This is a genomic window from Winogradskyella sp. PE311, from assembly GCF_046545555.1.
Classification (GTDB): Bacteria; Bacteroidota; Bacteroidia; order Flavobacteriales; family Flavobacteriaceae; genus Winogradskyella.
The window spans coordinates 1,317,866-1,375,373 of the sequence record NZ_JBHZTH010000001.1; the positions used below are offsets into that span (position 1 = coordinate 1,317,866).

The window sequence follows — 57,508 nt, forward strand, 5'->3', positions numbered from 1 at the left end:
TAATGCGACTACTTACAAAGTATCTGGACCGCATCCTTCTGGAAATGTCGGTACTTTAATTAATAAAGTAAGCCCAATAAATAAAGGGGAAGTAGTTTGGACTGTTAATGCACAAGATTTGGTAATAATAGGTGAGTTGCTTTTAACAGGTAAATTTAATGCTGAAAGGGTATTAGCTCTAGCTGGTTCTTCTGTGAAAAAACCAAGATATTTTAGAACTAAAATTGGATCTGAAATCTCTACTATGGTTTACGATAATGGTGTAGAACAAGATGGTAATGACCGTATTATTTCTGGAAATGTCTTATCGGGTAAGCATGTGCAGCCAGATGGTAATTTAGATTATTACAGTAATGTAATTACCGTAATTCCTGAGGGTGATGATTACGAGTTTTTTGGCTGGAATAAACCAGTTTTCGATAAGGTATCTACTTCTAGAGCGCTGACATTTTCTTGGTTAACACCAAAAAAGAAGTTTGCTTTAAATACAAATACAAATGGCGAGCATCGTGCATTTGTAACTACAGGAACTTACGAAGAAGTGTTTCCGTTAGATATTTACCCAATGCAGATTTTAAAAGCTTGTATGTATCAAGATTTAGATGAAATGGAAGCTTTAGGGATGTACGAAGTTGCACCAGAAGATTTTGCATTAACTGAATTTGTATGTGTATCTAAACAACCACATCAAAAAATTATAAGAGAAGGATTAGACTTAATGCTAAAAGAGATAGGATAATGGGTTTAAAACAAAATTTACATAATTTTAAAGAGAAGAATAAAGACAAAAAATGGCTTCCAGGTTTTAATGCCCTTTTTACGTTTTTATATATGCCAAATGAGACCACTCATAATGGGACTCATATTAAGGCAGCAGATGATTTAAAGCGTACGATGAATACGGTAATCATGGCATTAGTACCATGTTTAATATTCGGTATGTATAATGCAGGTTACCAGCATTATTTAGCACAAGGGTTAATAGAATCGGCTGACGGAATCTTAGGTTCTTCTTTTTGGACCTTAGACAATTTAATTATTGGGCTTTGGAAAGTATTACCGCTTGTAGCCGTATCTTATGGAGTTGGTTTAGCAGTAGAGTTTGTATTTGCAATTATTAAAGGTCACGAAGTAGAAGAAGGGTATTTGGTAACAGGTATGTTAGTGCCTTTAATAGTTCCGATTGATATTCCTTTATGGATGTTAGCAGTAGCAGTTATCTTTGGTGTTGTTATTGGTAAAGAGGTTTTTGGTGGAACAGGAATGAATATTCTTAATCCAGCATTAACGATACGTGCATTTTTATTCTTTGCATATCCTACTTGGATGTCTGGAGATAAAGTATGGGTTCATGGAGCTGTTGAGCGTGATCAAGCGATTGCAGCAGGTCAGAATTTAGATGCTATATCTGGAGAAACCTTGCTCGGTGCCTATGCTCAAAATAGTTCTTTAGCCGGAATAGATTATTGGGATATGTTTTGGGGAATCATACCAGGTTCTGTTGGTGAGACTTCAAAATTTTTAATTATTATAGGAGCTCTTTTCTTAATATTCACCAAAATTGGAAGTTGGAGAATTATGTTAAGTACTGTTGTAGGAGCCTTAGTTATGGGGCTAATATTTAATGGAGTAGTGTCTGCAGAATGGATAAGTGAATCAAGTAAATTTTACGGATTAATGAGTGTTCCGTTTTGGCAACATTTAATCATAGGAAGTATACTTTTTGGTGCAGTTTATATGGCAACAGATCCTGTGACGGCATCACAGACTAATAAAGGAAAATGGATATATGGTTTCTTAATCGGATTTATATCTATTATGATACGTGTTTTCAATCCAGCGTATCCAGAAGGTGTATTCCTAGCGATTTTACTAATGAATGTTTTTGCACCAACCATTGACCATTATGTGGTACAAGGTAATGTAAAGAAAAGAATGAAACGTGTAAAAGTTAAAGCAGCTTAATCATGGAAAAAAGAACAGATAAAAATTCTTACACTATAATTTTTGCCATAGGAATGGTATTAGTAGTGGGAGTCATTTTAGCAGGTTTATTTGGTTTTACAAAACCACTTATTACTCAAAATGAAGAAATAGAGAAGCAACAAAACATTCTTTATGCAATGGGTGTTAATGCTAATGAAGGTACAAGTGCAAATTTTGTTTCTACCGAAGACGCGCCAAAACTTTTTCAGCAATATGTAAAAACACAATTGGAAGTGCAAGATGGTAAGGCGATTGAAAATGACCAAGCCTATCTGATTGATGTTAAAAAACAACAATCAAGAGCTAAGAATGGCGAAACTAGACGTCTACCATTATTTATTGGAGAAAAGGATGGTAAGAAATTTTATATAGCACCAATACGAGGTAAAGGCCTGTGGGATGCTATTTGGGGTTATGTAGCTTTGGATGCAAATATGGTTGTCCAAGGAGCCTATTTTGATCATAAAGGTGAGACACCAGGTTTAGGCGCTAATATTAAGCAACGTTATTTTATGGATGATTTTATAGGTGAGCATTTATTATCTGAAGGTGGTGCCTTTAAAGGTATAACTGTTGCTAAAGGAAATGCAGATCCTAAAAATGAAGATAAAATGGATAACGAAGTAGATGCTATTGCAGGTGCTACAATAACTGGTGATGGTGTTTCAGCAATGATCAAAAAAGATCTTAAGTTGTATTTACCTTACTTCGAAACTCTAAAAAGTAAATAATTATGGGAAAAGACAGTAGATTAATATTAGACCCATTAACGGATAATAATCCTATCACCATTCAAGTATTAGGTATTTGTTCGGCATTAGCAATTACAGCAGAATTAGAAGCTTCTATTGTAATGTCTATATCAGTGTTGTTTGTAATGGGAGTAGGTAATGTCGTTATTTCCTTAATGCGAAATATCATACCTTCAAAAATTAGAATTATTGCACAATTAATTGTTGTAGCCACTCTCGTAATTATTGTGGATTTAGTTCTTAAAGCCTACGCTTATGAGTTAAGTAAAACACTTTCAGTATTTGTAGGTTTAATCATTACTAACTGTATTATCATGGGACGTTTTGAAGCTTTTGCTTTAGGTAATGGTCCATATAGATCTTTTTTGGACGGTATTGGTAATGCTTTAGGATATGCAGTAATTCTTATTATCGTTGGTTTCTTTAGAGAGTTATTAGGTTCTGGTACTCTATTAGGAATTCCTGTTTTGGGAGACCCTATCGAAAAGACAGGATTATACAGTATTGGTTATGAGAATAATGGATTTATGTTATTATCGCCAATGGCACTTATAGTAGTAGGTATTATAATCTGGGTACAACGTAGTAGAAATAAAGATTTAATAGAAGACTAAAACTAGTTGATGGTTAATAGTTGGTTGTTGATAGTATTCACCAACAACTAATCACTCACAACTAAAAACAAAATATATGGAACATTTAGAATTATTTTTTAAATCTATATTCATAGATAATATGGTATTTGCTACGTTCTTAGGAATGTGTTCTTACCTCGCTGTATCCAAAAAAGTATCAACAGCTGTTGGTTTGGGAGCTGCTGTAATTTTTGTATTAGCAATTACAGTCCCTTTAAACTGGTTATTAGATCAATATATATTACAGCCTGGAGCATTATCATGGTTAGGCGAAGAATATGCTAGCTATGACTTAAGCTTTTTATCTTTTATTATGTTTATCGCAACCATTGCAACAATGGTACAATTAGTAGAGATTGTAGTAGAGAAGTTTTCACCAAGCTTATATAACTCTTTAGGTATCTTTTTACCACTAATTGCTGTAAACTGTGCCATTTTAGGAGGTTCATTATTTATGCAATCTAGAGAAATTGAAACCTTAGGTTTAGCATTAAATTACGGAATAGGTTCTGGTATTGGATGGTTTTTAGCGATTTTAGCTATTGCAGCTATCCGCGAAAAAATTAGATATAGCGCTGTACCTCCTGCTTTAAGAGGTTTAGGTATTACTTTTATTATAACGGGTTTAATGGCGATAGGTTTTATGAGTTTTGGTGGTATGCTTACAGGAGGTGATGAAGAAGGCGAACCTACCTCTGAGCCAACTACGGTATCTATTGAAGTAATAAAAGAAGATATTAAAAAAGAAGATGCTAATCTTGAGTCTGACTTAGAGATAGCCGAAAACATAAATAACTAATTGATGACTATGATGATATTAGCCGCAAATACAGTTGGAACAATAGTAGCAACAGTAGCAGCCTTTTTATTGGTGACGCTTTTGTTGGTATCTTTATTGTTATTTGTAAAACAAAAATTATCTCCATCTGGACCTGTAAAGATTTTGATCAATGGAGAAAGAGAAATTGAGGTAGCCTCAGGAAGTACTTTATTATCTACATTAGGAGGAAACAAGATTTTCTTACCATCCGCATGTGGTGGTGGTGGAACGTGTATTCAATGTGAATGTCATGTTTTATCAGGTGGTGGTGAAGCACTTCCTACAGAAACTCCACACTTTTCTAGAAAAGAATTAGCGCATGGAGCGCGTTTATCTTGTCAAGTAAAAGTGAAACAAGATATGGAAATCACTATTCCAGAAGAAATTTTTGGAATAAAGAAATGGGAAGCAACAGTAGTATCTAACTATAACGTAGCTACATTTATTAAAGAATTTATTGTAGAGATCCCTGAGGATATGGGTTACAAAGCAGGAGGTTATATTCAGATAGAAATTCCTCAATGTGAAATTAAATACTCAGAAATGGATGTTACAGCACATCCTACAGATCATCCAGGGGAGCCAGATAAATTTAAACCAGATTGGGATAAATTTGGATTATGGCCTTTAGTGATGAAAAATAATGAAACTGTAGAACGTGCTTATTCTATGGCGTCTTACCCAGCAGAAGGAAGAGAGATTATGTTAAATGTCCGTATTGCTACACCTCCGTTTGATAGAGCCAAAGGTGGATGGATGGATGTAAATCCTGGTATAGCATCATCCTATATTTTTAACCAGAAAAAAGGAGATAAGGTTACGATTTCGGGCCCTTATGGTGAATTCTTTATTAATGAGTCTGATGCTGAAATGCTTTATGTTGGTGGTGGTGCAGGTATGGCACCAATGCGTTCTCATCTTTATGAGTTATTTAGAACATTGAAAACAGGTCGAACCGTAACATATTGGTATGGAGGACGTTCCAAGGCTGAACTTTTCTATATTCATTACTTTAGAGCTTTAGAAAAAGATTTTCCGAACTTTAAGTTCTACTTAGCTCTTTCTGAGCCTTTAGAGCAGGATAATTGGAAAGTAAAAGAAGATATTAATGATGAGTCTGGAGATGGATTTGTTGGTTTTATTCACCAAGTGGTAATAGACCAGTATTTATCTAAGCATGATGCACCAGAAGATATAGAATTATACTTCTGTGGGCCTCCATTAATGAATCAAGCGGTTCAAAAAATGGGAGAGGATTTTGGTATAGATGACGAGAACATAAGATTTGATGATTTTGGAGGATAGAATTTCTTTAAAATTATAATCTTAGAATTACACATACAATCAATAGAAAAGCCAATATTCAGAAAAGAGTATTGGCTTTTTTGTATTTAAATGAGTTATTTTCTAGGCAAATTTTAAGCCTTTAGAATGCTTGTTATACTTAAATAATGCAGAGCAATCCATAACATTTGGGATTCCATCGAATTGGCAAAGTAGTGAAACAACTTCGCACAATCCATTAAAAAGAATAATTTTATTAAAGTTCATTTCAGGTTTATAACAGTGGTTCTTACCGAGTTCGTAACCGCAACTCCTTAAAAATGAATTTTCAATCTTCAATAACTCAATAGGCGTATATCCATTAAATTTCCTACCTAAATTTTGATGAACTAAACCAATATAATTTAGTTGAATAGATCCATGAATATCCGTAAAATGTTTCCAATTATCTTTATTATTTAGAATATTACCTACAGCACATTGCTTACAATCGTTCGGGTTTAGTGTGTCGTTATGAAAGGCTTTATATAAATTACTAATGGCATTATTAAATCGATTTGATGTTTTCATAGTTTTCTTTTTCAAGATAAAAGATAATAAAAAATCACTTATACTCCATAATCAAGAATACTGATGTAGTCTCTCCAATATTTAAAACCTCATGTGAGGTAATTGAATCTTTACTAAAGGTATATCCTGTTGGGACTTCAACCTCTCGTGCACCTGTATCATCTGTAATTCTAAATTTACCACCAGATAGTGTATAACCAAAATGTGGATTATGGTAATGTTTTTCGTGCCCAACAGCAGGTTCAAACGTACATTTGAGCACTCTTAGCTCGTTATTTTCTTCGATAACTTCGCAAACAGATTTACCTTTCCAACCAGCCTCGAGTGGATCTGGTAATGAGTTTTTATGCTCACAAGTAAATAGTATTAAGCTAATAAAGATTATGAAATTTATTTTTTTCATGTTATAAACTTAAAAAATAAGAGGAATAAAAAATTGAAACATAAGTATTAATAGTGCTACTGCAATTAAATTCAAGATAATACCTACACGAGCCATTTGATGGACTTTTACAAAACCACTAGCAAAAACTATAGCGTTAGGTGGCGTTGCCATGGGCAACATAAAGGCGCAACTACTTGCCATGGTTACAGGTATCAATAGATATAGAATAGGTATTTCTAGTCCGATGGCAATACCAGCTACTACAGGGGCGAGTACTGCAGTAAGTGCGACATTGCTCATTAATTCGGTCATAAAAAGCATTAAAATAATAAGTAATGATGCTGTGAATAAAATACTTATTTCAGCATTAGAAATTGTAGTTGCAACAACATCCACAATACCACTCGCAGACATACCTTTAGCAAGCGCTAAACCACCTCCAAAGAGAATTAATATGCCCCAAGCTAACTTTTGGGTATCCTTCCATTCTAGAATAAAATCACCTTTTTTTAAATTATGTGGAACAGCAAATAGTACAATAGCGCCCAAAATACTAATTATGGTATCTGTTAAACCAAGATTTGGTAATATATTGTTAATTAGAGTTCTGAATATCCATAGTGAGACAATAACAGCAAATGTTAAGAGGACTTGCTTTTCTTTAGGGGAAATTTTACCCAACTTTTCTAATTCATTCTTTATTACTGATTTTGAAGCATCAAAAACTAAATCTTTATTGGGAAATAACTTAATTAACACAAAATAAATAATTGTAATTAATGTAGCAGAGAATGGGACGCCAATCATCATCCAATTTAAAAATGAGATTTCAATATTATATTCATTTTCTAAAAGACCGATAAGAACAGAATTTGGCGGAGTTCCAATAACAGTTGCTATACCACCAGCATTAGCAGAAAATGCAATACCGAGCATAACACTTAGCGCAAAATTTTGATCCTTTTTTGTAAATCCGTCGGCATCATTGATTAGTAATTTAATAACAGAAATCGCTATTGGTAACATTACGACTGTACTCGCAGTATTACTAATCCACATACTCATAAAAGCAGTAGCAATCATAAAGCCAAGAATTACTTTATTTGGTGTTGTACCTGTTAATTTTATGATGCTAAGTGCAATACGTTTATGAAGATTTACTTTCTCTAAAGCAAGTGCTAAAACGAATCCTCCAAAAAATAAAAAAACAATTGGACTTCCATAATTTGCGCCAACTTCCGCAATAGGCATTACATTAAATAAAGGAAATAATACGAGTGGGATTAATGCCGTTACAGAGATAGATACAGCTTCAGTAATCCACCAAATAACCATCCATAAAGCTGTTGCGATGACAATATCTGCTTTATCAGATATAAATTCAAATGGTAATACTAGAAATAAGATAAATAAGATTGGTGCTGCTATTAGACCAATACGTTTGGTTAAAGAACTGTTCTTCATCTGAAGTAAAAATAGATATTAAATACGAATTATCAATATTTAACGTTTCAACATCTATGAAGAAAGGACTACTTCTTTTATTCCTAATACTTGTTATAAGTTTAATAGCATTTCAATTAAAACCAGTTAAGAAAGCTGTTGATAGAGTTGAGGCTATAATTAAAACATCAAGTCTTATTAATAAGGATAGCCTAACTATAAAATCTAGAGTCAATTTTCCAAAAGGTTACAAACGTATTAGTTGTCCTCAAGGAAGTTTTGAAAATTACCTTAGAAACTATAAATTAAAACCTTTTGGAAGTAAAATTATTAACTACGATCATTCCGAATACTTCTGGCAAGGAGGTCATATCGGAATTTTAGAAATTCCTGTGCCAGCAAATGGTTTACAACAATGTGCAGATGCTTTAATTAGAATCAGAAGCGAATACCTTTGGGATAACAATAGAAAAGCAGAAATAGGTTTTAAATTCACCTCTGGTCATTATTGTTCTTGGACAAAATATGCAGAGGGTTACAGACCAAAAATTAAGGGTAATAAAGTAACCTTTCATAAAACTGCAAGTGCTAATTCTTCAAAAGAAAACTTTTATAAGTATTTAAATTTAATTTATATGTATTCTGGCACATTGTCACTTTACAATGAATTAAAACCAATAAAAGCTAAAGATTTAAAAATAGGTGATATGCTTATAAAAGGCGGTAGTCCTGGTCATATTGTTATGATTGCAGATGAGGCTGTAAACGCTAAAGGCGAAAAACTATTTTTGTTATTTCAAGGTAATACTCCAGCACAAAGTGTTCATTTGGTTAAGAATCTAGAAGACTCATCCATTTCTCCATGGTATCAATTAAGAGATGACGCTCAAATTCCTGTTTCTAATTACACATTTGGCAGTGCTAAATTTGTAAGATTTAAATAGCAAGTTCGTATCTTTGTATAATGAGTAAAGCACTGACATCACAAGAAGTACATAATTTAGCTATGAACCATGTCGGTAAGGATTTAGAGGCGCGTGGTTTCGAATTTGTAGCTATTAACAGCAAATTAAAGCGACATCCACAGTTTGTATGTATTGATAAGAACAGCCAATATTTCTTTGTTGTTGTGCGTGCAGTAATTCTTCCTGAAAATCCTAATAATTATGATATTGTTTGGATGGAGACTTTCAAAAAGCATGCTTACGAAAAAGACGCAAAAGTATTATATGCTGGAGTAGGTATAGGCAATCCAGAAGGAGAGGACTTACCAATTTATTTAGATGAAGACTATTTAATTGAGTATAATGGTATTCAAGTCATAGAAATGAATCTTAATTAGTATGAAAAAACTACGCTTTGTTTTAATCGCTATGACTTTGGTGTGTTGCAAACAAGAAACAAAACAACCAAAATTAATTAAGCTATCTGGTCCTGTATTTGGTACAGGATTTAATATTCAATATTATTCAGAACAGGAGACTGATTATTTAGTTGAAATAAATAATCTATTTGATGAAGTAAATCAGTCCTTATCAACTTATTTAGAAGATTCTGATATTTCAAAATTAAATAGAAACGAGAGCTTTAATATAGATCATCATTTCGTAACTGTTTATAACGCTTCCAAGTCTATTTATAAAACTACAGAAGGAGTTTTTGACCCAACTATTGGTAATGTTGTTAATGCGTGGAATTTTGGAGCTGAAACCAACAAATTTTTAACTGATAGTACTACTATTGATAGTCTTATGCAATTTGTTGGTTTTAATAAATTGTCAATTACAGGTAATAAATTATATAAACCTAAAGACACCTATTTAGAGTTTAATGCCATCGCAAAAGGCTATGGTGTTGATGTCATTGCTGATTTCTTTGAACGTAATAACATTAAAAATTACTTAATAGAAATAGGCGGAGAAATGAGAACTTCTGGAACCAATGTAGAAAGTAAAAGAAATTGGACAACAGGAATATATGACCCTAATTTTAATGGTGAAACAACTTATTCTAAAGTTATTACTTTAAAAAATGAGGCCATGGCAACTTCTGGAACGTATAGAAAGTTTAAGGTAGACGATAACGGAAATCGATATGCTCATATTATAAATACTAAGACAGGTTATCCGACAAAGACTAACGTTTTAAGTGTCTCTGTAATAGCTGAGGATTGTATGACTGCGGATGGTTATGCAACTGCTTTTCAAGCCATGGGAGTTGAGAAGGTGACTGATTTTTTAAAAACGCATACAGAGCTAAAAGTGTATTTTATTTATGAAAATGAAGACCAAATGTTACAAACTTTGAGTTTAAATAATTTTCCTAAATGAATTTTGTGACCTATTCATATGTTTAGTGTCTTATAAGTGCTATTAACTACTATTTATATTAAGGTCGCATCTTTGTTCGTTTACGATGCGGCTTTTTTGTTTTCTTACTATTTTAGAAAGTCATAATTAGAAATTAGAAGTTAATAATTGGTAAATACAAATAGTATTTTGATTTTTGACAACTGAATTAATTATCGAGATGAGAATCCTATTTATATTTATTTTAACTTCTTTTGTTTATTGCGAGGCTCAATCGAAACAAATGGATAGTTTAACCAGAGTGTTATCTGAAATTAAATCAGATAGTTTGGTAGACGTTAAATTTCAAGAACTAGTAAATACGTATCGAAATAAAAATCCTAAACTTCATAAATTTGTAATATCTGTAGCCCAAAAAAAAGCTGATTTAAATAAAGATAGTAGTACTAATGCAAAACTAATGAGAGAGTTAGGTATCTACTACAGAAAAAAAGGAGACTTAGATTCAGCACGTATAAGCTTCGAGTCTGCAATTAGTAAGTTTTACCAGCTCTCAGATAGTCTTAATATAGCTAAAACAAGAATGAGTCTGGCAAATACTTTAAAGGCTCAAGGAAATTATGAAGAAGCTATCTTATCCTTTAAAAAAACTATAAATTTTTTTCAAAGAAATGAAGATAAACTTAAAATGCCACTATTAATTTCAAAGCTTAACTTGAGCGGTTTGTTTATAAATATTAAAGAATGGGAAAGTGCTAAAAAATATCTTTTAGAAATTTACAATGATGAGGCAGTAACAAAGAATGAGAGACTCCTTGGCAGTGTTTGTGTTAATTTGGTTACTGTATGTGTTGAACTTAATCAATTAAATAAGGCTTTAGAATATGGTCAAAAAGCTGAAAAATTGCTGGCAAACCCACTTAGCTTAGCAAACCTTAATAATAATTTGGGTAATGTATATGAGAAGCAAAATGAATTTACACGTGCTAAAACCTATTATTTAAAAAGTTTAAAACTCTATGAACAAATAGAATCGCGAAACGGTATTCAGCGTAGCTATAATAATCTAGGTAATGTAAACACCAAATTAGGTAACTACAAGGAAGCACAAAATTATCTGCTGATTGCAAATAAAATGCTTGTTGATGACAAAAATCTTCCATCACTACAATATAATTATGAAATGTTAAGTCTACTATTTCAAAAAAAAGGTGATTTTCAAAAAGCACTTACTTATAATCTTGAGCGAAATAAAGTAAAAGATTCACTTATGAGCTTAGGGAAGCAAAAAGCAATCTCAGATTTTGAAGTAAAATATGAAACAGAGCGGAAAGAACGCGAAAAGAATATTGCTGAGAGTAAATTAAAAATTTCAGAATTAGAAGCTCAAAAGAGTAAATACTTTCTCTGGGCATCTATAGTTATTATAGGTTTAATTTTAGTTGGATTTTTTAGTTATTACAAACGATTACAGTTAAAGAAGCAAGCGGAAATTACTTTAATAGAGTTAAAAGAAACACAAAAGAGATTGGCCATAGAAAAACAATATCGTGATTCGGAATTAAAGGCACTTAAAGCCCAAATGAACCCTCACTTTATCTTTAATGCGCTAAATTCAATTCAAGATTACATTATTCTCAATCAAAAGAATTTGGCTAGTAATTATTTAGGGAAATTTGCAGACTTAATGCGTAATTACCTTCATTTTAGCGACACAGGATTTATCTCTATACCAGACGAAATACATAATTTAAACCTATACTTAGAACTCGAAAAACTTAGATTTGAAGACAAACTTAATTATGTTTTTAATATAGATGAGTCTATCAATTCTGAAATTATAAAAATACCAACCATGCTTATCCAGCCCTATGTAGAGAATGCATTAAAACATGGATTATTACATAAAAAAGATGATCGAAAACTCTTTATTTCAATTTCTAAAATGGAAACAAATAAAGTGCAATGTATAATTGAAGATAATGGTATAGGAAGAGAGAAGTCGCGCGAGTTAAATAAAAGGAGGGCTAAAACACATAAGTCATTTGCATTAAAGGCAACAGAAGAACGGCTTGAGTTATTAAACCAAGAAAAGTCAGATAAAATAGGTGTAGAAACAATAGATCTAAAGGAAAACAACGATATTTTAGGAACTCGTGTTATAATTGTAATTCCGATAGTAAAGCGATAATATGAAGGCATTAATTATAGATGACGAAAAAAAGGCAAGACAGGTTTTGCAAATCTTAATTGAAGAAAACTGCCCTAAAGTCTCTAAGATTTTTCAGGCAGAAGATTTAATTTCTGGTGTAGAATTAATAAAAGATGAAACACCAAATATTGTATTTTTAGATATTGAAATGCCTGAACATTCTGGTTTAGAGATTTTAAATTTTATAGACAAAGAAGTTCATAATTTTGAAATTATATTTACCACAGCATATAGTGAGTATGCCATACAAGCGTTTCAGTTATCAGCAATAGATTATCTTTTAAAGCCTGTAAGACCAACTCAGGTGAAAGAAGCGGTAGATAAAGCTGTTGCTTTTTTGAGTCATACGCAAATAAATAAGCGTTTAACAGAATTAAAAGCAAGTCTCGAGGACTCTAATTTTAAAAAAATTGGATTGCCCTATGCAGATGGTATTAAATTTGTAAATTTTGATGATATCATTACTATCGAAGCAGATGGAATGTACACCAATGTTTCTACTCTAACCAATGGGACTATATTAGTGAGTAAACCTTTAAAGTTTTTTGTAGAGGCTCTTAGAAATATAAAAACGTTTTATCGTCCACATCGTTCACACTTAATAAACCTTACTTACATTGAGGAGTATATTAGAAAGGATGGAGGTTATATACTAATGGAAAACGGTAAGACGATATCAATATCTAACGAGAAAAAGGACGAGTTTTTACAAATAGTTAAAAACATATGAGTTTTAAAAGTTGAAAAGTAGGTTTTAGAAGTTTGCCGTCATTATTTTTTTTAAATGATAGCACTTTTGTTTCATAATTTAAAAACCAAATTTATTATGAAAACAAGATTACTTACAATGTTTTTTCTTGCGCTTAATTTAGCGTATGCTCAAGTACCAACTTCAGGTTTGCAAAGATCATATTTATTTACAAACGGAAGTCTTAATGACGGTACGAATAATGCTACTTTTAATCAAAACGGGTCAGGTTTAAGTGTAACTAATGACCGATTTGGCACTTCATCAAATAGCATTATTTTAAATGGAGATTATTTAAATAGCTCAACATTTTCTTTTACTGATATTTCAGTTGCATTTTGGATAAAGACCAGTATTAATGATACTAATGAAAGGACTATTTTTGATAAAAGTGAACGAACGATAGCTAACTTTTCATCAGCAAATGATTTTAAAAACGGTTTTTTTATTTATTTAAAAAATGGAAGAATAGGCTTTAAAAGCTCTCGTAGAGTTGTAGCAAACAACAATACCCAAGCTCAGGGCAATTTTCTAGGGAATCGTTTCTTTTCTGAAGTTATTGCAGATGGCGAATGGAAACATATTGTAATAACTATTGAAAAAGAGCAAACACAGTTTAATACAGCTCCAGGAAGAAACACATATCCATATACTTATAATTTTTATGTTAATAATGAATTGAAACAAACTTCTGTAGAGAATGTTCAAGTTGGTGGAATTTTTACAGGTAGAGATCTAGATAGACCTGTAGATTTTAGAGTTGCAAATATTGGAAATGGAGCACTCGGCTCTAATAACATATATCAAGACGAAATAGATGATATTTATGTTTATAATAGGGAATTATCATCGTCTGAGGTTAGTTTAATAGCAACAGATAATAACTTTACTTTTTGTACAGATCCATCACTATCAGATTTTAGTATTTCTAATATAGATATAACTTCTGCTTTATTAAACTTTACTCAATCGGGTGATTATGATATTGCATATGGACCTTCTTCTGATAATTTTAATACGTACAACGTAATTACAAATGTAACCACTAACTCTTATAATTTACAAGGTTTAAACGCATCCACAATTTATAATGTACATATAAGAAGAAATTGTGTTAATTCCAGTAGTTTACAATCTGGCTGGTCATCACCTTTACAATTTACAACAGCTTCAATACCTGTTTATGTTGATGCCAATGCGACAGGTGCAAATAATGGCACAAGTTGGGTAAATGCCTATACAGATATTAATACGGCTTTAAGCGCAAACCCAAATAAAGATTTTTGGATTGCAGCAGGTACTTATAAACCTGATACAACTTCCGAAGATAATAGTATTATCGTTTCGGCAAACCAAAAAGTATATGGAGGTTTTAATGGAACAGAATCTCTTTTTACAGAGCGAGATGTTGCAACAAATTTAGTTGTCTTTTCAGGAGACAGATCAGGAAATGACGGTAATGCGTTTTTAGATTTTGCAATTAGTCAATTTTCTGAGAATAGTCACAGAGTAGTTTGGGTTGCTGGTGATAATGTTGTTTTAGATGGCATTACAATAACAGGTGGCTTTGCAGATAGTCAAACAGATAGTAATAGACGCTCAGGTTCTGCATTATATTTTTCTGAGTCAGCAAAAAATGTTTCAATAAATAAGGTTGTTTTTGAGCGTAATCTAGCCTCTAATGGAGGTACTGTCTATGGTATTCATTTAAATACGCAGAATGGCGCTTATAATTACAATTTTTCCAATTGTATAATTAAAAATAATTTAGCTCGTCATTCTGTGGTAATGTATATGGCAAACCCTCGAAATATAAATAATACAATGACCACTACTTTTGAGAATTGCCTAATATATGGTAATAAAGTAACAGATATGTTATCTTACCCTACTTCTGGGTCGCCTTCTTCTGGTGTTAATACTTTATTTTGGTTTAGAGCTAATATTCAAAGTTCAAACCTTCAAAGTCGTTTTATAAATTGTACTGTAGCCGACAATACTTTTAATGGCTCTGATTTATCAAACCCAGCTGGTATAATTACTTCGTCAAGACTTAATGCAACCACTGGTGTTGCCATTTATAATTCTATTTTTTACAATAATTTAGAACCTAACACGACTTCAGTTGAGAAAAAGGTTGTAAATACATGGGGAACTCAAACGCCTCCAAACAATGTTATTGCAAGAAATACTTTAGATCCAGATAATTTTAGTAATTGGACGGACAAACAAAGCATACTTACATCAAATCCATTATTTACAGATGCTGCAAACGACGATTATACTTTACAGTCCATTTCAACAGCAATAGATAGTGGAGACAATAGTTATATATCTTCAAATACATCTACAGATTTGGCAGGTAATATGAGAATTTTTAATCTCGATGTAGATTTGGGTGTTTATGAATTTAATGCATCGTTATCAGTGAATAATATTAATTTTACAGAAGCAGATATAAAAGTTTACCCAAACCCAACTGCAGCTATATTAAATGTGAAAAGTCCTAATATTTCTTTAGAGAATATTACAATATTCGATCTTTTGGGCAAGGAAGTTATGAATACAAATCAAACTAAAATTAATGTATCTAATTTAAAAAGTGGTGTTTATTTAATTAAGATCAGCACAGACTCTGGTGTATTAACAAAACGTTTTATTAAGAATTAGGTTTTTGGTGAATTTAGATAGTGTTTTAAAAGAGAGCGATTTTAATTGCTCTCTTTTTTATTTATAAACCAAAGGAATTATCTCACCCTTAGCCAAACGATATTTGTCAATCTCAGAATTAGAAAGTTGGTCTGTATAATTAACTTCATCTACTTTAAAACCTATACTTCGAAGCTTATCAAAATAATCTCTACCATATACTCTTACATGGTCGTACTGCCCAAAAATTTTGGAGCGTTCTGCTTTATCGGTTATGGAATCGTCCTCAAAAGTGCATTCTCGATTTAAATCTTGCGGAATTTGAAGGATACCATAACCACCAGGTTTCATAACACGATATAATTCTTGCATGGCTTTAGTGTCATCTGGTATATGCTCTAAAACATGATTACACAAAATAACATCGTAACTATTGTCTTTAAAAGGGAGGTCGCAAATATCAGCTTTTACGTCTGCAATAGGAGATAGTAGATCTGTAGTAGTATAATCTATATTTTTAAGTTTTCTAAAACGTTTTAAAAAACATTGCTCTGGTGCAAAATGAAGCACTTTCTTTTCAGCCGAAAAGAAATCGGTTTCGTCTCTAAGGTATAACCATAAGAGTCGATGTCGCTCTAATGAAAGCGTAGAGGGTGATAATACGTTTGGCCGCTGTTTGCCATAGCCATAGGGTAAAAATGTTTTAAAACTTTTACTATCTATTGGATCTGTGAATTTATTACCTTTTAAAAAAAAAGCGAGAATAGGGCGCGCTATATAACTAAGCCTTATTAGTAAGGGCCTTGGTAATAAATTCAGAAAAAATTTAAATACTTTTTTCAATTAACAATATTAAATCTTTTCAAAAATAGATTTTAATTATTACTTTCTAAAGGTATTTCCCATTCTGTATAATAAATAGAATCTTTAAACTTTAATTGCATCATATGTCCGCCGTTTGATGCACGGGATCTTGCATGCCATAAGGTTACTTCTTTTCCTTTTAAGTCGTTTCGAAAATTTTCTAAATCAATACCGTTTTCTGCGCCTCGATTTATATAATAGAGATTCTCATTATTTTCTAAAGTAAAAACAATATCATTGATTCCACCTAAATAAAGACTGTCAACAATACCTGTTATCTTTATGCTTTTCTCTTTGTTCGTATTAACAGCACTTATTTTAACGATAAAAATAAGATATAATAGAAATAATAATGCTAAGCCTACTACTATACCTAGAGACCAAAGAATAATTTTTTTTAGCATATCATTTAGTTTATAATACTAACGCTTCTTGTCTAAATTTATTTTCTTTATCACTCTTAATACCAAGAGCTTCATGCACATAACCAAAAGTTGAAAGGATTTCTGGTTTACCATCAATTATAGCAATATCATGTTCAAAATGAACACTTGGTTTTCCATCTTGGGTAACAATCGTCCAGCCATCTTTTAATTGCTTCACTTTATGTGTACCCATGTTTATCATAGGTTCAATAGCCACTACCATACCTTCAATAAATTTTTTACCTCTCCCACGTCTTCCGTAGTTTGGCATTTCTGGATCTTCATGCATCTTTCTCCCTAAGCCATGACCAACTAGCTCCCTTACTACGCCATATCCTTCGGCTTCGCAATGTTGTTGTATGGCATAACCAACATCGCCTACGCGATTACCTGTTCTTAATTTATCTATTCCAACATAAAGCGATTCTTTTGTAACTTCAATTAATTTTTTGGTAGCGCTATTTACATTACCAATTTCAAAAGTATAAGCATGGTCTCCGTAAAAGTCGTTCATTAAAGCACCACAATCTATAGACACTATATCACCATCTTTTAGAGGAATGTCTGTTGGTAAGCCATGTACCACAGCTTCATTAACACTGCAAAGTAATGTTGAAGGGCAGTCATAAAGACCTTTAAAACCTGGTAAAGCACCATGGTCTCTAATAAAAGTTTCTGCAATAGTATCTAAATGATTGGTAGTTACACCTTCTTTTACTTCTTTGGCTAACATGCCTAAAGTTTTAGATACAATGAGCGCACTTTGGCGCATTAATTCAATTTCTTCTCTAGTTTTAACAATAATCATGATGTGCTCTAATTGGAGCGCAAAGATACTTAATTATAATAAGTTTTATATGTAGAAAAAACAGTAGGTATAGTTCTTTAAATCGATTAAAATTGCCACCATTTCTTTTTTGATTTAGGGATATTAGGTTCTTCGTTAGTAATTAATTGATAGACTTCTCCCCATCCTAGAATTCCGCCAATATTTCTATCATCAATAAATAAATCTGCATTTATTTTACGGCTTCTACTGTAGTCAAATTTTTCTTCAGGAAAACTAGCATTAACAGCGTAAAAGTCAATACCATTTTCTTTACAGAAATCTACAGCTTCTTGAAGTTTAGTACCACTGCGATAGGTCCATAGTATGAGTCTGTGGCCATCTTGCTGTAAGCGTTTTAAGGTCTCAAAAGCAAAAATTCTGGTTTTTCCAATTTTAGGGTAAGCGTCTTCTACAATAGTGCCATCAAAGTCTACAGCGATAAGTAATCTATCTTGAAAATTCATTTTATTAGGATCTAAATCTTAGGTAAAGTTACAATAATAACATTGTTATACAAGGCTATGTTGCGTCATTGATTCTGGCTTTTCAATACCAATTAATTTTAAAATTGTTGGTGCAATATCCCCAAGAATTCCGTCTTGTATTTCTGTTAAATCCTTATCAATTAATATGATAGGTACAGGGTTTGTAGTATGTGCAGTGTGTGGAGTACCATCAGGATTTATCATAGTTTCGCAATTACCATGATCTGCAATTAAAATTGTAGTATAATCATTGGTTAATGCTGAGGTAATCACATCTTTTACACATTCATCTACAACTTCACAGGCTTTAATAGCAGCTTCCATAACGCCTGTGTGTCCAACCATATCTCCATTAGCAAAATTTAGGCAAACGAAGTCTGTTTCTGCCTTTTCTAATTCTGGTATTAAAGCGTCACGTAGCTCATAGGCGCTCATCTCTGGTTTTAAATCATAAGTGGCCACTTTAGGCGAATTTCGTAATATTCGAGTTTCACCTTTAAAGGGTTTTTCTTGCCCTCCAGAGAAAAAGAAGGTAACGTGAGGATACTTCTCAGTCTCTGCCATTCTTATTTGTTTTTTATTATGATTCTCTAATATTTCACCGAGGGTCTCTGTTAAATTGTCTTTATTGAAAACTACATTAATACCATTAAAATTATCATCATAATTTGTAAGTGTTACATAATGTAATTTTAATTTATGCATGTTAAATTCATGAAAATCTTCTTGTGATAATACTTCCGTTAATTGGCGTCCTCTATCTGTTCTAAAGTTGAAGAAAATAACAACGTCATCTTCATCTATTTTTGCAGTTGGATTTCCATTAGCATCCTCAATAATTAGAGGTTTTATAAATTCATCAGTAACATCCTCTTCATAGTTTTGTAGCATTGATTTTAAAATAGATTTAGTTTTAGTGCCTTTACCTTCAACTAAAGCGTCATATGCTAGTTTTACACGTTCCCAGCGCTTATCTCTATCCATGGCGTAGTAGCGTCCAGTAACAGTAGCTAACTTGCCAGTCGTTTTGCTTAGATGCTCTTCTAACTCAGAAATAAATCCATAACCAGATTTAGGACCAACATCTCTACCATCTGTAAATGCATGAACGAATACGTCTTCCAATCCATAATCATTAGCGGCATTAAGTAAACCAAAAAGATGATTGATATGAGAGTGAACTCCACCATCACTTAATAGGCCTAATAAATGAACTTTCTTATTATTAGTTTTTGCATATTGAAAAGCGTTTTTTAATACGTCTTCCTCTTGCAGTGTATTGTTTTTAACAGCCAGATTAATTTTTACTAAATCTTGATAAACAATTCTACCTGCACCTAAATTCATATGGCCAACTTCACTATTTCCCATCTGCCCTTCTGGTAAGCCTACATGCAGACCATCGGTTCTTAAGCTTGCGCTTGGGTATGTTTTATATAGTCCATCTATAAATGGTGTCTGTGCATTATCTATTGCTGAAACTTTAGGGTCGGGAGACTTTCCCCAGCCGTCTAAAATCATTAAAATAACCTTCTTGTTCATGTTTGTTCTCTTAAAAAATCAAATATAGTATATCAATATTATAATAAATTCTAAAACTCAAAAAATTAAAGTGTTATCAATTGTTTAAGATAAATACACTTTTTTGTTAGTGCTAAATATGGTTTTGTGATTGTCTTAACAGATTTGTTTTCAAATTGTTAAATGTATGTTATATCATTTTTTTTAGTGTAACAGTTTAAAAGTTATATCGTCTATTTAGTATAATCAAAAAACAAATCAATTAATTTAAAAATCTTTCATCATGAAAAAATCAGTAGTAGTATTAGCCTTGGCATTAGGCTTTTCAATTTCAAATTTAAATGCATCTAACGAAATTTTAACTTCAAATTTTAGTGAAGTAATTGAGAAACCATATGAAGTAAGCCCTTTGTGTAAAGCGGTTGCCACTGGCAATATCGCATCCGTTAAGGCTTTGATAAAACAAGGCGCTGACGTAAATGCAAAGTCTAATGGTATGCAACCGATACATTATGCGGCAAAATTTAATCGCGTAGAAATAATAAAAGTATTAATTACTGCAGGATCAGATATCCATACCTCTTGTGATAAAGGCTATTCTGCATTAAAACACGCAAAAAAGACAAACGCAAAAGAAGCAGAACTATTTTTAAAGCGTTTTAAAAAGAAAACAGTCTAGTTTATAGACAATTATTTGAGTTAGTTAATTTATAAAGCGTCTTGTTAGTCTAGGACGCTTTTTTGTATCTTCTAATTGCCTCTCTAATTTTCTCTATACGATTTTCTGGATCTGGATGTGTACTTTGAAATTCTGGCGCACGATTTGGACCTGCAGCTGCTTTTAAGATTTCCATTACGCCAATCATTTCTTCAGGATTGTAACCTGCATTAATCATAAATTTCACTCCTAATTCGTCACTCTCTAGTTCATCTTCACGACCATTTTTAAGAAGCGTTCCATTTCCAATTTGAGATGCCACAGAACCCATGTCAATAGCTCCAGCTCCCATTATTAGTGTTTGCCAATATTTAGAATCAGTAATACGTTCATTAGAGTGTTTCCCTAATACGTGACCGATTTCATGACCAAGTACGCCTGCTAATTGATCCTGGTTTTCTAACTGAGAAAATAAGGCATACGTAATAAAGATTTGTCCTCCAGGAAGAGCAAAGGCGTTTATAGTGCGATCATCGGCTAAGAGATGAAACTCATATTTATAGGGTGTGTTTTTGGCTATACTATTATTAATAAGCTTATTGCCAACATTATCAACTGTAGCTTGGTAGCGGTTATCTGGGTGTAAGCCACCATGTTGTTGAGCCATACCAGGTGCACTCTGTAAACCAATTGCAATTTCTTGTTGTGGTGAGAGTGAAATTGCTTGAGTACGCCCTGTGTAAGGATTTGTTTCTTGTTGGCTACAACGTCTTATAAAAGCAAAAGCTACAATTGCTAAACCTATTAAAAGGCGGACTTTAAAATTACCTCTTCTCATAATGATTGTGTTAGTGTGTTCAATTTACAAAAGTTTGACACAAATTTTATTGAAAAGTCATTACTTTTTACCTCCATTAATTAAAATTTAATTGAACTGTAGTCTTTTTGAATTACTTAAAAGTTTTACTTTTATATCAATAAAGAGCGTTATGAGTTATCAATTTAAAATCATTCCTAATACAGATTTAGACCTAATAATTCCTTTGGTTTACGAGCTTAATGAGTCTAAAGTGAGTCTAACTCTTTTAAAAGAACGTTTTGATGAGATAAAGAATCAAAATTATGAATGTGCCGTTATTTTAGATGATGCTATAGTCGTTGGTGTTACAGGTTTATGGTTTTGCACTAGACATTACGTAGGTAAAGCAGTTGAATTAGATCATGTCTATATAAGACCAAATTATAGAAATCAAGGTTTAGGAAAAAAATTTATGGATTGGATCCATAATTATGTAAAAGAGAAAGGATGTAATTCTATGGAACTAAATACATATGTTCAAAATTACCCTTCTCATAAGTTTTATTATAATGAAGGTTATGAAATTTGGGGCTACCACTTTTTTAGAAATATATAATACTATTTAAGAAATCCTAAATCTGAGTTTGTTGGTATTTCGTATGGTGATTTATCATATTCAAAGACTCTGGCATCTAAATTACCTTTTAAAACTAAATCATCACCTTTTACTTCTATCCAGCTACCTTCTCTAAGTCCGATAACGGGCTGTGTATTAAAACTATGAAACTCTTTTATGCGTGTTTCTCGTGTTTCACCCATATGTGTGCTATTAGGTTTAGGGTCTAAATAGTGAGGATTAATATTAAAAGGTACCAAGCCTAAGGTTTTAAAACTTGGTGGATACGTAATAGGCATATCATTGGTAGTATGCATTGTTAGCCCACAAATATTGCTGCCTGCACTAGTACCTAAATAAGGTGTTCCTTTATTAATGGCCTCTTTGATTGCTATTAAAATATCATTTTTATAAAGTTGATTAACTAAAACAAAAGTGTTGCCACCTCCTGTAAAAATGCCTTCTGCATTTTCTAAAGCTTTTTTAGGGTTATCAAATTCATGTATTCCTTTTAATGATTTACCAATAGATTTAAATGTTTTGGCCGCGATTTTTGTGTAATCATCGTATGATATGCCACCTGGTCTAGCATATGGAATAAATAGGATTTCCGACGCATTACTAAAGTGTGTCTTAAGTTCATCTGTAAGGTATTCTAAATATCCACTTCCATGAATTGTTGACGTACTTGCTATAAGAATTGATTTCAAATTAAGATCTTTTTGTAAAAATAAAAGTAATTTATGACAAACGCTATTGTCTTTTTCAATTGAATTTAACAAAGATTTATTAGCGGTTTTTGTGAGATGTCGAGAATTAGAACGAACTTTATAAATCAAAAAACCAACATGAAAAATTTAATAATTACGCTTTGTTGTCTCTTTACATTTTCAATCTATGGACAAGATGTTGAAAGAGTTACTGTAAATGGAAGAATCGTAGTGTCTACAGCGGATAAAGAAGGGGTGACTGTTTACAATACTTCATCAAATAAAGGTACAATTACCGATGAGAATGGTGAGTTTGAAATTAAAGTAACACTAAATGATATTGTCGATTTTGGCGCACTTCAATTTAAAGATTTTAAAATCACTATTACTGAAGAAATTTTAGCCTCTAAGCGCTTAACTGTTATACTTGTAGAAGAAGTAAATAAACTAGATGAGGTGGTCATATTACCTTTTGGTCTTACAGGTAGTCTAAATGCAGATTTAGAAAATGTAAGGACGTATAATGTAAGCCTCGATTATGTTTATTTTGGGTTAGACCATATAGAGGATTTTGAGTTTTCTGCCGATTATAAAACTGAAGCAGATAATTTAGCATTTAATGAAAATAACCCTACAGTTGGTAACATGCTGAATATTGTTAATTTGGCTGGTTTTATTGTCAGCCAAGTAGTTGATATTAATGATAAAGGGAATAAAACAAAATCAGAAAAAGCCATAAGAAAAACACCTTTTAAACAGGCCTTAGATAAATATAGTGTCAATTACATTCATGTGAATTTTAAAATTCCTTTATCAGAAGTAGAGAGTTTTATTGATTTTGTAGAGGAAAAAGGTGTAGATGAGCAATTACTGAATGAAAATAAGGAACTACAATTTTTAGAACGTTTAACACAATTAAGTAAATCTTACCTTAAAAATAACATTGCAAAAGATTAAACTATTTTTTTTCGCTATTGCGTTTCTTTTTGTTTTTTCGTTAAATGCTCAGCGAAAAGAACTCAAGGGCCAACTGCTTGCCACTGATGATGTAGAAGGTATTCATATATTAAATAAGACAGCCATTAAATACGCTATTTCTAAAGAAGATGGAAGTTTTATTATTCTTGCTAAGGCGCTAGATACACTATTGATTTCTGGTTTAAAATATGAAAGCAAAGAAATTATAATTAATAAGTTAGAAGAAAATTCAGGTATATTTTCAGTTAAACTGACTGAAAAGATAAATGCTTTGGACAAAGTTATTGTAGGTAAGATTCTTACAGGTAGTTTAGAATCGGATCTTCAGAATTCAGATGCAAAAACTGATGTCAATTTCTATGACTTAGGTATTCCAGGTAGCGTAAAATTGCCAAAGACCCAGAATGAACAAAAGTTGCATGATGCTGATGCAGGTCCATGGGGTTATATTGGTTTAGGTTTTGGTGTTAATTTTCATAAATTATTAAATAAGATTAGTGGAAGAACAAAAAAACTTAAAAATATTGTAGAATTAGATGACCGAGATAGATGCATTAATCGTCTGCGAAGAGATTATGAAGCTATTATTTTTGAAAATGATAGTTTAGTTGAAAATTTAAAAAATGAGTACTTTTTGTTTTGCCAAGAAGATGAATCGTTTTTAGGCTTATGTAAAGAAAAAAATGAAATTAAGTTATTAGAGTATTTGCAGCAAAAACTAAAAGCCTACCGAGAAAATAGAGAAACGATAGATAAAGATTAACTTTGGAATACTTTTTGGAATCAACAAAGCAACAACAAAGACATATGAAATTAATACAACGCATTATTATTCTATTACTATTACCGGTTTTTCTTTCAAACAGTGTTAAGCACGAATATTATGTTAGTGTAACTAAGGTTGAATATTCTGAGAACCAGAAATCACTCCAAATTATAAGTCAAATTTTTATTAATGATTTTGAAAAGTTATTAAGAGAACGCTATGATGAGAATATAACTTTGGCAGAAGATGACGAACCAGAAACTGTAGACGTTTACATAAAACGTTATTTATCCGATAAATTAAAAATTAAAGTTAATGAAGCTGATGTTAATTTTAAGTTTATTGGCAAAGAATATAAAGATGACATCACATATTGTTACTTGGAAATAGAAAACATATCTAATATAAAGTCAATGGAGGTCACTAACAGAACTCTTTTCGATGTAATCCCTGAACAACAGAATATTGTTAGGCTCAAGCTTTTAGGAAAAAACAGAAGTTTTTTATTACTTCCAGACAATGATAAATGCATGTTAAACTTTAATTAAAAATATGTTAAAACCATGTGAAATGGCTATTTTAGACAAGATTTTTAATAAATATTATCTGTACGAAACATTCTAATTACATAAGTCTTAATAAGCAGTGATTTTTAGTGGTTTCATGATATCTTAAAAAATAACACTAACTCATGAAAATTTTAAAGTATTTCTTATGCGCTTTTTTATTTGTTTCTGCGAGTACTTATGCTCAAAATGAAATAAAACCAGAGCGTAAACCTGGTCACACCAATCAAAACAAGTTTAAACAATTGTATGACGAGTTTTCTACTCCAAATATGTTTAGAACAGGTTCTGGTGCTCCTGGTCCAGGCTATTACCAACAACAAGCAGATTACAAAATGGATATTGAAATCGATGATGTAAATGCAAAGTTGTACGGTAATGAAACAATTACGTATACAAATAATTCACCAGATGAATTGAAATACCTTTGGGTACAATTAGATCAGAACATGCGTTCTAAAGATTCTAAAACCCCTTTTATTAGCAGTTCTGGGATTGGTCCAGCAACATCAGCCTCTAGAGCCACGAGTTCTTATCTAAAAGATAGATTTGATGGTGGATTTAATATTGAGCATGTTAAAGATGTTAATGGAAAAGATTTACCTCATATGATTAATCGCACAATGATGCGAGTTGAGTTACCTAAAGCAATGAATAAGGGTGATAAATTCTCATTTAATATCAAATGGTGGTATAACATTAACGATCATGTAAAAGATGGTGGTCGTTCAGGTTATGAATACTTTGAAGAAAATGATAATAGAATCTATGTGATGGCTCAATTTTATCCTCGTATGGCTGTATATAATGACGTAGAAGGATGGCAAAATTCTCAGTTTTGGGGACGCGATGAATTTGCGTTGCCTTTTGGAGACTTTGATGTTAATATAACAGTACCTGCAGATCACATATTAGATGGTACGGGATACTTAACCAATAGAGATGAGGTTTTTACTAAAGACATGATGAAGCGTTATAATCAAGCTAAGAAGTCTTTTGATAAACCAGTAATGATTGTTACCCAAGCGGAAGCTGAGAAGACTGAGAAATCTAAAAGTTCTAAGAAAAGAACATGGAAATTATCAGCACAAATGGTACGTGACTTTGGTTTTGCAACATCTCGTAAATTTATTTGGGATATGATGGCTGTTAAAATTGGTGACAGAGATGTTATGGCAGTTTCTATGTATTCTAAAGAAGGCAATCCTTTATGGGAACAATGGTCAACAAGAACTGTTGCAAGTACGCTTAAATCATACTCTCGTATGACATTTGATTATCCTTATCATAAGGCAATATCTGTACATGCACCAATGGGAATGGAATATCCAATGATTTGTTACAATTTTGGTCGCCCAGACAAAGAAGGTAATTACTCAGACAGAACTAAATACGGAATGATAAGTGTAATTATCCATGAGGTAGGTCATAATTTCTTTCCAATGATTGTAAATAGTGATGAGCGCCAATGGACTTGGATGGATGAAGGTTTAAATACATTTGTTCAATATGTTGCAGAACAAGATTTTGGTGAGTGGAATCCAACAGCATTATCTCCAAACGATAAAGCATACCCTTCACGAAGAGGGCCAGCAAAAAATATTGTGAGATATATGGGAGGTAACCAAGACTATATTGCACCTATTATGACAAAAGGTTTAAATACCTATCAATTTGGTAGCAATGCATATAGTAAACCAGCTACAGGTTTAAATATTTTAAGAGAAACAGTAATGGGCAGAGACTTATTTGATTATTCTTTTAGAGAATATGCTAACCGTTGGATGTTTAAACACCCAACTCCGGAAGATTTTTTCAGAACGATGGAAGATGCTTCTGCTGTTGACTTAGATTGGTTTTGGAGAGGATGGTTTTATACTACCGATTATACCGATATCGGAATCAAAGAAGTAAAGAAGTATGCTGTAACTAATAAGCCTAATGAAAATGGTAAAAAATTAGCAGCACGTTATAATATGGATCCTAACGCTTTAGTTTATTTTATTGGTGAAGGTGATGAAGGATATGACGATGCGATGAAAAGTGGATCATCTATTGACGATTTGCCTACGGTAAAAGAGTATATTATGGACAATTTTACTCCAGATGAACAAAAGGCAATGAAAAAGTCACCAAAGTATTTTTACAATGTAACTTTTGAGAAGCCAGGTGGTCTTGTAATGCCTTTAATTGTTCAATATGAGTATGCAGACGGTTCAAAAGAAAAGGTGACTTATCCTGCTCAAATCTGGAGATTTAATGATAAGGAAGTAAGTAGAGCAGTGGCGAGTGAAAAAGAGATTGTTTCTATTACTATAGATCCTGATTTAGAGACAGCAGATGTAGATACCTCTAACAATGCTTGGCCTAGAGAAGTAAAAGAAAATGATTTTGATAAGTTTAAGAATAAAGTAAAAAACTAATCAAATAAATTAAAAATAAAAAAAAGCCTACTTTAACGAGTCGGCTTTTTTTATTACATAAAGTCACTCTATATTTGCACTGTGATATATTTATCAACTTTTTTATTTATCGGTGGTACCGAAATCGTATTTATACTCTTTATAGTAGTATTGGTTTTTGGTGCTGATAAGTTGCCTGAAGTAGCTCGAGGTTTGGGCAAAGGAATGCGTACATTAAAAGATGCAACCAATGATATAAAGCACGAAGTAACAAAAAGTGCTAAAGAGAATAATATTATAGATACAGACGTCGCCAAGGATATACAAGAGGAAATTAATAAAGTAAAAGATGATTTAGGCGATTTTACGGGTTCCGTAAAACGAAAACTGTAATTATAACTTTCTACTTATTGTTAAACCATCTCTTATTGGTAAAACAACGGTTTCAATGCGCGGATCATTTTTAAGTAATGTATTGTAGTCTAAAACCGCTTTAGTAGATTTGTCTTTTTCATTGAGAGATTCTATCACTTTTCCATGCCATAACACATTATCTGAAAGAATTATACCACCAGAATTAAGTTTATCAATAATAAGATGAAAATAGTTAGAGTAGTTTGGTTTGTCAGCATCAATAAACACCAAATCAAATGTTTTATTAATTGTAGGTATAATTTCTAGTGCATTACCCAAATGCTGAATGATGTTATTACCATATTTCGATTTATTAAAATACTTTCTTTGAAAGTCAATAAGCTCCTCATTAATATCAATAGTATTAATTTCACCATCTTTATATAGTCCCTCCGCCAAACAAAGTGTAGAATAACCCGTGAAAGTCCCTAGTTCTAATATAGATTTTGGTTGTATTAATTTAGAAATCATGCTTAAAACTCTACCTTGGTAAGGTCCACTTAGCATTATTGGTTGTAGAACTTTCTGATAGGTTTCTCGTGTTAATTCCTGCAATAACTTTGGTTCTTGTTCGGAGTGATCTACAATATAGTTGTCTAGTTTTTCAGGTAAAAAGTACATTCTTATGTCAGGTCGAGCGCAGTCGAGACCTATTTATTTATTAAAGTCTAAATACCTCTCGACTGCGCTCGAGGAGACATTCTTATCCTAAAATTCTATTTACCAATTTTTTTTTGGCAGCTTCGTCATCACCACAAAGCCATTGTATAACATTATCTTCCCAGATAGCATCGCGTTCGTTTTTAGAAATGATATCTCTATCCATGGCCAAGTCTAATATTTTACCGGGATAAGAAGATTGTTTTTCACTTTCCATCTCTCCCAAAGGATATGGATCGTCTAATCCCATTAGTACTTGTTTTGAGCCTTGGTTTTTAATTAATAGTTCTAAACCACCAGTATCGTGCACTAAAGTATCGAAGAAGATATTTTTATGACCTACCGCTTGCCTCGGATGACTTTTGTCTTCAAATAAATCTGGTCGCCCATCAAATCCTTGAATTCGTCTCCCCAAATTTATTTGAGCTAATTGGCCACCGTGTGCAAAGCAAACACGCATGTTCTTATATTTTTCGTAATAACCATTAAGGGTTAAAAAATGATAAGCATCCGCACATTGTGCAAGCATCCATATCAAATGAAAACGCCAAGATGTGTTTTCTAGTTTTATAAATTTTTCTCCATCATAAGGATGAACCTCTACTGCGAGATTATATTTATCAGCAAGCTCAAAAATAGGCTCATTTTCTTCGTCAAAAATGCAACGCCATGTACCTATGGTATCCATGTAGTGCGTCGGTAAGCAAAGTAGTTGCATACCTAATTCTTCTACACAACGTTCAATTTCCCAGCATGCTCCGCGAACAAAACCAGGATGTACTACAAAACCACAAGTAAATTTACTTGGATTTTCATTTTGAATACGTGCATTAAAATCATTCTGAAAACGTAACGCTTGTTTCATCTCTTCGAGACGTAAACCATTTCCGTAAAGTTGTGACAAGTTTAAAACAACTGCATGGTCAATTTTAAAGTGTTCCATCCAAGCCAATTTTTCATCCAAGAAAAAGCTAGAATCTGTAATTGGTCTATTCCAATCTTTTTGAAGCATAAACTTTCGGTCTTTATCTACCCAAAAGATACCCTTATCTTTCATAAATTCAGGAATTTCCTCAGGATAGGGAAGAAGGTGAGAGTGACCGTTTATTCTTAATTTTCGTTTAGTCATCAAGCTGAACTTTTTTAGGTGGTTGCATTACCTCTCCACAGTTAGGGCAGCTACGCTTATCTTTGTCGCCATAGTAATTATCGAATATAACAGGCATATCAGTTTCTATATTTTCAACAGTGAAGTCTTCTTCATATAATTTTGTAGTACAGTTTTCACAAAACCATAATAATGCATCTTGTACTCCTTTATCTCTTGGGTATTCAATAACCAAACCAACTGTATTAGCTCCACGTTGAGGTGAATGTGGTACTTTAGGAGGTAATAAAAAAATCTCACCCTCTCTAATATGAATGTCTTTAGGTGTGCCTTTGTCAATGACCTTTAATATTATATCTCCTTCAACTTGGTAGAAAAATTCTGGTGTTTCGTTATAATGATAGTCTTTTCTACTATTAGGTCCACCAACGACCATAACAATAAAATCACCATCTTTCCACACTACCTTATTGCCAACTGGTGGCTTTAGTAGATGACGGTTTTCTTCTATCCATGCTTTAAAATTTATAGGTGGGAATAATTTACTCATTATGCTTCTATTTTGTCATTCCTGCGAAGGCAGGAATCTGTAGTTATTATTTTTTAAATTTGAATTCCAGCCTTTGCAGGAATGACAAGATCTAAAGTTACAAACTTTTTGTTCGTCCGCCATCAACCGGAAGGTTAATTCCGTTTATATAAGCAGCACGTTCACTTGCTAAAAATGTAATAGCATCTGCCAATTCTTCGGGCTTTGCAAAGCGTTTAGCAGGTACAGCATTCTTCATAGCATTTGATGCTTCGTCTACTGATTTACCTGTTTTTACTGATTTATTTTTAATGATTTGCGTAAGTCGTTCTGTACCAGTGGCTCCAGGAAGTACATTGTTTACAGTAACACCAAATTCTCCTAGCTCATTAGCTAATGTTTTACTCCAATTTGCAACTGCACCACGAATGGTATTGCTCACGCCTAGTCCATCTAACGGCTGTTTTACTGAAGTAGAAATAACATTAATAATACGTCCATATGTTTGGTCTTTCATAAAAGGAACAACCGCCTGTACTAATACATGATTACATTTTAAATGTTGGGTAAAGGCGTTTTCAAATTCTTCAACTTTAGCAGAAAAAACAGGCCCACCTGCAGGTCCACCAGTGTTATTTATTAGAATATGAAAACCATGATGTGATTTAATATAAGATTCAACTTTTTCTTTTAATTCACTTGGATTTGAAAAATCAGCTACAATATAACTGTGATTTCTGTGTTGAGGTAATTCTGCAAGCACCGCTTTAAGCTTTGCTTCATTTCTTGCAACTAAAGTAATTATTGTACCTTCTTCAGCTAAAGCTAAAGCTGTTGCTTTACCGATACCAGCAGTACTGCCACAAACTAAAGCATATTTATTATTTAATTCTAAATTCATTTTACTTAGCGAGTTTAAAACTGTTAAGGATTTGGTCGCCAACCTGTATATACGTATCAAACTCTGCGGTTGTAGATGAAAACGTTAAAACATATGCAGTTCCGCTATATAATAGAAATACCTGCTTGAATTTTAATATCATACCATTACCGAAATCCGCAGACCAGATAGCAGCTTTTGCTTCCCATCCATTAAGTTTAATAGTGTCGACAGATATAACTTTTGCACTTGGAATTTGTGCCGTAATTTGATCTATTGAAATTTTAGAATATTCATCAAGAGATAATGTTTGTCCGTTTAAATTTTCTAGTGTTAGGTTTATGTTTTCTCTAAATTTATCCTCGTTTTGTGATTTTTCATCAGACAATAATAAAAATTGCATCGACGGTTGAGGTTTCTTTTCACTAGATATCCAGTCTGTGGGATAGCTAATTGCATAGTTTTCTTTTTCTAAGGTTTCCCAATTTTCTTGTGCAAATAGAGATAAACTTATAAAAAGCAGCAGTAGGGTTGAGATTTTAGTTTTCATAATATTTTTGTTTTGGGTTTATACTTGAGTTTAAAAGATACTGAATCAAGTTCAGCATGACAACTACTTGTTAATATTTTATACAGATATTTTTTGCCTCAGTAAAAAAGCGTAATGCTTCAAAACCACCTTCACGACCAACCCCTGAAGCTTTTACACCACCAAATGGTGTTCTTAAATCGCGCATCATCCAAGTATTTACCCAAACAATACCTGCTTGTAGTTGATTGCTTAGTCTCATGGTACGTTTTAAGTTGTTAGTCCAAAGGGTTGCTGATAAACCGTATTTTACTTTGTTTGCCATTTCAAGCACTTCGTCTTCATTATTAAATGGCATTATAGTAACCACTGGTCCAAAAATTTCTTCTTGGTTAACTCTGCATTCATCGTTAGGTACTTCGATGACTGTAGGCTCTAAATAATAACCATTTTCATAGCCCTTAATTTTAACTTCATTTCCGCCACATAGCACAGTGCCGTTTTCTTCTTTGGCTATTGTAATATAGTCTTTTACTTTTTCAAGATGTGGTTTTGAAACTAGTGCTCCTATATTAGTTTCTTTTTCTGAAGGATGACCAACTTTTAGTGTTCTTACTTTGGCTACAAAATCTGTTTTAAATTTCTCATAGATTGAAGCTTCTACAAAAATACGGCTTCCGCATAAGCAAATCTGTCCTTGATTTGCAAATGACGAACGCACTGTTGTATTTAGCATATCCTCGTAATCACAGTCTGCAAAAATGATGTTTGGATTTTTTCCGCCTAATTCTAAGGATAGTTTTTTAAATAATGGCGCAGCGACTTTTGCAATATGTGCTCCGGTTGCTGTACCACCTGTAAAGGAAATCGCTTTAATGTCTGGATGTTCTACTATGGCTTGCCCTGTTGTTGTGCCTAAGCCATGGACAATATTTAAAACACCTTTTGGCAGACCTGCTTCAATACATAGTTCTCCCAAAAGGAAAGCGGTCATTGGTGTAACTTCGCTTGGTTTTGCAACAACACAATTACCTGCGGCCAATGCAGGTGCAATTTTCCAAGTAAAGAGATAGAGTGGAAGGTTCCAGGGACTAATACAACCCACAACTCCTATAGGCTGACGCAACGTATAATTAATTGCATTTTGTCCAACGGATTCATGGCTTTCACTCGCAAATTGAGTAATTGCATTACCAAAGAATCTAAAGTTACTCGCGGCTCTAGGTATATCAATCGCTTTAGCTAAGGAAATAGGTTTGCCATTATCTAAGCTTTCAGCCTCTGCAAACTGTTGTAAGTTGGCTTCTAATAATTCTGAAATTTTAATGAGAATGCGACTGCGTTCTTCTAATGTGGTTTGTGACCACAGCCTAAAGGCAGATTTAGCAGATTTGTATGCTTCTTCTACATCTGTTTTAGATGAGTTTGGTATTTGGCTATAAACGTTACCACTTGCCGGATTGTAGTTGTCAATCCAATTATTTTCAATGGGATTTACAAATTTGCCGTTTATGTAGTTTTGGATATTCATTAAATAGGTCTAAATCTAAGATTTATTTATTCGTTTCTGCTAAAATAGCGTCTAAAATGGTTCCGAGTCGTTTTAAACTCCTTTCAGCTGCAGCTACTCTATAAAGATAATCGTCAGTAATGTTTTCAAACTCAACATCATTAAAAATCGCATACTTATCTATTTTAAGAGTTGTGTTTTCTTTCCAATTTAAGGCTCCGTATTTGTCTATATCTTTTAATGCATAATGTTTTGATAAGTATGGTATCAATTCATTATCAATTTTTAGTTCAGCTCGCTCAATAGCTACTTTTACGTCTTTGAGTTGGCTTTGCCAATTATAAAGTAATGTTTTAAGTTTTTTATTTCTTAACAATTTTAGTCTACCAGATTGTATAAGGTCATTGATGGTATTTTCGCTTGGTCGATATTCACCAGGTTCTAAGACTATAAATAAAAGACTATCTACATTTTGTTTTTTTAAGAGTTCCTCAGGTTTTCCCATAAGACGCATTATGGCATATCCTGTTTGTTTTGCATTTTCTGTTTCGATTATATTTTCATCAAACATTTTTTTGTTTTCAGAAAACTCATCATACAAGTTCTGTAGTATAGAACTTTCTTCTAAGCTTTCTTTTCTGTTTTCATTCCATGTGTTAATCTGCAAAGCAATAAGAATTCCAATCACAACAAGTATGATTTCGCCAATAGCGTATTTGAAGTAACGACCTGTTTTTCCTGTTTCCATTAATTTAAATCTTATTCGTCTAAAAAACTTAATCATATTTTTAGTTTTAATTCTTTCCGCGAGCGGCTATCTTCACCAAAGGTCTACTAGACCTTTGATTTTGTTTTACAAAATTGTATTGCGATAATCTAAAAAATTTAATCATAGTCATTCAGCAGAAGTTTCTTTGAGTATTTGATGGATTAATTGTTTAGATATCACAAACTGCGCTTTCGCCTCGTGTAGCACAAATAATTTATCGTCGATATGGTTTTCAAAAATTGGGTTCTGTAAAAGAACTAGATTGTTAATTGGTAATTTAGATGGCTTATAATTAAAAGTTTTTGCTGTTGCGTCTATATTTCTTAGCGATCCATTGGCTTTTAAAAATTTTATAAGATCCTTACTTGTATTCTCCATTTGTTCTTCTGTCTCTTTCATTTGATTAAAAAAACGTGTCCATTGGAATAATAATTTTTTTAGTTTACTACTTTTTAATTTCGATAACCCACCAGAGCTTTTAAGGTCATTTAAAACAAACTCGCTTGGTTTCCAAGTAGGGCTCGTTAAAATGCTACCTATTATACTATCTAAACTTTTAATATTATCAGTACTGTTTTCTTCCTTAAACATTGAAAAAAGAAGTTCCATCTTATTCATCACTTTCAATAGATCTAGATTTATTGAGTCTAAATCTTTTAAATTATCTTGAAACTCTTCATTAAGATTGGCGAGCGTTATTTGTTCTTGTATACCTTCTAATCGTGTTTCGTTCCAATTATTAATTTGTAGTGCGATTAGAATACCAATAACGACGAGGATAATTTCTCCAATGGCGTATTTGAAGTACTTGCCTGTTTTTCCTGTTTCCATTAATTTAAATCTTATTCGTCTAAAAAACTTAACCATATTTTTAGTTTCTATTTTTTTCGTCCCGATAGTTATCGGGAGCTATCTTCACCAAAGGTCTACTACACCTTTGATTTTTTTACAAAATTGTGTTGCGATAATCTAAAGAATTTAATCATTTAGATAAGTTTCTATATCTTTTTTTAATTGAATAGCTTCACCCTTAATATCATTTAAGCTATTACGATATGCTTCATTGAGTGATAAAAAAATTCTTAAAGATTGAATATATTCTTTATTAACCTTTAGCGTTTCATAATTATTAGGACGTAATACCTTTTGCCCTTCATTTAAAGTTAAAAGCGTAAAATCTTTTCTTATAAAACCTAACATATATTCATGAAAGTCTTGTTTTAATTCGCTAAATGCACCTTCTGTATCAGTAATTGAAGCACTATAAAACTGACCTATTGCCGAACGAATTTTTGAATCCTCTACCAAGTCCATACCAATTGATGAAAGCGAATTATAGCCACTTGTTTTAAAATAAGGTTCGTCATATGAGTTTGTCGAATGAAAGTGACTTGCTAAAGAGTCATGGTATTTCTGATCTGTTTGTAAGACCTTAATTAAGATTTTGAGGGAGTTAATATTTTTGGCTAAATTATTGTTCTGTGTATTAACAACCTCATCTAAATCGTTTAGACTATATTCTAAATCGGATACGATTTCGAGAAGTGCTTCTCGTTCTTTTTCTTTAGCTTTTTTTCCTTCGTTCCAGTTATTAATTTGTAGTGCAATGAGAATACCAATAACTACAAGGATAATTTCGCCAATGGCGTATTTGAAGTACTTGGATGTTTTGTTTTCCATAAGTAATGATTTACGAATATGTCTGAAGAATTTAATCATAGGCTGTTATTCCTGCGAAAGCAGGAATCCATTTTTTGGTTTTTGGTTTGTTGTAGATTCCTGCCTACGCAGGAATGACAAAAAAATTTAATCATTAGTTTTAGGTTTTGATAGCTCAATAATGTTGTCTAAAGTTTCTTGTACTTTTTGCAGTTCGCCACCAGACACTAATATCTGATCAACTAAATCGTAATTATTTTTCACTAAATATTCAAACTCCAAAGTTTGTAATGCGTCAAAATTATTCCGCTCATCTTTAAAATTGTAATTCCAATCAAAATGTTTAGACATATATGCATCATATTGATTTATTATATAATCTCTTGATCGTAATTCTTCCTCTTGATAATCTGTAATTAGATCATTCCAAGAAATCAATAAATCTCGTAAGGTGTCATTTTTAATGATATCGAAAGATGAGCTACTGGTCAAGGCTTTAATACTTGTTTGCGAAGGATTAAAAGTAGCGCCTGCATACGACCAAAAAAGTTGAAAACTTAAAGAATCTAAAACCGCAGGTTTAGGTTTTGTTTTTATGGGGAATAACTTTATAATTTTTGCACTATTATTATGTGAAGTTCTATGTTGAGATACAACAGAATCTAACTGTATTCGATTTTGTTTAAACTCTTTATGAATGTTTGCTAAAATCGCAGTTTCTTTATTTGCGTTTATTCTATTTTCATTCCAATTGTTAATCTGCAATGCAATAAGAATCCCAATAACGACAAGAATAATTTCACCAATGGCGTATTTTAGGTATTTGCCTGTTTTTTCAGTTTCCATGAGGTTGTATCTTATTTTTCTGAAAAATTTAATCATTTAGTTCAGCTTTTCTATTTCTTGTTCTAATAACTTCATAGTTTTACTATTAAATTTTTTATACTCAATATTTCTATTTAGTTCAGTATTAAGTAAAAACATTTTATTATCAATCATACTCTCAAATTTTCTGTCTTTTAAAATGATTCTGTTATCTGAGTAATCGAGTTCACTTTTACCTATTCTATCTTTAATTGGTGCAAATCTATAATCGACTTGTCTTAATGAAATATTATCATAGAAATAGGGTATGAGATTGTTTGTACTATCTTCATCTTCACGTTTTTCGGCCATTTTTATTACTGCGTAAATACTTGGGATTTGATATAAGAAATCTCGTAGACTATCTGAAGCTATTAAAGAAATAGCACCAGAACTTAATGCCTCATCAAGTGTAGAAGATTTATAGTTTAAAGTAGGGGACGCTAAAACAGAATAAATTAAGGTGTCGATTGTTTTTTCATTTGTATTAGTAAAGTCATTACCCATAAATTGAAGCAGTCTTTCTGAATCTGTAATTAATGATTCGATACGTTTTATATTCTCATTTAGAGCTTCTTGGTTTTTATGGCTTTCAACAAGCAGTCTATTCATTAGGTTTTCTGAGGCTCTGCTTTCATTACGTTTTGTGTTCCAATTATTAACTTGTAATGCAATGAGAATTCCAATAACGACAAGAATAATTTCGCCAATGGCGTATTTGAAGTATTTGGTTGTTTTTCCTGTTTCCATGAGGTTGTATCGTATTTTTCGAAAGAATTTAATCATTGATTACAGGATATAAAGAATCGATTTGCTTTAAGTTATAATCAAACATTTCTGTGAGTTCTTTTTCGAACCAATAGAGATCGTTCATAGACATTTGTATAGATCGCATTACTTTTCCAAAACTTTTAAAGTCGGTTAAATCTGAACCAAAGAAAATTTGTGTAGACTGAGATGAATATTCATTATAACTGTCTTGATAGGTATAGAGGCTATTTAAAGCTTTCAATAATTCGGGTTTAAATTCTTTACCAATCCCAGATTGTATACTGGTTTGAAAAGCTGCATTTTGTAATCTTGGTGTTTGCATACCTTTCCAAAATTTTAATTTTCCTTCAATTTCCTTTTCAGACTTAGGCATACTCATTTTAAATATTGAGTCTTTTACTGAGATATGATAGTCTTTTACACGCTCAATTTTATTCTTGTTCGAATCGATTTCGTCTTTTAGCATATTAATAGTGTTAGTGACGGTTTCGTTTACTTTCTTTTCTTCATTTCTATTTTGAAGATAAAGTGCCAGCATAATACCTACAACAATTAATGCAATTTCGCCAATAGCGTAAAGTATATAGCTTAAAAAGCTTTTTTTCTTAAACATGTCTTTTCTTATTTTTCTGAATATGTTAATCATTAACTATAGTATTATCAATTATAAGATAACCATGAGGTTCTTCTGTAAACTTGGCAAGGCATATACTATCTCTATAAACACTAATCACCTTTGAATAATCGCCGCCATTTAGCAAACCTCCACGCCAAGTTTCATGTGCTTCGGTTGCTCCTGGTTTTAGTTTAAATTCGTACAGATTAGTGTCGTATTTATCTGTAACATTTACAGATAACGTATCTTTAGTGGTATTGAAAATTAATAGTCTTTGTCTTGTACCCTTGAGGTCTGGATAATCCTTTGCGGTACTTCTACAAGCAACTTCTTTATAATGATTAAGGTTTAATGAAGTTAGCAAGTTTACTAACTCATCTTTATTAAATTGATGTTTTTCTTGTTTTATTTGGGCTAATATTTTAATTAAACCGGCTCTTGCTATCCTCATTTCAAATAAAACATTATGATTTTTGATACTATAATTAAATACTCTGTTTAGGTAGTTACTATCTGTTAGATAAAAATTGATTGTTTTTTCAATACTACTAGAGTCTCTTTTAAAAGTAAAATCTTTACCACTTAAGGTATAGTAATCTACATTGTCAGTAAATGCTTTTTGTAAATCATTCCAAGCTAAATCTTTGTATTGTTTACGACCTTTAAGGCTTTTAATAGCTTTAATAATAGGCAAATACTCTGGTTTGACAGTTTCTTCTAGCACCAATAATTTATCTAAATTTTCAGTGTTTGGATTAAAATCTGAATAGTTAAAGAGAATCTCGTAATATTTAAACTGACGATAATCGTCTTTCGTTACTTCCTTTTTTAAAATACGTTGCATCATGAGTTCGCGCTCCTCATAAAATGCAATTTCATTATTTACATGTTCGACATCAGCAATAACGTCATCTTCAATTTTATCAATAAGAGTTTCAATGGTATTGTTAGTTTTCCGTTTTTCATTCCAATTGTTGGCTTGTAGTGCAATCATAATACCAATGACTACAAGTAGTATTTCACCAAGAGCATATTTAAAGTATTTGCCTGTTTTGTTTTCACTCATGAGGTTGTAGCGTATTTTTCGAAAGAATTTAATCATAAGCTTTATTCTATTATTAAATAACCGTTCTTAATAGCTCTAAATTTTTTAATACAATTGCCACTATTATCTACTTGTTCAATCAGGATATTTTGGTTTCCATCTATGCCTACAAAATAGCTATAGCTACGAGCCATTTGGTAAGGCTCTAGTATAAGTCGACTAGATGCCTTTTTATCAAAATATAAATTTAGAAATATAGAATCTTTAGTAGTGTTTACAAGTAGATGAGACGCTCTATATTTTCTGTATTGAGGCGATGTAATTTGTGACTCTGAACACTCTGCTTTTATAAAAGGTTTCATATTATAATGTGCTAATAACTGCTTCATTTGAGATGTGTCAAAATCTTTATTTACCTGTTTTATTTTTAATAATGTTGCTAAGTTTACAGCCATATATCTTGCTATATTATCGTAATATACTTGATTAACTGACCAACTCTTATAAAGTCGTTTTTCATACTCAGGATTATGTAAAAAGAAATTAATTTTGGCTTCTTTATTAATACTGTCTTTGGCTGATGTAAACTGGTACTGACTCATATATTCTACTTCATCACTAATAACTTTAGTTACAAGCTCCCAATTGCTATCTAAATCTACTTTTTGATCTCGCAATAATTTAGCTTCCTCAATGACTTCTTTGTATTCTTTTTTTGCATCTTTTTCGTAATCTATTAACTTAATGATGTTACTGGCCTTTGGTCTTAGCTGATCCCAGTTAGCAGTGAGATAATTAAGAAAATTATTTTCATAATAATCCTCTTTTTTGAGTTTTTTATAAATACCTAATTTGGTTAAACTATCCATTTGATAGTAAAATTTTAGAATCCTTTGTGCTTCTTTATGATTATAAGTTAAGTCATTTTCTAAATCACTAATGGTTTGAGTTATTTCATTTTCAATTTTTTTGTTCTCATTCCAATTATTAATCTGAAGCGCAATCAAAATACCAATAACCACAAGAATAATTTCGCCTATAGCGTATTTGAAGTATTTGGATGTTTTATTTTCCATAAGTAAGTTTTTGCGTATTTTTCGAAAGAATTTAATCATGATTTTAAATAGGTTTCTATATCACTTTGAATATCATCAATTCGTTTCTCCATTTTTTGCATTAAATCTAAATGAACACTACTCACTCTGCCTCTTTGCGAGATATGATTTAAAAGTATTAATAGGGATTCTTTGTTTTTTAAGCGTTTTTCTTGAATTGTTTTAGCCCAAGGTACATCAATTGATTTGAGTGACCAATCAACACTCTCTGCTACAGTTATAGAATCTTTATAGTTTAAATTAATAACAGAATTCTTAAGAAGAAAATCTCTAAATTCTGATATTGATTTTTCATTACTTGTTTGTACTACCAATGCGATATAATCTAAATACTGGTAAAATGAAAGTACCTTTTTTCTAAGCTCGTTGTTTTTTATGAGTAAAATATTCCCTGAACTTTTTAGATCTTGAAACGTCGGATTATTAATCACAAATGATTTACGAGTAATGTTGGCTAAATAAATATTTAGACTATCAGTATTTGGACTAGCTGAATTAAGATGGCTTAATGCTTTTTCACATTTAAGCTTCATATTGCTTTCATGGTTAATCTGACCGTTTACTAGTAATTTTTGAATATTAATATCTTCAATAAGATTATTTAAATATTCTTTTTCTTTTTTTTCATCTATCTTGTTGTTATTCCATGTGTTAATTTGTAGCGCAATAAGAATTCCTATAACTACAAGAATAATCTCACCAATGGCATATTTAAAGTATTTGCCTGTTTTGTTTTCACTCATGAGGTTGTAGCGTATTTTTCGAAAGAATTTAATCATTTACTTTTCTCTAAAACTGTTTTTAATTCTTCTTTAATTTTTTTAAGTCTTGGGATAGCTAAATTGAGTCCATTAACATAATTATTATATATTAATTGATAGCCACTTATTACTCGATGTCGATATTCTTTGCTATTCAAGAAATAATCCTGTAGTTCTTTACTACTATTATCTTGCATGATGGTTTTACTTATGTATTCAGGATACCAATCGTAATTATCTCTGAATATTTCTGCTAAATCAATATTTTCTTCATTAATTCGTCTTTCAAGATTACTAATCAATATCATTTCCATTTGATCATAAATTTCAATTATCTTTAGTGACAAATTATCTTTAGCATTTAATAACTTTAGTTGATTAACTCCTGTTGTATTTAAAGTTGTAGCGACGGCATTTGTTGTTAATATTCTTGATAAGCCAACATCAAATAAATCTGGTGTTATTGAATCATTAATTACTCTTTTAAAAATATATTCTATTCCTGTGTAATAATCTAAATTGACAGACAACTCCTGTACATCGTTTTCGATATCTGTTAAGGTACGCTCATACACTGAAATGAGTTGCTCTTGTTTGAGTCTGTTTTCATTCCAATTATTAATCTGTAATGCTATAAGAATTCCTATTACAACTAATAATATCTCGCCAATAGCGTATTTAAAGTATTTGCTTGTTTTACCTGATTCCATGAGGTTGTATCTAATTCGTCTGAAAAACTTAATCATATTTTTAGTTTCTATTTTTTTCGAAAGCCGCTATCTTAACCAAAGGTCTACTAGACCTTTGATTTTGTTTTGCAAAATTGTGTTGCGATAATCTGAAAAATTTAATCATCTAATTCTTTTTTAATTTGAGATGATAATGAATTCATCATATCATGTAAATCCGTATAAAAGCTAATCTGACCTTCTAAAATTCTGATTTTTTGGCGCAGAATATTACTAAAAAATACATTTTGTTTATAATCATCTAAGGTTTTAGGAATCACATTAGAATTTGTTACATCTAAAACGGAAAAAACCTTGTTCTGATAGTTTTCATTTACTTTATAATTAACTTCAGGCACATGATCATACTCAAACAAATAAGGTGCAATTATATTTCTGGTGTAATCTTTCATAGCAGAACCCCAACTCGAAAAATCATTATTATAATATATAACTATAGAGTCCAATAGTTTTTGATTTTTTATTAGTTCTATTTTTCCTGTAGACACTAAGTTATTAAATGTGGTTTGTTTTTTATTGAAACCACTGATATTTAAAATATTACTTATACTGGCTCGAAAAGAGCTTATATCTCCAGCTTCGTGATTGAGTAATATGTTTGATGCCTTCTTAAAATCAGATACATTAGAGATATTAACACGTATTTGATTATTAATGGTTGCAATATCAGAGTTGATGTCGTTTTGTAGCTTTAGGAGTATAAAACGCTCTTGTTTATCTTCTTTACGCTGTTCATTCCAGGTGTTAATCTGCAATGCAATGAGAATTCCAATAACGACAAGAATAATTTCGCCAATTGCGTATTTAAAGTATTTGCCTGTTTTGTTTTCCATAAGTAGGTTTTGACGGATTTTTCTGAAGAATTTAATCATAGGCTATTATTGAATAATTTCTATTTCTTGTTCAATATCTTTAATCAATTCTTTTAAATCGATTATATAATAAGATAGCCACTGTAGTCGTAATAATCTAAAGTTATAAGCTTCAACCAAAGCTGATTTATAATCTTCATTTTTTCGTAATTGATTATAATCTTTTGGTGTGTTTGTGGATAACGTTTGTTTAACCAACCATTTGTCGATAACTGGTCCTGTTTTAAAGTTTTTAAATAATTGACTGTTATAGGGCTTAAAATATTCATCTGTAAACATTTCTTCTCGAAGATGAATATTGGCAAATACCGTTTCGTACATCAATGTAATACGTATACGTAAAGAGTCATTAGAAATAACAATATTCTCGCTATTTTCTAAGTTTTTGTATGTGGTATTAGCGTTATTAAAAATATTACCACCACTAAAGAGTTCCACCCATAGTCTTAACGAGTCCGTAACATTATCCTTAGTTTCAAAATGGTTCAAAATCTTTTCGCCTACTTCACTTCGTACTCTAATAAAACTATCTAACTGTTTAATTTCTATTAGATTAGAGCTTAAGTCTACATTTAATTGTTTTAATGTTTTTATCTCATTTGTTTTAGTAACTCTAGCTTGGTTCCAGTTACTTACTTGTAAAGCCAATAAGATACCTATCATTACTAGAATAATTTCGCCAATGGCGTAGATGAGGTACTTACTGAATTTGTTTCCTCCCTTTGCCGAAGCTTCGGAAGGCAGGTCAGAGATTAGTTGTTGACGGATTTTTCTAAAGAATTTAATCATAGTCTGTCATTCCTGCGAAAGCAGGAATATGTTTTTTGGTTGGTGGATCGCTGTGGATTCCTGCCTACGCAGGAATGACGGAAGAATTTAATCATAATCTATTTTATTCTGCTTTGCATTTATTACTTAATTGCTTGTATGGCTTTTCCATTAAAGTATTTATAATTTCAAAATGCTGTTTTTGTCTATCTGCTATTCCAATATTAAAAATTAAGATCTTTTGAAAATTTCGGTAGTAGGAACTACTTTTGTCTTTATGCCAATCATTTTCTGGTATGGTTGCCAAGACCTCAGCACCAATTAAGTTATTTACATATTCAAATTCATAAGCACCAAAATCAATTGATGTATTCAAAATTTTATAAAACTCTTTAATTAATTCTTCCCTATTTTCTTCTAGTGAAATGAGCTTATTATCTAATTGACTATAAAACTCAATTAGACTATTCCTAATACTTTCATCTCTTAATAATTTCATATTTCCTGTAGAAACTAAATCCTGATACGTGGTTTTCCTTGGTACGTATGTATTATTTCTGCAAGCCTTTAAAAATTTATTGACTAAAAAACGTTTGTCTTTTTCTCCTGAAGCTAGTTCTAACATAAGTTCTTTGCTAAGTCTTACCTTTTTATCTACCTCCAATTTAAGTTCTTCACGCAATATTTTATCAGCTTCAAAATCATCTAAGATTTTGCAATAATACTTGGCCTCTGATGCATTGTTTTTCCTCTGATCATTCTGGTCGTTAATGCCAAGTGCTATTAGTATACCGATGATAACAAGAATTATTTCACCTACGGCATAGAGCAGGTACTTACTGAACTTGTTTTCAGAAAGCAGTTGTTGACGAATACGTCTAAAAAATTTGATCATTTGCTGTGGTTAGCGAGCAAATTAGGTTGATGGCTGTAGTTGAGGTTGGTTAGCTATTGGTGTTTAAAGATAATGTTTTGTTACAGAATGTTACTTTTAATAGGTCTCGACTGCGCTCGACCAGACAAATACTTTTCATTTAATTACCTACGTAAGCCATGACCTTAATCTCAATCACTAAATCTGGATGTGGTAACTGGTGTACAGCAACAGTTGTTCTTGTTGGTCCTGTTTCTTTATCAAAGAATTCTGCATAAGCTTTATTATAGTCTGCAAAGTCATTCATGTTTACTAAGAATGAGGTGACGTCTACCACATCTTTTAGAGACGCTCCAACTTTAGCAAGATTGCCCTCTATGTTTTTTAAAACTTCTTGAGTTTGGGTGTAAGCATTTAAACGTTTGGTTCCCATTTCGTCTATGATGTCAACTCCTGCAATGGTGTTGTCTGGTCTGCGAGAGCTTGTACCCGATACAAAAATGAAGTCTCCGACTTGTTTTACGTGTGGATATGCTCCTCTTGGTGTAACTATGTTTTCTTTATTCATAATTTTCTTGTCATTCCTGCGAAGGCAGGAATCTAATTAATTCGACTTCAATTTTCAATGGATTCCTGCCTTCGCAGGAATGACAAACTAACGTAATCCCGCAACTCTATCATCTTCTAAAATCGCTTCGGTTTCAGTTTTTACTTTGTCTAAAATATCTTTGATGTCATCATCTGTAGAAATTATTCCATCAGATAACATGTTTAATATGGCTTTGTCTTGTGCTCTTCCTCTTAGCATGGCTTCTCTGTAACCAATCTGCTCATTAAAGGTTACTAAACTATATTTAGATGAATAGTCTTCAGGAAACGCTTTCTCTAAAGCCATTTCTATTTTTCGTTTTTCTTGAAATATCGCTTGGCCAACATGACTTTTCATTTCATGAAAGTTATCGACGGCTAAATCGGCAATCGCATCTGTATCTTTTTTTCTGTTTTTCTCGTAGGCTTTAAAAGTTGCTTCCCAACTCTCTAAATTTTGGTCTAATACTTTGTCAAACTCTACAACATCTTCAAAAGAGGCATTCATACCTTGGCCATAAAACGGAACAATGGCATGTGCAGAATCTCCCATCAATAATGTATTGCCTTTATAATGCCAAGGGGAACATTTTACAGTACCCAATGGTGCTGTTGGGTTTTCAAAAAAGTCTTCGACCAGATTAGGCATTAATTCTAAAGCGTCTGGGAATTCCTTTTGGAAGAATTCAGTAACAATTTCTGGAGTAGTTAAATTATTAAAATTGTATTCACCTTCGGCATAACTTAAAAAAAGCGTCACTGTAAAACTACCATCTAAGTTTGGTAATGCAATAACCATAAAATCACCTCTTGGCCAAATGTGTAAGGCGTTTTTATAGGTTTTGTAGTCTCCAGTTTCTGTTGGTAAAATACTTAATTCTTTGTAGCCATGGGTTAAGTAATCTTGAGAAAAACTAAATAAGAATTTTCGTTCTAAATAATAACTTTTTCGCAATGCTGAACCTGCTCCATCAGTTGCTATAATACAGTCAGCATCTTCTATGAATTCATCTTTACTTGAATAATCTTGAAATAATGCTGTGGTTTTTTCGAAGTCTACGGATTGACATCTTTTATTGAAATGTATTTTTACATTGTCATGTTTTTCGGCTTCGGTTAAAAGTAATGCATTAAGTTCGCCTCTAGAAATTGAGTTGATGTATTCGTGATCTCTTCCGCTATAATTAGATAAAAATGTATTCCCTTCTTTATCGTGAAGCATACGACCATTCATAGGAATACAAAGGTCTTTCACTTTATCTTCCATACCAACAAGTTTAACTGCCTTGTTACCACGATCTGAAAAGGCCAAATTAATGGATCTCCCAGCCGAGATATCTGTTTTACGTAAGTCTGGTCGCATTTCATAAACCGTAACATTGTAGCCACGTTGCCCAAGTCTTAAGGCTAGTAAACTTCCACAGAGACCTGCTCCAATTATTAGTATGTTTTGTTGTTTGTTACTCATATGCTCTGTCATTCCTGCGAAGGCAGGAATCTATTTTTAAGTTGTGGATTCCTGCCTGCGCAGGAACGACAAGTTAGTTTAATTTACTTTTTAAATATTGAATTTCTTCGTAAGTGATTCTTAACTCATCTAATTTAATAGATTGTTCATTGTTGCCTGCATCTTTATAATACATATTGTCATTCATATGATTAAAACGTATTTCAGAAAAGTCTAAGTATTTAACTTTCTTCTTTAGTTTACTTCTAATCAAGTATAGAATTTCTTTTTCAGTAATGATTAGACAATCCTTCTTTTTTCCTAAAACATAAGCTAAATGGCCAATTGTTGTATATCCCCAAAAATCAGGTTCAGATCTTTTTATTATAACAACAAGAGTATTTTCATTTCTTAATATTGAATTTATATATTTTAAACTATTCATTCAAAATTACTTTCATTTTCTCAACCATTTGATAGACATCTTCAAATGAATTGTATAAAGGTACAGGAGCACATCTTATGACATCTGGTTCTCTCCAATCACTTATGACTCCAGCTTCTGTTAATTTATCATGTAACGATTTATCCGCATTTAGAACTTGGATTGAGAGTTGACAACCACGTTCATTAGGATTTTCTGGAGTAATAATTCTAATAACATCTTCTCCTAGTGCTTTTAATAAAAATTCAAAGTAACCTGTTAGTTTTTTAGACTTTGATAACAGCTTATCCAAACCTACATCATTGAACATATCTAAAGAGGCTTTTATGGCAGCCATAGATAAAATTGGTGGATTACTTAATTGCCAACCTTCAGCTCCTGGTAATACATCAAACTCATGACGCATATTAAAACGCGTTTCTTTATTGTGGCTCCACCAACCTGTAAAACGGTTGAGGTTTTTATCATAGGCATGACGTTCGTGTACAAAACAACCAGACAAACTTCCAGGACCTGAGTTTAAGTATTTATAAGTACACCAAACAGCAAAGTCAGCACCTGAGTTATGCAAATCTAAATCTACGTTTCCTGCCCCATGGGCACAATCAAAACCAACCATACAACCATGTTTATGTCCAAGTTCTGTAATGCGTTTAAAATCGAAAAACTGACCAGTATAATAATTCACACCACCAATCATAACTAAAGCAATTTCATTGCCGTGAGATTCTAGGATTTTCTCTAAATCTTCATATTGTAGTAATTCTTCTCCTTCTTGAGGTGACCAAAGTATTAAACCTTCTTTATCATCATAGCCGTGATGTCTTAATTGAGATTCTACAGCATATTTATCTGAAGGAAAGGCATCGCTTTCAATCACAATTTTATAACGCGCTTTAGTCGGCTTATAAAAAGAAGCCATCATAAAATGGAGATTCGCAGTCAACGAATTCATGGTCACCACTTCAATAGGCTTTGCTCCAACAAGTTTAGCAGAGCTTTCCGTCAAAAACTCGTGATATGGTAGCCAAGGATTTTTAGCATGTGTATGACCTTCTACACCGAGATTTGCCCAATCTTCTAATTCTTGATTGATATACTCCTTAGTTGAAGTAGGTTGTAAACCAAGTGAGTTGCCGCAGAGGTAAATCAATTCATTTCCATTCTTGTCTTTCGGAATATGGAATTGTGATCTATAGATTGCTAACTCGTCTAATGCGTCTTGTTGTTGTGCGTAATCGAGGCCATTTTTGTAGTTGGACACTGAGTGTTGATTTTTACAGTTGCTAACAAAAATAAGGATTTAAAGCGAAGGATTAAAGACCAATTTTATGTTGAAATACTCTTAAAAGATAAAGCACTTTAACTCGTAAGATAAAGTGCTTCGATATATATAGGCGCCAAAAGGCGGAAAATGTAAGCTATACGTTTTTAGTCGAAACTAGCATCGTGAAACTTACATTATAGAATGCAAAAGTAATGCCAAAAATTAAATTCAGTATTACTCTAGTGATATTTCTACATCTCCAAAATTTAAATTCCAATTGCCACCTTCCATTTTATGGTCTATGGCAATCTTAATCCCGTTAAAGTCTTGATAATTCTCAAATGTTGTAGACATTGACGGTTCCTCTGCATTTCCTTTTCTAAAGATCCATTCTCTAATCATATAATTTTCGTCATAAAAAATGTCATAAGCATCACCAGGTGTGTAACCACCTTCATTTCCGTATAAAATGGTAATCATATTTAATGGTTCCTTACCAATTGGTGATTCCGCTTTTTTAGGTTCTGAAATTGTTGCAGATGTATCCCAAACCAATTGAAAAGGTACCAGGAACCAGAACTTATCATTGGTAAAAGCCCTATCAGTACCAATATCTGTGCTATCTATTTTATTTCTAGCATATTCTATTGATCCCGTAAGATTTTCTAAAACCACGATATCTTGTTTAGGTTTCCAACTCCATGATCTCCCTTTTCCTTTTATAGTATCTCTATCAACTTTAAAGGTGAATTTTACTTCTGATACATTTTTCCAGTTTTCAAAACCATGCGCCTTAGCAATTTTTTCAGCAATGGTAAGTTCTTTTATTTCCTTTTCGATTATAGTTTCTTTCTTTTCAGATTTACAAGTTGAAACTAGTAAAAGACAAATCAAACCAAGGTATAATGACTTCATATTAAAAAGTTGTTTTAAATTACATGCAAAATTAATCAACGATGAAAGAGCAGACTAATTATTTTGAAGTTAATAAGGAAACTTGGAATAAAAAGGTAGGTGTACATGCCCAAAGCGACATGTATAAAATGGAAGCTTTTAAAGCAGGGGAAACTTCGCTTATGCCATATGAGTTAAAGGCATTAGGTGATGTTAAGGAAAAATCATTGTTGCATTTGCAATGTCATTTTGGACAAGATACTTTGAGTTGGAGTAGATTAGGAGCGAAGTGTGTTGGTGTCGATTTGAGTGATGAAGGCGTAAAGTTAGCAAAGCAATTAAATGATGAATTAAAACTTGATGCTCAGTTTGTATGTTGTAATGTTTTGGATACATCACAGCATATCTCTGAAACTTTTGATATTGTTTATACTAGTTATGGAGTCATTGGCTGGTTACCAGATTTAAAACCTTGGGCAAAAATGATTGCTGAGCGTTTAAAAGTTGGTGGTACATTTTATATCGTAGAGTTTCATCCCATTCTTTGGATGTTTGATTATTTAGATGGAGAATCTAAAATGAAATACCATTATAATAGAAAAGAAGTGATTTATGAGGAATATGAAGGTACTTATGCTAATCAATCTTCAAAAATGGTAACTAAGGAATATGGATGGAATCATGGTCTTTCTGAAGTTGTAAATGCACTCATAGAAGCAGGACTGGAAATTGAATATCTTAATGAGCATGATGAAAGTCCGTATGATGTATTTCCAGATTTAGTGAAACTAGATAATGGAATGTATAAGATGAAAGACCAAATGTTTCCTATGCTGTTTGAGATTAAAGCGACTAAGAAGTAATTAAAAAAAGCTTGATAATGTTGTCAAGCTTTTTTCATTTAATGAGGTCTTCCTTCTAAATGGTTTTTTATAAGTTTATAAGGCCAATCACCAAGTCGTTTTGCATTATGTTCTTTGTCAATTAGTTCTGTTATTTCGTCAAAATATTTTGGATCTGAATGTCGAAAAATTAGCCAAGTTCGTAGATTTGGACAGTCTATACGCTCTCCGCTAATCCACCCATATTCATTGGTGAGTTCTATTAGTTTCTCAGTATTAAATTTGTCAATTTTCGTACGGATTATCTTCATTGAGTCAATCTCTTTTTTAGAATAGGTGCCATCGTCTTTATGAAAGTCATCAGGAATTTTTGATCGTATGTCCTGATCTTTTTTTACCATCTCTGTTAGTGTTTCACAAATATCAGAAGTATTTAAAATTGTTTTTTGAGCAAAACTTTTATTTAAGACGACTAAAAGTGTAATTGAAAATATATATTTAAGAGGGGTAGACATATCTTAATGTTTCTCTTCATCTTTCAACAACTCAGGAAATTTAGCTTTAAACCGATTCAGTCTCGGAATTGAGACTGCTCTAATGTAGCTCTGATTAGGATTCCGTTTTTCAAAATCTTGATGATAAGCTTCACCTATATAAAATTTCTGAAATGGATAAACCTCTGCTGCAATTGTAGCATTTAATTCTTTCGCCAAAGCCGCTTTTTTATTTTCTATAATTTTCTTTTGAGACTCGTCTTGGTAGAATATTATTGAGCGGTATTGAGAGCCTCTATCTGGCCCTTGACCATTAACTTGTGTTGGGTTTTGTGAGCCAAAATAGATATCAACTAAAGTGGAGAAGCTCACCACTTCTGGGTCGTAAATAATTTCCACAGCTTCTGCATGTCCTGTAGTGCCAGTGTTACTCTTTTTGTAGTTAATATCTGTTGTGTGTCCACCTGAATAACCGCTGATGGATTCTTCAACACCTTTTACACTTTCAAAAACAGCTTCAACGCACCAAAAACAGCCGCTAGCAAAATAAGCTCTGGCTTTGCCATCTTTTAGAGGTACAACAACAGGGTCGGCATCAATAACAGCTTGTTGTTTTTCACTTACCTGAGCTTGGTTCTGACAACTAAAAAATAAGCTAATGCTTAAAATGTAAAGTAACTTTTTCATGATCGTATTTTTCTTTTTCTAATAGACGAGTAAAATTACAATTCCTTAATCTAAATTGTTTTAAAGTTTTATTAAATAAAAAAGCCTCCATATAATGAAGGCTTTTTACTCTATTAATGTTCTAAACTACTTGCTTAATTTTGCAAATATCTTATTCATTTTTACTTTTTCTTCTTCGGCTAAAGCAGCATCCACCAAGATACGTCCACTGTGCTCATCGGTAATTACTTTCTTTCGAGAAGCAATTTCTACTTGTACCTGTGGCGGGATTGTAAAGAAAGATCCACCTGAAGCTCCGCGTTCTATTGCAACAACAGCCATACCATTTTTAACGTTATTTCTAATTCTTTGATAAGCCTTTACTAAACGTTCATCAATTTTCTTTTGAAACTTTTCAGATTCGTTGTTTAGTGCTTCTTCTTCTTTTTCAGTTTCTTTTAAAATTTCATTTAGTTCACCTTTTTTGTGTTTAAGGTGTGCTTGACGATCTTTTAATTTATCCTTAGTTTCAGAAATTACTTCTTTCTTTTGTTCTATCTGAACTTTAAATTCTTTGATATGCTTTTCAGCTAATTGAATTTCTAATTCTTGAAATTCAATTTCTTTAGTTAATGAGTTATATTCTCTGTTATTTCTAACATTGTTTTGTTGCTCACTATATTTCTTAATTAAAGATTTCGCTTCTTCAATTAAGTTCTTTTTTCCTTTAATCTCATCATCAATAATGGCAAGGCTATCACTTAGCTTATCCATTCTTGTGTTAAGTCCTTCAACTTCATCTTCTAAATCTCTCACTTCTAAAGGAAGCTCACCTCTTACATTTCTTATCTCGTCTACTCTAGAATCGATTAATTGTAAATCGTATAATGCTCTTAATCGTTCTTCAACAGAAGCTTCAGCTTTTTTTGCCATAATTATAAATACTTTACCGGATTTGTATTTGTCTTTGATAAAATGATTGCAAAATTAGTAATTTTTTTCGAGAGATAGTCTACTAAAAACGTTTTTGTGAATTGTTCGCTTTCATAGTGGCCAATATCTGCTAAGACGATATCATTTTCAGCACTAAAAAAGTCATGATATTTAAGGTCTGCTGTAACTAAAAGATCAGCTCCTTTAGCTTTGGCTGCGCTAATTGCGAAACTACCCGAACCTCCTAAGACAGCAACTTTTTTAATAGGCTTATTTAACAACGAAGTATGTCTTAGACATTCAGTATTCATTTTTGACTTAATAAATTGTAGGCATTCTAGTTCGCTCATAGAGTTTTCTAGTTCGCCAATCATTCCCATACCTATGTTTTGATTGGTATTATCTAAAGTAGAAATTTCATAAGCTACCTCTTCATATGGATGTGTTTCAAATAAAGTGTGTAATACGTTCTCCTCTAAATGCTTTTGGTAAGTGATAGAAATGGCTATTTCAATTTCAGTATGAAATTCTCCTTTTTTACCAATTACAGGATTAGAAGCTTCATTACCTTTATAAGTACCTTCTCCTTCTGTGTTAAAACTACAAGACTCGTAATTGCCTAAACTACCAGCGCCAGCTTTAAATAATGCTAGTCTCAAGTTTTGTGCATAGGCTTTGGGTACATATGTTTGCAATTTTTTAATTGTAGCTGATTGTGGTATTAATATCGCTTTGTTTTTTAGACCAAGTTGATTACATATTATAGCATTAACTCCAGCTATAGAATTGTCTAATGCAGTATGTATTGAAAAAATAGCTATGTTATTTTTGATTGCTTTTATAACAACGCGTTCCACATAAGTTTTACCTGTTAATTTTTTTAGTCCTTTAAAAATAATAGGGTGGAAGCTTACTATAAAATTACAATTAGTAGTAATAGCTTCATCAATAACGGTCTCTAATGTATCTAAAGTAACTAGTATACCGGAAACAGTTTGTGTTTTATCTCCAACTAAAAGGCCAACGTTATCAAAGTCTTCTGCATAGGCTAAGGGAGCTAAGTCATGTAAATGATTAATTACGTCTTGTACCGTCATAAGTTCTTGTTTGTTTCAAAAATAATATATTTTAGTGCTCGTGAAACATTGACTGTATATTACTTTATTGAAGGTAATGTTCTATTTCAATGTTTCATATGACCAAAAAGAGAATGAATAAATACACATGAAGTTTATTAGAATCATATTATTACCGATTGTTCCTATTTATTACATCGTAACTTGGATGAGAAACTGGTTGTATGATAGAGGTTTTAAGTCTTCAAAATCATATGATTTACCTATTATATGCGTCGGTAATTTAAGTACTGGTGGTACAGGAAAGACTCCGATGATTGAGTATTTAATACGCTTATTAAACGAAAAGAAGTCTGTTGCCACTTTAAGCAGAGGATATAAACGTATAACAAAAGGATTTGTTTTAGGGGATGAAAAAGCCACAGCTGATTCAATAGGAGATGAACCTTTTCAATTTCTTAGAAAGTTTGAGAAAATAAAGGTAGCGGTTGACGAAAATCGTCAGAATGGTATAGAGCAGTTAATGTTGTTAAATGACAAACCAGACCTGATTTTATTAGACGATGCCTACCAACATAGAAAAGTGAGAGCTGGGTTTAATATACTTCTTACTTCATTTAATAATTTATATTATAAAGATATTGTATTGCCAACAGGAAATTTAAGAGAACCGCGGTCTGGTGCAAAAAGGGCAGATGTAGTAGTCGTTACTAAATGTCCTAAGGATATTTCTACAATTATGAAAGAGCGTATTGCTTCAAGCATTAAGTTAAAGCCAAAACAACAGTTATTTTTTAGTTATATTGATTATGCTGAAAAGGTGATATCAAAATATAATCATTTAGTCTTAAATGAACTACCAAAGTTTACCTTAGTCACAGGTATTGCAAATGCAAAACCATTAGTTGATTTTCTTACTAACAAAGGGTTGAGTTTTGATCATATAGAATTTACAGACCATTACAGTTTTAGGCTTAATGATATTGAATTGTTATCTGAAAAAGAGCTAATAATCACTACGGAAAAAGATTATGTAAGATTATCTTCTCATGAAAGTTTAGAAAAAACTTTATACTATTTACCTATACGCCTAAAATTAGATAATTCTTCAAATTTTAATAACAGTATTAACACCTACGTTAATTAAAAGAAGCTAGACACGACTTCTTTGCCAGAAAGTACATCATATAATTTACTCTCAAAGTCTTCTTGCTTAAATGGTTTAGAAATTATATCGTTAAAACCAGCTTCGCCAAATTCATGCATTTTATCTTCTAGTGTTACGGCAGTTAATGCAAAAATAGTTAAGTCTTTATCGAAGGTCCTTATAATTTTTGTTGCTTCTAGTCCGCTAATTCCAGGCATATGAATATCCATAAGCACAATATTGTAGTTGGTAGATTTAACCTGTTCTACTGCGGCTTCACCATTATCAACTACATCACAATTAAGTCCCATTTTGTTAAGGATCTTTTTTGTAATCATTTGATTAATTTTATTGTCCTCAACAACTAAAATTTTAACTTCACTTAAATCCAAATCTCCCATTTTATTAGATTGTTTAACTTCTACTACCTTTGGTGTGGTGACTTCTTCAGCTTTTTCTAATGGAATTTCAAAAAAGAATGTTGTGCCTTTACCAAGCTCACTCTTTAAATAAATTTTACCTTTTAGAATTTGAATAAGTCCTTTTACAATAGATAAGCCAAGACCAGTACCTCCGTATTTTCTGTTAATTTGTACAGAGCCTTGAGAGAAACTCTCAAACATGTGATCTTGTTTTTCTTTTGTAATACCAATGCCATTATCTTCAATTTCAAAGCGAAGCGAATACGTTTTGTCCTTTTGGTCAATTTTGTACGCTCTCACCCAGATGTCTCCATCTTTTGTGAATTTAATTGCATTTCCTAGTAGATTAATTAAGATTTGGGAAATCTTAAGTTGGTCACCATTATAGGATTCTGGTAGGCCAGCTTCATAATCAATATGTAATTTTGTGCCATTGTCTTTAGCTGAATTGCTAAGTGCAGAAATCACATTTTCTATTTTACTTTTTAGATTAAAGACTTCAGGATCTAACTCCACTTTATTTGCTTCAATTTTATTAATCTGTAAGATGTCATTAATAAAAGTTAATAAGTAATCTCCTGAAAATTTTAATGATTTTAAATGAGGTATTTGATGCTCTTTAGGCTTTTCATCAAGTAGCATATTGGTTAAACCGGTTACTGCATACAATGGTGTGCGCAACTCATGTGTTACAGTTGATAAGAAATTAGCTTTAGTTTTTGATGCTAATTCTGCCTTTTCCTTTGCTACTATAAGTTCATCATTTTTCTTATGCAGCATATTATTGGTTTTTAACCTTATGTTATTGTTTTTATACAATGATAAAGTTAAGAGCGATAATATTGTAATTAAGGCGATACTTAGTATTGTTGTAATTCTAGTAAAATTACTATCAGCTTTTACTTCGTCAATTTGAAGTTGAAGTTGAGCATTTTGGTCATCTTTATACTTGTTAATATAAAGGGCAGAAACACCTGGTTTTAGATTTTTGCGTTTAACATTTAATATAGAATCAGATAATTTAATATGTTGGTTGACATAATTAAGTGAACTTTTGTAATCTCCTCTTTTTTCATGAATATCACTTAGTGTTAAATATGCTTCATTGATATTTTCATCAATTTTATGTGCTTTTGCAATTGATAACCCATCTTTTACTTGCGAAAGTGCTAAGTCATTATTATTTAAAGCACTCGATACTTTACCAGACTCAATTAGAGCACTACTCAGCCTTCTGTGTTGATCATATTTCTTAGTGATAATAATTGTTTTCTCAAGGGCAGATTTCGCCTCTTCAAATTGTTGTAAACCGATATAGGCCTTAGCCTGATTAAGTGTTACTTCTGAGATGTATTCTTCTAACCCTTCTTGTTCAGATAAGTTTTTGGCAGATTTGTAGTATTCAAGGGCATTTTCATATTCTTCTTTGGTGTTGTGTATAACACCTTTAATATTGAAAGAAACAGCTAGATTTGTGTAATCGTCGTTTTCTCTTTGAATTTGCATTGCAGTATTTAAAGAGATATTAGCCTTATCAGTTTTTCCAATTATATATTGAACTCTGGCTATTTTAGTATGAATTATACCTTCGCTTTTCTTGTCCTTAATTTTCTCGGCAATTTCTTTGGCTTTATTTAAATTGTCTAGTGCATTGTAATAATCACCGCGACCGCTATCTAGTTTAGATTGACTAATATGCTCATTTAACCTTACGGCTAGCATATCTGTATCTTCTACACTATCTTGTTGTGCAAAAATCAGACTACTAAAACATACTAATAAGAGAAATGTGTAATATTTCATTTTTGGGGCATTACAACTCAATTAATAGAAGCAAATATAATTATTTATCCGACAAAACAGCACTTTTATCCGATAAATTGCAAATTAAATCTAAAACTCTCGCGCTGTAGCCTGTTTCATTATCGTACCAGCCAACAATTTTCACCATATTTCCTATTACAGAAGTCATTTGAGCATCAAAAATACACGAATGGCTATTACCTACTATATCTATTGATACTATAGGGTCTTCTGTGTATTCTAATATACCTTTTAAATTAGTAGATGCTGCGGTCTTAAAAAGTGAATTCACCTTATTTATAGAGGTTGGTCTTTTTACATTAATTGTAATATCCGTTAAAGAACCATTTGCCACAGGTACTCTAATACCACAACCTCCGATAACCTCCGATAATTCTGGGAAAATTTTAGTTAAAGCTTTTGCAGCACCAGTTGTAGTTGGGACTATTGACTGACCTGCGGCTCTCGCTCGTCTTAAATCTCTATGAGGTTGGTCGTGGAGACTTTGATCCGTTGTATAAGAGTGTATGGTAGTTATATAGGCTTGCTCAATACCAAAATATTTTTTAATCAAGGCAATCATAGGTGCAGCATTATTAGTTGTGCATGATGCATTGGATAATATTAATTCAGAACCATCGATAGAATTATCATTTACGCCCAAAACAATAGTTTTTATGTCTTCATCTTCAGATGGTACTGATAAAATAACACGTTTAGCACCATTATTTATATGATGCTGTAGCTCTGATTTACTTTTAAATTTACCCGTAGATTCTATTACAAAGTCTGGTTTTATTGCAGACCAATCAATAGAACTTGGATGTGATTCATTAAAAAGAGGAATAGCAACTCCATTTACAATGATGTTGTCGTTATCACAAGAAATAGTTTCATTTAGTACACCATGGATACTATCGTACTTTAATAGGTGACTTAAAGTTTTAGCGTCAGCTAAATCATTTATTGCTGTAATTTTAATTTTTGGATGTTTAAGCGCTAACCTAAATACACGTCGACCAATTCTACCAAATCCATTTATGGCAATAGATATCATTAATTGATGTGTTTTTGTGCCTTATATGAAGATCTTACTAAAGCGCTACTTTCTACATGTCTAAAACCTAAGTCTAACCCAATGGCTTTATATTCATCAAATTGTTCAGGGTTAATAAATTGCTTTACGGGTAAATGCTTTTTACTAGGTTGAAGATATTGACCAATTGTAACTACATCTACATCATTTTCGCGCAAGTCGTGAAGTGTTTCTATAACTTCTTCACGCTGTTCTCCCAAACCTAGCATTATACCTGATTTGGTTCTACGTTGCCCTTGCTGTTTAAGGTATTTTAAAACTCCCATGCTTCGGTCGTATTTTGCTTGAATACGTACTTCTCGAGTTAAACGTCTTACTGTTTCAATATTATGAGATACCACTTCTGGGGCAACATCTACAATTCTATCTATATGTCTTTCTAAACCTTGAAAATCTGGAATAAGTGTTTCGAGTGTCGTTTCTGGGTTCATACGTCTAACCGCTTTCACAGTTTCTGACCACATAATACTTCCCATATCTTTT

At 32.1% G+C, this 57,508-nt stretch carries 62 protein-coding genes (2 of these 62 cut by a window edge); 21 read left to right on the plus strand and 41 right to left on the minus strand.

Annotated elements, in window-relative coordinates; genetic code table 11:
• The 6 genes from ACFWU4_RS05525 to nqrF form a co-directional block, all read left to right on the plus strand.
• Positions 1–739, plus strand: the 3' portion of a protein-coding gene (locus tag ACFWU4_RS05525) for a Na(+)-translocating NADH-quinone reductase subunit A (RefSeq protein WP_411125673.1). It extends 611 nt beyond the left edge of the window; the window shows 739 of its 1,350 coding nt (coding positions 612–1,350); its start codon lies beyond the left edge, outside the window; it ends in the stop codon at positions 737–739.
• On the plus strand, positions 739–1,965 hold the full coding sequence (locus ACFWU4_RS05530; RefSeq protein ID WP_411125675.1) for an NADH:ubiquinone reductase (Na(+)-transporting) subunit B: 1,227 nt from the start codon (positions 739–741) through the stop codon (positions 1,963–1,965). The genes ACFWU4_RS05525 and ACFWU4_RS05530 overlap by 1 nt, the downstream gene beginning before the upstream one ends.
• A gap of 2 nt (positions 1,966–1,967) precedes the next feature.
• Positions 1,968–2,717, plus strand: a complete 750-nt coding sequence (locus tag ACFWU4_RS05535) for a Na(+)-translocating NADH-quinone reductase subunit C (RefSeq protein ID WP_411125677.1) — start codon at positions 1,968–1,970, stop codon at positions 2,715–2,717.
• Between the two features lie 2 nt (positions 2,718–2,719).
• Positions 2,720–3,352, plus strand: coding sequence for an NADH:ubiquinone reductase (Na(+)-transporting) subunit D (locus ACFWU4_RS05540; RefSeq protein ID WP_411125678.1), 633 nt, complete (start codon positions 2,720–2,722; stop codon positions 3,350–3,352).
• Positions 3,353–3,428: 76 nt separating this feature from the next.
• Positions 3,429–4,172, plus strand: a complete 744-nt coding sequence (gene nqrE, locus ACFWU4_RS05545) for an NADH:ubiquinone reductase (Na(+)-transporting) subunit E (RefSeq protein ID WP_411125680.1) — start codon at positions 3,429–3,431, stop codon at positions 4,170–4,172.
• A 12-nt stretch (positions 4,173–4,184) separates the two neighbouring features.
• Complete coding sequence (gene nqrF, locus ACFWU4_RS05550; protein WP_411127234.1) at positions 4,185–5,498, plus strand: NADH:ubiquinone reductase (Na(+)-transporting) subunit F; 1,314 nt, start codon at positions 4,185–4,187, stop codon at positions 5,496–5,498.
• A 102-nt stretch (positions 5,499–5,600) separates the two neighbouring features.
• On the opposite strand, the gene ACFWU4_RS05555 is transcribed toward nqrF, so the two are convergent.
• The 3 genes from ACFWU4_RS05555 to ACFWU4_RS05565 are packed head-to-tail and all read right to left on the minus strand — an operon-like array spanning position 5,601 to position 7,896.
• Positions 5,601–6,047: a Na(+)-translocating NADH-quinone reductase subunit F gene (locus ACFWU4_RS05555; RefSeq protein ID WP_411125682.1), complete on the minus strand. Its 447-nt coding sequence runs from the start codon at positions 6,045–6,047 to the stop codon at positions 5,601–5,603.
• A gap of 34 nt (positions 6,048–6,081) precedes the next feature.
• Positions 6,082–6,450, minus strand: a complete 369-nt coding sequence (locus ACFWU4_RS05560; protein ID WP_411125684.1) for a cupin domain-containing protein — start codon at positions 6,448–6,450, stop codon at positions 6,082–6,084.
• A 9-nt stretch (positions 6,451–6,459) separates the two neighbouring features.
• The gene (locus ACFWU4_RS05565) at positions 6,460–7,896 is read right to left on the minus strand and encodes an SLC13 family permease (protein WP_411125685.1); all 1,437 of its coding nucleotides are present in this window, start codon (positions 7,894–7,896) and stop codon (positions 6,460–6,462) included.
• 56 nt (positions 7,897–7,952) lie between these two features.
• Here ACFWU4_RS05565 and ACFWU4_RS05570 point away from each other — a divergent pair, with 56 nt between their 5' ends.
• From ACFWU4_RS05570 to ACFWU4_RS05595, 6 genes are all read left to right on the plus strand, one after another.
• Positions 7,953–8,819, plus strand: coding sequence for a DUF4846 domain-containing protein (locus ACFWU4_RS05570; RefSeq protein WP_411125687.1), 867 nt, complete (start codon positions 7,953–7,955; stop codon positions 8,817–8,819).
• Between the two features lie 20 nt (positions 8,820–8,839).
• Positions 8,840–9,217, plus strand: coding sequence for a Na(+)-translocating NADH-quinone reductase subunit F (locus tag ACFWU4_RS05575; RefSeq protein WP_411125689.1), 378 nt, complete (start codon positions 8,840–8,842; stop codon positions 9,215–9,217).
• A gap of 1 nt (position 9,218) precedes the next feature.
• Positions 9,219–10,205 carry an FAD:protein FMN transferase gene (locus ACFWU4_RS05580; protein ID WP_411125691.1) on the plus strand — a complete coding sequence of 329 codons (987 nt, stop codon included), beginning with the start codon at positions 9,219–9,221 and terminating at the stop codon, positions 10,203–10,205.
• Between the two features lie 262 nt (positions 10,206–10,467).
• Positions 10,468–12,375: a tetratricopeptide repeat protein gene (locus ACFWU4_RS05585; protein ID WP_411125693.1), complete on the plus strand. Its 1,908-nt coding sequence runs from the start codon at positions 10,468–10,470 to the stop codon at positions 12,373–12,375.
• Between the two features lies 1 nt (position 12,376).
• Positions 12,377–13,126, plus strand: a complete 750-nt coding sequence (locus ACFWU4_RS05590) for a LytR/AlgR family response regulator transcription factor (RefSeq protein WP_411125695.1) — start codon at positions 12,377–12,379, stop codon at positions 13,124–13,126.
• Between the two features lie 96 nt (positions 13,127–13,222).
• The gene (locus tag ACFWU4_RS05595; RefSeq protein ID WP_411125697.1) at positions 13,223–15,814 is read left to right on the plus strand and encodes a T9SS type A sorting domain-containing protein; all 2,592 of its coding nucleotides are present in this window, start codon (positions 13,223–13,225) and stop codon (positions 15,812–15,814) included.
• A gap of 57 nt (positions 15,815–15,871) precedes the next feature.
• On the opposite strand, the gene ACFWU4_RS05600 is transcribed toward ACFWU4_RS05595, so the two are convergent.
• The 5 genes from ACFWU4_RS05600 to gpmI form a co-directional block, all read right to left on the minus strand.
• Positions 15,872–16,636 (minus strand): class I SAM-dependent methyltransferase, encoded by a 765-nt coding sequence (locus ACFWU4_RS05600; protein WP_411125699.1) that lies wholly within the window; start codon positions 16,634–16,636, stop codon positions 15,872–15,874.
• A gap of 32 nt (positions 16,637–16,668) precedes the next feature.
• Complete coding sequence (locus ACFWU4_RS05605; RefSeq protein ID WP_411125700.1) at positions 16,669–17,061, minus strand: hypothetical protein; 393 nt, start codon at positions 17,059–17,061, stop codon at positions 16,669–16,671.
• A gap of 10 nt (positions 17,062–17,071) precedes the next feature.
• Complete coding sequence (gene map, locus ACFWU4_RS05610) at positions 17,072–17,890, minus strand: type I methionyl aminopeptidase (protein ID WP_411125702.1); 819 nt, start codon at positions 17,888–17,890, stop codon at positions 17,072–17,074.
• 86 nt (positions 17,891–17,976) lie between these two features.
• On the minus strand, positions 17,977–18,375 hold the full coding sequence (locus ACFWU4_RS05615) for a BT0820 family HAD-type phosphatase (RefSeq protein WP_411125704.1): 399 nt from the start codon (positions 18,373–18,375) through the stop codon (positions 17,977–17,979).
• Positions 18,376–18,420: 45 nt separating this feature from the next.
• On the minus strand, positions 18,421–19,938 hold the full coding sequence (gene gpmI / locus ACFWU4_RS05620) for a 2,3-bisphosphoglycerate-independent phosphoglycerate mutase (protein ID WP_411125706.1): 1,518 nt from the start codon (positions 19,936–19,938) through the stop codon (positions 18,421–18,423).
• A gap of 262 nt (positions 19,939–20,200) precedes the next feature.
• Here gpmI and ACFWU4_RS05625 point away from each other — a divergent pair, with 262 nt between their 5' ends.
• Positions 20,201–20,596, plus strand: a complete 396-nt coding sequence (locus ACFWU4_RS05625; protein ID WP_411125708.1) for an ankyrin repeat domain-containing protein — start codon at positions 20,201–20,203, stop codon at positions 20,594–20,596.
• Between the two features lie 49 nt (positions 20,597–20,645).
• Here the strand turns inward: ACFWU4_RS05625 and ACFWU4_RS05630 are convergent, their stop codons facing one another.
• Entirely contained in the window at positions 20,646–21,413 is a 768-nt protein-coding gene (locus ACFWU4_RS05630; protein ID WP_411125710.1) for a M48 family metalloprotease, read from the minus strand.
• A gap of 151 nt (positions 21,414–21,564) precedes the next feature.
• Between ACFWU4_RS05630 and ACFWU4_RS05635 the strand changes: the two genes are divergently transcribed.
• Positions 21,565–21,990, plus strand: a complete 426-nt coding sequence (locus ACFWU4_RS05635; protein WP_411125712.1) for a GNAT family N-acetyltransferase — start codon at positions 21,565–21,567, stop codon at positions 21,988–21,990.
• A 2-nt stretch (positions 21,991–21,992) separates the two neighbouring features.
• Here the strand turns inward: ACFWU4_RS05635 and pepE are convergent, their stop codons facing one another.
• Complete coding sequence (gene pepE / locus ACFWU4_RS05640) at positions 21,993–22,700, minus strand: dipeptidase PepE (RefSeq protein ID WP_411125713.1); 708 nt, start codon at positions 22,698–22,700, stop codon at positions 21,993–21,995.
• A 138-nt stretch (positions 22,701–22,838) separates the two neighbouring features.
• On the opposite strand from pepE, the gene ACFWU4_RS05645 reads away from it, so the two are divergent.
• From ACFWU4_RS05645 to ACFWU4_RS05665, 5 genes are all read left to right on the plus strand, one after another.
• Positions 22,839–23,657, plus strand: coding sequence for a hypothetical protein (locus ACFWU4_RS05645; RefSeq protein ID WP_411125715.1), 819 nt, complete (start codon positions 22,839–22,841; stop codon positions 23,655–23,657).
• Positions 23,644–24,441 carry a hypothetical protein gene (locus ACFWU4_RS05650; RefSeq protein ID WP_411125716.1) on the plus strand — a complete coding sequence of 266 codons (798 nt, stop codon included), beginning with the start codon at positions 23,644–23,646 and terminating at the stop codon, positions 24,439–24,441. The genes ACFWU4_RS05645 and ACFWU4_RS05650 overlap by 14 nt, the downstream gene beginning before the upstream one ends.
• 44 nt (positions 24,442–24,485) lie before the next feature.
• A complete protein-coding gene (locus ACFWU4_RS05655) occupies positions 24,486–24,992 on the plus strand; it encodes a DUF6702 family protein (protein WP_411125718.1) in 507 nt (168 codons plus the stop codon).
• Positions 24,993–25,135: 143 nt separating this feature from the next.
• Positions 25,136–27,433, plus strand: a complete 2,298-nt coding sequence (locus ACFWU4_RS05660; protein WP_411125720.1) for a M1 family metallopeptidase — start codon at positions 25,136–25,138, stop codon at positions 27,431–27,433.
• Between the two features lie 81 nt (positions 27,434–27,514).
• Positions 27,515–27,805, plus strand: coding sequence for a twin-arginine translocase TatA/TatE family subunit (locus ACFWU4_RS05665; protein ID WP_411125721.1), 291 nt, complete (start codon positions 27,515–27,517; stop codon positions 27,803–27,805).
• Here ACFWU4_RS05665 and ACFWU4_RS05670 read toward each other — a convergent pair whose 3' ends face one another.
• From ACFWU4_RS05670 to ACFWU4_RS05785, 24 genes are all read right to left on the minus strand, one after another.
• A complete protein-coding gene (locus ACFWU4_RS05670) occupies positions 27,806–28,447 on the minus strand; it encodes an O-methyltransferase (RefSeq protein WP_411125723.1) in 642 nt (213 codons plus the stop codon). It lies immediately after the preceding gene.
• 82 nt (positions 28,448–28,529) lie between these two features.
• The gene (locus ACFWU4_RS05675; protein ID WP_411125725.1) at positions 28,530–29,615 is read right to left on the minus strand and encodes an amidohydrolase family protein; all 1,086 of its coding nucleotides are present in this window, start codon (positions 29,613–29,615) and stop codon (positions 28,530–28,532) included.
• A complete protein-coding gene (locus tag ACFWU4_RS05680; protein ID WP_411125727.1) occupies positions 29,608–30,144 on the minus strand; it encodes a 3-hydroxyanthranilate 3,4-dioxygenase in 537 nt (178 codons plus the stop codon). The genes ACFWU4_RS05675 and ACFWU4_RS05680 overlap by 8 nt, the downstream gene beginning before the upstream one ends.
• 97 nt (positions 30,145–30,241) lie before the next feature.
• Positions 30,242–31,024 carry an SDR family oxidoreductase gene (locus ACFWU4_RS05685; RefSeq protein ID WP_411125729.1) on the minus strand — a complete coding sequence of 261 codons (783 nt, stop codon included), beginning with the start codon at positions 31,022–31,024 and terminating at the stop codon, positions 30,242–30,244.
• A 1-nt stretch (position 31,025) separates the two neighbouring features.
• Positions 31,026–31,553, minus strand: coding sequence for a hypothetical protein (locus ACFWU4_RS05690; RefSeq protein WP_411125731.1), 528 nt, complete (start codon positions 31,551–31,553; stop codon positions 31,026–31,028).
• A 70-nt stretch (positions 31,554–31,623) separates the two neighbouring features.
• A complete protein-coding gene (locus ACFWU4_RS05695) occupies positions 31,624–33,063 on the minus strand; it encodes an aldehyde dehydrogenase (protein WP_411125732.1) in 1,440 nt (479 codons plus the stop codon).
• A gap of 22 nt (positions 33,064–33,085) precedes the next feature.
• Positions 33,086–33,826: a DUF6090 family protein gene (locus tag ACFWU4_RS05700; RefSeq protein WP_411125734.1), complete on the minus strand. Its 741-nt coding sequence runs from the start codon at positions 33,824–33,826 to the stop codon at positions 33,086–33,088.
• A 111-nt stretch (positions 33,827–33,937) separates the two neighbouring features.
• Entirely contained in the window at positions 33,938–34,642 is a 705-nt protein-coding gene (locus ACFWU4_RS05705; protein ID WP_411125736.1) for a DUF6090 family protein, read from the minus strand.
• Between the two features lie 147 nt (positions 34,643–34,789).
• Positions 34,790–35,491, minus strand: a complete 702-nt coding sequence (locus ACFWU4_RS05710) for a DUF6090 family protein (RefSeq protein ID WP_411125738.1) — start codon at positions 35,489–35,491, stop codon at positions 34,790–34,792.
• Between the two features lie 126 nt (positions 35,492–35,617).
• Positions 35,618–36,352: a DUF6090 family protein gene (locus ACFWU4_RS05715; RefSeq protein WP_411125740.1), complete on the minus strand. Its 735-nt coding sequence runs from the start codon at positions 36,350–36,352 to the stop codon at positions 35,618–35,620.
• On the minus strand, positions 36,353–37,120 hold the full coding sequence (locus tag ACFWU4_RS05720) for a DUF6090 family protein (protein ID WP_411125742.1): 768 nt from the start codon (positions 37,118–37,120) through the stop codon (positions 36,353–36,355).
• Positions 37,113–37,751 (minus strand): hypothetical protein, encoded by a 639-nt coding sequence (locus ACFWU4_RS05725; RefSeq protein WP_411125744.1) that lies wholly within the window; start codon positions 37,749–37,751, stop codon positions 37,113–37,115. The genes ACFWU4_RS05720 and ACFWU4_RS05725 overlap by 8 nt, the downstream gene beginning before the upstream one ends.
• Positions 37,744–38,823, minus strand: coding sequence for a hypothetical protein (locus ACFWU4_RS05730; protein ID WP_411125745.1), 1,080 nt, complete (start codon positions 38,821–38,823; stop codon positions 37,744–37,746). Before ACFWU4_RS05730 ends, ACFWU4_RS05725 begins: the two co-directional genes overlap by 8 nt.
• 5 nt (positions 38,824–38,828) lie before the next feature.
• Positions 38,829–39,842 carry a DUF6090 family protein gene (locus ACFWU4_RS05735; RefSeq protein ID WP_411125747.1) on the minus strand — a complete coding sequence of 338 codons (1,014 nt, stop codon included), beginning with the start codon at positions 39,840–39,842 and terminating at the stop codon, positions 38,829–38,831.
• A 35-nt stretch (positions 39,843–39,877) separates the two neighbouring features.
• Positions 39,878–40,660 carry a DUF6090 family protein gene (locus tag ACFWU4_RS05740; protein WP_411125749.1) on the minus strand — a complete coding sequence of 261 codons (783 nt, stop codon included), beginning with the start codon at positions 40,658–40,660 and terminating at the stop codon, positions 39,878–39,880.
• A complete protein-coding gene (locus ACFWU4_RS05745; protein ID WP_411125751.1) occupies positions 40,657–41,388 on the minus strand; it encodes a DUF6090 family protein in 732 nt (243 codons plus the stop codon). Before ACFWU4_RS05745 ends, ACFWU4_RS05740 begins: the two co-directional genes overlap by 4 nt.
• Before the next feature lie 101 nt (positions 41,389–41,489).
• Positions 41,490–42,224, minus strand: coding sequence for a DUF6090 family protein (locus ACFWU4_RS05750; protein ID WP_411125752.1), 735 nt, complete (start codon positions 42,222–42,224; stop codon positions 41,490–41,492).
• A 45-nt stretch (positions 42,225–42,269) separates the two neighbouring features.
• Positions 42,270–43,052, minus strand: a complete 783-nt coding sequence (locus ACFWU4_RS05755) for a DUF6090 family protein (protein ID WP_411125754.1) — start codon at positions 43,050–43,052, stop codon at positions 42,270–42,272.
• 103 nt (positions 43,053–43,155) lie between these two features.
• Positions 43,156–43,926: a DUF6090 family protein gene (locus tag ACFWU4_RS05760; protein WP_411125756.1), complete on the minus strand. Its 771-nt coding sequence runs from the start codon at positions 43,924–43,926 to the stop codon at positions 43,156–43,158.
• Between the two features lie 139 nt (positions 43,927–44,065).
• Complete coding sequence (locus ACFWU4_RS05765; RefSeq protein WP_411125758.1) at positions 44,066–44,473, minus strand: RidA family protein; 408 nt, start codon at positions 44,471–44,473, stop codon at positions 44,066–44,068.
• A gap of 87 nt (positions 44,474–44,560) precedes the next feature.
• Positions 44,561–45,961 (minus strand): FAD-dependent oxidoreductase, encoded by a 1,401-nt coding sequence (locus ACFWU4_RS05770; RefSeq protein ID WP_411125760.1) that lies wholly within the window; start codon positions 45,959–45,961, stop codon positions 44,561–44,563.
• A gap of 73 nt (positions 45,962–46,034) precedes the next feature.
• A complete protein-coding gene (locus ACFWU4_RS05775; protein WP_411125762.1) occupies positions 46,035–46,385 on the minus strand; it encodes a hypothetical protein in 351 nt (116 codons plus the stop codon).
• Positions 46,378–47,649 carry a kynureninase gene (kynU, locus tag ACFWU4_RS05780; RefSeq protein WP_411125763.1) on the minus strand — a complete coding sequence of 424 codons (1,272 nt, stop codon included), beginning with the start codon at positions 47,647–47,649 and terminating at the stop codon, positions 46,378–46,380. The genes ACFWU4_RS05775 and kynU overlap by 8 nt, the downstream gene beginning before the upstream one ends.
• Before the next feature lie 237 nt (positions 47,650–47,886).
• Positions 47,887–48,567, minus strand: a complete 681-nt coding sequence (locus ACFWU4_RS05785; RefSeq protein WP_411125765.1) for a hypothetical protein — start codon at positions 48,565–48,567, stop codon at positions 47,887–47,889.
• 41 nt (positions 48,568–48,608) lie between these two features.
• On the opposite strand from ACFWU4_RS05785, the gene ACFWU4_RS05790 reads away from it, so the two are divergent.
• Positions 48,609–49,409, plus strand: coding sequence for a class I SAM-dependent methyltransferase (locus tag ACFWU4_RS05790; protein WP_411125767.1), 801 nt, complete (start codon positions 48,609–48,611; stop codon positions 49,407–49,409).
• Positions 49,410–49,447: 38 nt separating this feature from the next.
• On the opposite strand, the gene ACFWU4_RS05795 is transcribed toward ACFWU4_RS05790, so the two are convergent.
• From ACFWU4_RS05795 to ACFWU4_RS05810, 4 genes are all read right to left on the minus strand, one after another.
• Positions 49,448–49,903, minus strand: coding sequence for a hypothetical protein (locus ACFWU4_RS05795; protein ID WP_411125769.1), 456 nt, complete (start codon positions 49,901–49,903; stop codon positions 49,448–49,450).
• Between the two features lie 3 nt (positions 49,904–49,906).
• Positions 49,907–50,569 carry a peptide-methionine (S)-S-oxide reductase MsrA gene (msrA, locus tag ACFWU4_RS05800; protein ID WP_411125771.1) on the minus strand — a complete coding sequence of 221 codons (663 nt, stop codon included), beginning with the start codon at positions 50,567–50,569 and terminating at the stop codon, positions 49,907–49,909.
• A 126-nt stretch (positions 50,570–50,695) separates the two neighbouring features.
• Positions 50,696–51,481, minus strand: a complete 786-nt coding sequence (locus ACFWU4_RS05805) for a zinc ribbon domain-containing protein (protein ID WP_411125773.1) — start codon at positions 51,479–51,481, stop codon at positions 50,696–50,698.
• A gap of 2 nt (positions 51,482–51,483) precedes the next feature.
• Positions 51,484–52,578, minus strand: coding sequence for a Nif3-like dinuclear metal center hexameric protein (locus ACFWU4_RS05810; protein ID WP_411125775.1), 1,095 nt, complete (start codon positions 52,576–52,578; stop codon positions 51,484–51,486).
• Positions 52,579–52,705: 127 nt separating this feature from the next.
• On the opposite strand from ACFWU4_RS05810, the gene lpxK reads away from it, so the two are divergent.
• The gene (lpxK, locus tag ACFWU4_RS05815; protein WP_411125777.1) at positions 52,706–53,704 is read left to right on the plus strand and encodes a tetraacyldisaccharide 4'-kinase; all 999 of its coding nucleotides are present in this window, start codon (positions 52,706–52,708) and stop codon (positions 53,702–53,704) included.
• Here the strand turns inward: lpxK and ACFWU4_RS05820 are convergent.
• The 3 genes in view from ACFWU4_RS05820 to lipA are tightly spaced (at most 40 nt apart) and all read right to left on the minus strand, a layout consistent with a single transcriptional unit that may run on beyond the window.
• Positions 53,701–55,929: an ATP-binding protein gene (locus tag ACFWU4_RS05820; protein ID WP_411125779.1), complete on the minus strand. Its 2,229-nt coding sequence runs from the start codon at positions 55,927–55,929 to the stop codon at positions 53,701–53,703. The two genes, lpxK and ACFWU4_RS05820, sit on opposite strands and share 4 nt — an antisense overlap.
• 40 nt (positions 55,930–55,969) lie before the next feature.
• On the minus strand, positions 55,970–56,986 hold the full coding sequence (gene gap / locus ACFWU4_RS05825; RefSeq protein WP_411125781.1) for a type I glyceraldehyde-3-phosphate dehydrogenase: 1,017 nt from the start codon (positions 56,984–56,986) through the stop codon (positions 55,970–55,972).
• Positions 56,986–57,508: the 3' portion of a lipoyl synthase gene (gene lipA, locus ACFWU4_RS05830; protein WP_411125782.1), read on the minus strand. Its footprint extends 350 nt past the window's final position; the window shows 523 of its 873 coding nt (coding positions 351–873); the start codon falls outside the window, past its right edge — the gene reads right to left on this strand; its stop codon occupies positions 56,986–56,988. The genes gap and lipA overlap by 1 nt, the downstream gene beginning before the upstream one ends.

Excerpts from the sequence above, each read along its gene's own strand:
- ACFWU4_RS05530 (WP_411125675.1), top strand. The coding sequence starts at position 739 with ATGGGTTTAAAACAAAATTTACATAATTTTAAAGAGAAGAATAAAGAC.
- ACFWU4_RS05535 (WP_411125677.1), top strand. The coding sequence starts at position 1,968 with ATGGAAAAAAGAACAGATAAAAATTCTTACACTATAATTTTTGCCATA.
- ACFWU4_RS05540 (WP_411125678.1), top strand. The coding sequence starts at position 2,720 with ATGGGAAAAGACAGTAGATTAATATTAGACCCATTAACGGATAATAAT.
- nqrE (WP_411125680.1), top strand. The coding sequence starts at position 3,429 with ATGGAACATTTAGAATTATTTTTTAAATCTATATTCATAGATAATATG.
- nqrF (WP_411127234.1), top strand. The coding sequence starts at position 4,185 with ATGATATTAGCCGCAAATACAGTTGGAACAATAGTAGCAACAGTAGCA.
- ACFWU4_RS05555 (WP_411125682.1), bottom strand. The coding sequence starts at position 6,047 with ATGAAAACATCAAATCGATTTAATAATGCCATTAGTAATTTATATAAA.
- ACFWU4_RS05560 (WP_411125684.1), bottom strand. The coding sequence starts at position 6,450 with ATGAAAAAAATAAATTTCATAATCTTTATTAGCTTAATACTATTTACT.
- ACFWU4_RS05565 (WP_411125685.1), bottom strand. The coding sequence starts at position 7,896 with ATGAAGAACAGTTCTTTAACCAAACGTATTGGTCTAATAGCAGCACCA.
- ACFWU4_RS05570 (WP_411125687.1), top strand. The coding sequence starts at position 7,953 with ATGAAGAAAGGACTACTTCTTTTATTCCTAATACTTGTTATAAGTTTA.
- ACFWU4_RS05575 (WP_411125689.1), top strand. The coding sequence starts at position 8,840 with ATGAGTAAAGCACTGACATCACAAGAAGTACATAATTTAGCTATGAAC.
- ACFWU4_RS05580 (WP_411125691.1), top strand. The coding sequence starts at position 9,219 with ATGAAAAAACTACGCTTTGTTTTAATCGCTATGACTTTGGTGTGTTGC.
- ACFWU4_RS05585 (WP_411125693.1), top strand. The coding sequence starts at position 10,468 with ATGGATAGTTTAACCAGAGTGTTATCTGAAATTAAATCAGATAGTTTG.
- ACFWU4_RS05590 (WP_411125695.1), top strand. The coding sequence starts at position 12,377 with ATGAAGGCATTAATTATAGATGACGAAAAAAAGGCAAGACAGGTTTTG.
- ACFWU4_RS05595 (WP_411125697.1), top strand. The coding sequence starts at position 13,223 with ATGAAAACAAGATTACTTACAATGTTTTTTCTTGCGCTTAATTTAGCG.
- ACFWU4_RS05605 (WP_411125700.1), bottom strand. The coding sequence starts at position 17,061 with ATGCTAAAAAAAATTATTCTTTGGTCTCTAGGTATAGTAGTAGGCTTA.
- map (WP_411125702.1), bottom strand. The coding sequence starts at position 17,890 with ATGATTATTGTTAAAACTAGAGAAGAAATTGAATTAATGCGCCAAAGT.
- ACFWU4_RS05615 (WP_411125704.1), bottom strand. The coding sequence starts at position 18,375 with ATGAATTTTCAAGATAGATTACTTATCGCTGTAGACTTTGATGGCACT.
- gpmI (WP_411125706.1), bottom strand. The coding sequence starts at position 19,938 with ATGAACAAGAAGGTTATTTTAATGATTTTAGACGGCTGGGGAAAGTCT.
- ACFWU4_RS05625 (WP_411125708.1), top strand. The coding sequence starts at position 20,201 with ATGAAAAAATCAGTAGTAGTATTAGCCTTGGCATTAGGCTTTTCAATT.
- ACFWU4_RS05630 (WP_411125710.1), bottom strand. The coding sequence starts at position 21,413 with ATGAGAAGAGGTAATTTTAAAGTCCGCCTTTTAATAGGTTTAGCAATT.
- ACFWU4_RS05635 (WP_411125712.1), top strand. The coding sequence starts at position 21,565 with ATGAGTTATCAATTTAAAATCATTCCTAATACAGATTTAGACCTAATA.
- ACFWU4_RS05645 (WP_411125715.1), top strand. The coding sequence starts at position 22,839 with ATGAAAAATTTAATAATTACGCTTTGTTGTCTCTTTACATTTTCAATC.
- ACFWU4_RS05655 (WP_411125718.1), top strand. The coding sequence starts at position 24,486 with ATGAAATTAATACAACGCATTATTATTCTATTACTATTACCGGTTTTT.
- ACFWU4_RS05660 (WP_411125720.1), top strand. The coding sequence starts at position 25,136 with ATGAAAATTTTAAAGTATTTCTTATGCGCTTTTTTATTTGTTTCTGCG.
- ACFWU4_RS05670 (WP_411125723.1), bottom strand. The coding sequence starts at position 28,447 with ATGTACTTTTTACCTGAAAAACTAGACAACTATATTGTAGATCACTCC.
- ACFWU4_RS05675 (WP_411125725.1), bottom strand. The coding sequence starts at position 29,615 with ATGACTAAACGAAAATTAAGAATAAACGGTCACTCTCACCTTCTTCCC.
- ACFWU4_RS05680 (WP_411125727.1), bottom strand. The coding sequence starts at position 30,144 with ATGAGTAAATTATTCCCACCTATAAATTTTAAAGCATGGATAGAAGAA.
- ACFWU4_RS05685 (WP_411125729.1), bottom strand. The coding sequence starts at position 31,024 with ATGAATTTAGAATTAAATAATAAATATGCTTTAGTTTGTGGCAGTACT.
- ACFWU4_RS05690 (WP_411125731.1), bottom strand. The coding sequence starts at position 31,553 with ATGAAAACTAAAATCTCAACCCTACTGCTGCTTTTTATAAGTTTATCT.
- ACFWU4_RS05695 (WP_411125732.1), bottom strand. The coding sequence starts at position 33,063 with ATGAATATCCAAAACTACATAAACGGCAAATTTGTAAATCCCATTGAA.
- ACFWU4_RS05700 (WP_411125734.1), bottom strand. The coding sequence starts at position 33,826 with ATGATTAAGTTTTTTAGACGAATAAGATTTAAATTAATGGAAACAGGA.
- ACFWU4_RS05705 (WP_411125736.1), bottom strand. The coding sequence starts at position 34,642 with ATGGAAACAGGAAAAACAGGCAAGTACTTCAAATACGCCATTGGAGAA.
- ACFWU4_RS05710 (WP_411125738.1), bottom strand. The coding sequence starts at position 35,491 with ATGGAAAACAAAACATCCAAGTACTTCAAATACGCCATTGGCGAAATT.
- ACFWU4_RS05715 (WP_411125740.1), bottom strand. The coding sequence starts at position 36,352 with ATGATTAAATTTTTCAGAAAAATAAGATACAACCTCATGGAAACTGAA.
- ACFWU4_RS05720 (WP_411125742.1), bottom strand. The coding sequence starts at position 37,120 with ATGATTAAATTCTTTCGAAAAATACGATACAACCTCATGGAAACAGGA.
- ACFWU4_RS05725 (WP_411125744.1), bottom strand. The coding sequence starts at position 37,751 with ATGATTAACATATTCAGAAAAATAAGAAAAGACATGTTTAAGAAAAAA.
- ACFWU4_RS05730 (WP_411125745.1), bottom strand. The coding sequence starts at position 38,823 with ATGATTAAATTCTTTCGAAAAATACGCTACAACCTCATGAGTGAAAAC.
- ACFWU4_RS05735 (WP_411125747.1), bottom strand. The coding sequence starts at position 39,842 with ATGGAAAATAAAACATCCAAATACTTCAAATACGCTATAGGCGAAATT.
- ACFWU4_RS05740 (WP_411125749.1), bottom strand. The coding sequence starts at position 40,660 with ATGATTAAATTCTTTCGAAAAATACGCTACAACCTCATGAGTGAAAAC.
- ACFWU4_RS05745 (WP_411125751.1), bottom strand. The coding sequence starts at position 41,388 with ATGATTAAGTTTTTCAGACGAATTAGATACAACCTCATGGAATCAGGT.
- ACFWU4_RS05750 (WP_411125752.1), bottom strand. The coding sequence starts at position 42,224 with ATGGAAAACAAAACAGGCAAATACTTTAAATACGCAATTGGCGAAATT.
- ACFWU4_RS05755 (WP_411125754.1), bottom strand. The coding sequence starts at position 43,052 with ATGATTAAATTCTTTAGAAAAATCCGTCAACAACTAATCTCTGACCTG.
- ACFWU4_RS05760 (WP_411125756.1), bottom strand. The coding sequence starts at position 43,926 with ATGATCAAATTTTTTAGACGTATTCGTCAACAACTGCTTTCTGAAAAC.
- ACFWU4_RS05765 (WP_411125758.1), bottom strand. The coding sequence starts at position 44,473 with ATGAATAAAGAAAACATAGTTACACCAAGAGGAGCATATCCACACGTA.
- ACFWU4_RS05770 (WP_411125760.1), bottom strand. The coding sequence starts at position 45,961 with ATGAGTAACAAACAACAAAACATACTAATAATTGGAGCAGGTCTCTGT.
- ACFWU4_RS05775 (WP_411125762.1), bottom strand. The coding sequence starts at position 46,385 with ATGAATAGTTTAAAATATATAAATTCAATATTAAGAAATGAAAATACT.
- ACFWU4_RS05785 (WP_411125765.1), bottom strand. The coding sequence starts at position 48,567 with ATGAAGTCATTATACCTTGGTTTGATTTGTCTTTTACTAGTTTCAACT.
- ACFWU4_RS05790 (WP_411125767.1), top strand. The coding sequence starts at position 48,609 with ATGAAAGAGCAGACTAATTATTTTGAAGTTAATAAGGAAACTTGGAAT.
- ACFWU4_RS05795 (WP_411125769.1), bottom strand. The coding sequence starts at position 49,903 with ATGTCTACCCCTCTTAAATATATATTTTCAATTACACTTTTAGTCGTC.
- msrA (WP_411125771.1), bottom strand. The coding sequence starts at position 50,569 with ATGAAAAAGTTACTTTACATTTTAAGCATTAGCTTATTTTTTAGTTGT.
- ACFWU4_RS05805 (WP_411125773.1), bottom strand. The coding sequence starts at position 51,481 with ATGGCAAAAAAAGCTGAAGCTTCTGTTGAAGAACGATTAAGAGCATTA.
- ACFWU4_RS05810 (WP_411125775.1), bottom strand. The coding sequence starts at position 52,578 with ATGACGGTACAAGACGTAATTAATCATTTACATGACTTAGCTCCCTTA.
- lpxK (WP_411125777.1), top strand. The coding sequence starts at position 52,706 with ATGAAGTTTATTAGAATCATATTATTACCGATTGTTCCTATTTATTAC.
- ACFWU4_RS05820 (WP_411125779.1), bottom strand. The coding sequence starts at position 55,929 with ATGAAATATTACACATTTCTCTTATTAGTATGTTTTAGTAGTCTGATT.
- gap (WP_411125781.1), bottom strand. The coding sequence starts at position 56,986 with ATGATATCTATTGCCATAAATGGATTTGGTAGAATTGGTCGACGTGTA.